The 41,922-nt window shown below is 42.1% G+C and carries 35 protein-coding genes and 1 tRNA gene; 26 read left to right on the forward strand and 10 right to left on the reverse strand.

What is annotated here, in order from left to right; genetic code table 11:
• Nucleotides 1-60 precede the first annotated feature (60 nt).
• From WC955_05305 to WC955_05325, 5 genes are all read left to right on the forward strand, one after another.
• The gene (locus WC955_05305; protein ID MFA5858464.1) at nt 61-237 is read left to right on the forward strand and encodes a sulfurtransferase TusA family protein; all 177 of its coding nucleotides are present in this window, start codon (nt 61-63) and stop codon (nt 235-237) included.
• A gap of 96 nt (nt 238-333) precedes the next feature.
• Complete coding sequence (locus WC955_05310) at nt 334-1,563, forward strand: TolC family protein (protein MFA5858465.1); 1,230 nt, start codon at nt 334-336, stop codon at nt 1,561-1,563.
• Nucleotides 1,560-2,639, forward strand: coding sequence for an efflux RND transporter periplasmic adaptor subunit (locus tag WC955_05315; protein MFA5858466.1), 1,080 nt, complete (start codon nt 1,560-1,562; stop codon nt 2,637-2,639). The genes WC955_05310 and WC955_05315 overlap by 4 nt, the downstream gene beginning before the upstream one ends.
• A gap of 11 nt (nt 2,640-2,650) precedes the next feature.
• The gene (locus WC955_05320; protein ID MFA5858467.1) at nt 2,651-5,911 is read left to right on the forward strand and encodes a CusA/CzcA family heavy metal efflux RND transporter; all 3,261 of its coding nucleotides are present in this window, start codon (nt 2,651-2,653) and stop codon (nt 5,909-5,911) included.
• Nucleotides 5,912-5,937: 26 nt separating this feature from the next.
• Nucleotides 5,938-6,207 carry a tyrosine-type recombinase/integrase gene (locus WC955_05325; GenBank protein MFA5858468.1) on the forward strand — a complete coding sequence of 90 codons (270 nt, stop codon included), beginning with the start codon at nt 5,938-5,940 and terminating at the stop codon, nt 6,205-6,207.
• A gap of 58 nt (nt 6,208-6,265) precedes the next feature.
• On the opposite strand, the gene WC955_05330 is transcribed toward WC955_05325, so the two are convergent.
• Entirely contained in the window at nt 6,266-7,540 is a 1,275-nt protein-coding gene (locus WC955_05330) for a paraquat-inducible protein A (GenBank protein MFA5858469.1), read from the reverse strand.
• Nucleotides 7,541-7,780: 240 nt separating this feature from the next.
• Between WC955_05330 and WC955_05335 the strand changes: the two genes are divergently transcribed.
• The 14 genes from WC955_05335 (at nt 7,781) to WC955_05400 (ending at nt 25,368) form a co-directional block, all read left to right on the forward strand.
• A complete protein-coding gene (locus WC955_05335) occupies nt 7,781-8,380 on the forward strand; it encodes a response regulator (GenBank protein ID MFA5858470.1) in 600 nt (199 codons plus the stop codon).
• Nucleotides 8,377-8,853 (forward strand): chemotaxis protein CheW, encoded by a 477-nt coding sequence (locus tag WC955_05340; protein MFA5858471.1) that lies wholly within the window; start codon nt 8,377-8,379, stop codon nt 8,851-8,853. The genes WC955_05335 and WC955_05340 overlap by 4 nt, the downstream gene beginning before the upstream one ends.
• Before the next feature lie 5 nt (nt 8,854-8,858).
• Entirely contained in the window at nt 8,859-10,292 is a 1,434-nt protein-coding gene (locus WC955_05345; GenBank protein ID MFA5858472.1) for a CheR family methyltransferase, read from the forward strand.
• A complete protein-coding gene (locus WC955_05350) occupies nt 10,289-10,822 on the forward strand; it encodes a chemotaxis protein CheW (protein MFA5858473.1) in 534 nt (177 codons plus the stop codon). Before WC955_05345 ends, WC955_05350 begins: the two co-directional genes overlap by 4 nt.
• Nucleotides 10,823-10,857: 35 nt before the next feature.
• Nucleotides 10,858-12,483, forward strand: a complete 1,626-nt coding sequence (locus WC955_05355; GenBank protein MFA5858474.1) for a methyl-accepting chemotaxis protein — start codon at nt 10,858-10,860, stop codon at nt 12,481-12,483.
• Between the two features lie 15 nt (nt 12,484-12,498).
• On the forward strand, nt 12,499-14,700 hold the full coding sequence (locus WC955_05360) for a response regulator (protein MFA5858475.1): 2,202 nt from the start codon (nt 12,499-12,501) through the stop codon (nt 14,698-14,700).
• Nucleotides 14,701-14,724: 24 nt separating this feature from the next.
• Nucleotides 14,725-15,780: a chemotaxis-specific protein-glutamate methyltransferase CheB gene (gene cheB / locus WC955_05365; protein ID MFA5858476.1), complete on the forward strand. Its 1,056-nt coding sequence runs from the start codon at nt 14,725-14,727 to the stop codon at nt 15,778-15,780.
• Nucleotides 15,777-17,936 (forward strand): response regulator, encoded by a 2,160-nt coding sequence (locus WC955_05370; protein MFA5858477.1) that lies wholly within the window; start codon nt 15,777-15,779, stop codon nt 17,934-17,936. Before cheB ends, WC955_05370 begins: the two co-directional genes overlap by 4 nt.
• A gap of 68 nt (nt 17,937-18,004) precedes the next feature.
• Nucleotides 18,005-19,042, forward strand: coding sequence for an adenylate/guanylate cyclase domain-containing protein (locus WC955_05375; protein MFA5858478.1), 1,038 nt, complete (start codon nt 18,005-18,007; stop codon nt 19,040-19,042).
• A 107-nt stretch (nt 19,043-19,149) separates the two neighbouring features.
• A tRNA-Gln gene (locus WC955_05380) sits at nt 19,150-19,223 on the forward strand.
• 87 nt (nt 19,224-19,310) lie between these two features.
• The gene (locus WC955_05385) at nt 19,311-20,633 is read left to right on the forward strand and encodes an alpha-L-fucosidase (GenBank protein ID MFA5858479.1); all 1,323 of its coding nucleotides are present in this window, start codon (nt 19,311-19,313) and stop codon (nt 20,631-20,633) included.
• A 27-nt stretch (nt 20,634-20,660) separates the two neighbouring features.
• Nucleotides 20,661-22,088: a glucuronate isomerase gene (locus WC955_05390; protein MFA5858480.1), complete on the forward strand. Its 1,428-nt coding sequence runs from the start codon at nt 20,661-20,663 to the stop codon at nt 22,086-22,088.
• Nucleotides 22,085-24,577 (forward strand): PAS domain S-box protein, encoded by a 2,493-nt coding sequence (locus WC955_05395; protein ID MFA5858481.1) that lies wholly within the window; start codon nt 22,085-22,087, stop codon nt 24,575-24,577. Before WC955_05390 ends, WC955_05395 begins: the two co-directional genes overlap by 4 nt.
• Nucleotides 24,568-25,368 (forward strand): alpha/beta hydrolase, encoded by an 801-nt coding sequence (locus WC955_05400; GenBank protein MFA5858482.1) that lies wholly within the window; start codon nt 24,568-24,570, stop codon nt 25,366-25,368. Before WC955_05395 ends, WC955_05400 begins: the two co-directional genes overlap by 10 nt.
• A 12-nt stretch (nt 25,369-25,380) precedes the next feature.
• On the opposite strand, the gene WC955_05405 is transcribed toward WC955_05400, so the two are convergent.
• Genes WC955_05405 through lexA form a run of 4 tightly spaced genes read right to left on the reverse strand, consistent with a single transcriptional unit; the run spans nt 25,381 to nt 28,343 of the window.
• A complete protein-coding gene (locus WC955_05405) occupies nt 25,381-26,196 on the reverse strand; it encodes a DUF72 domain-containing protein (protein ID MFA5858483.1) in 816 nt (271 codons plus the stop codon).
• A complete protein-coding gene (gene dinB / locus WC955_05410; protein MFA5858484.1) occupies nt 26,197-27,459 on the reverse strand; it encodes a DNA polymerase IV in 1,263 nt (420 codons plus the stop codon). It lies immediately after the preceding gene.
• Complete coding sequence (locus tag WC955_05415; protein MFA5858485.1) at nt 27,453-27,707, reverse strand: hypothetical protein; 255 nt, start codon at nt 27,705-27,707, stop codon at nt 27,453-27,455. The genes dinB and WC955_05415 overlap by 7 nt, the downstream gene beginning before the upstream one ends.
• A gap of 3 nt (nt 27,708-27,710) precedes the next feature.
• Nucleotides 27,711-28,343 carry a transcriptional repressor LexA gene (gene lexA, locus WC955_05420; GenBank protein MFA5858486.1) on the reverse strand — a complete coding sequence of 211 codons (633 nt, stop codon included), beginning with the start codon at nt 28,341-28,343 and terminating at the stop codon, nt 27,711-27,713.
• A gap of 453 nt (nt 28,344-28,796) precedes the next feature.
• Here lexA and WC955_05425 point away from each other — a divergent pair, with 453 nt between their 5' ends.
• From WC955_05425 to WC955_05445, 5 genes are all read left to right on the forward strand, one after another.
• Nucleotides 28,797-29,009 carry a hypothetical protein gene (locus WC955_05425; protein ID MFA5858487.1) on the forward strand — a complete coding sequence of 71 codons (213 nt, stop codon included), beginning with the start codon at nt 28,797-28,799 and terminating at the stop codon, nt 29,007-29,009.
• Between the two features lie 114 nt (nt 29,010-29,123).
• Complete coding sequence (locus tag WC955_05430; GenBank protein MFA5858488.1) at nt 29,124-29,612, forward strand: hypothetical protein; 489 nt, start codon at nt 29,124-29,126, stop codon at nt 29,610-29,612.
• A gap of 4 nt (nt 29,613-29,616) precedes the next feature.
• Complete coding sequence (locus WC955_05435; protein MFA5858489.1) at nt 29,617-31,419, forward strand: Ig-like domain-containing protein; 1,803 nt, start codon at nt 29,617-29,619, stop codon at nt 31,417-31,419.
• Between the two features lie 154 nt (nt 31,420-31,573).
• Entirely contained in the window at nt 31,574-32,449 is an 876-nt protein-coding gene (locus tag WC955_05440) for a prohibitin family protein (protein MFA5858490.1), read from the forward strand.
• Nucleotides 32,450-32,476: 27 nt separating this feature from the next.
• Complete coding sequence (locus WC955_05445) at nt 32,477-35,488, forward strand: family 10 glycosylhydrolase (protein MFA5858491.1); 3,012 nt, start codon at nt 32,477-32,479, stop codon at nt 35,486-35,488.
• A gap of 9 nt (nt 35,489-35,497) precedes the next feature.
• On the opposite strand, the gene WC955_05450 is transcribed toward WC955_05445, so the two are convergent.
• The 5 genes from WC955_05450 to WC955_05470 are packed head-to-tail and all read right to left on the reverse strand — an operon-like array spanning nt 35,498 to nt 40,146.
• Nucleotides 35,498-36,307: a sugar phosphate isomerase/epimerase family protein gene (locus WC955_05450; GenBank protein MFA5858492.1), complete on the reverse strand. Its 810-nt coding sequence runs from the start codon at nt 36,305-36,307 to the stop codon at nt 35,498-35,500.
• A complete protein-coding gene (locus WC955_05455; GenBank protein MFA5858493.1) occupies nt 36,286-37,287 on the reverse strand; it encodes a uroporphyrinogen decarboxylase family protein in 1,002 nt (333 codons plus the stop codon). Before WC955_05455 ends, WC955_05450 begins: the two co-directional genes overlap by 22 nt.
• Nucleotides 37,288-37,302: 15 nt before the next feature.
• Entirely contained in the window at nt 37,303-38,556 is a 1,254-nt protein-coding gene (locus WC955_05460; GenBank protein MFA5858494.1) for a hypothetical protein, read from the reverse strand.
• A gap of 9 nt (nt 38,557-38,565) precedes the next feature.
• Entirely contained in the window at nt 38,566-39,765 is a 1,200-nt protein-coding gene (locus tag WC955_05465) for a Gfo/Idh/MocA family oxidoreductase (GenBank protein ID MFA5858495.1), read from the reverse strand.
• A 36-nt stretch (nt 39,766-39,801) separates the two neighbouring features.
• The gene (locus tag WC955_05470) at nt 39,802-40,146 is read right to left on the reverse strand and encodes a PilZ domain-containing protein (protein MFA5858496.1); all 345 of its coding nucleotides are present in this window, start codon (nt 40,144-40,146) and stop codon (nt 39,802-39,804) included.
• A 105-nt stretch (nt 40,147-40,251) separates the two neighbouring features.
• Between WC955_05470 and WC955_05475 the strand changes: the two genes are divergently transcribed.
• Together WC955_05475 and WC955_05480 are read left to right on the forward strand one after the other, a co-directional pair.
• Complete coding sequence (locus WC955_05475; protein MFA5858497.1) at nt 40,252-40,866, forward strand: DedA family protein; 615 nt, start codon at nt 40,252-40,254, stop codon at nt 40,864-40,866.
• 13 nt (nt 40,867-40,879) lie between these two features.
• Nucleotides 40,880-41,743: a hypothetical protein gene (locus WC955_05480; protein MFA5858498.1), complete on the forward strand. Its 864-nt coding sequence runs from the start codon at nt 40,880-40,882 to the stop codon at nt 41,741-41,743.
• Nucleotides 41,744-41,922 lie beyond the last annotated feature (179 nt).

Here is a 41,922-nt window from a genome sequence, read left to right on the forward strand (position 1 = left end):
CCCTTCTAACACTATGAGAAACTTCGTTTCGCTGTCCCATTTACGATACCCCATACTTTTTTGCCTCCATTTTCCAGAGGCTTTATTCTACCAATTTCTGCTATAATCTTATATGGGAGCAGTATATGCCCGTTACCAATTATAAAAACAAAGCAGGAGGTTGAGAAACCTAACTTGGGCGAGGTTCTAGAATTTATCGCTGACGATCCCGGGGCAAAACAGGATATTCCCTCGTAGTATAACGCTAAAGAGAACGAGCTTCTGTCGACTGACTTTACTGATAAAGAGTACAAGTATTATGTTCGCAAGAAGTGATAGTCTAGGAAGGTGTTTATGAATAATATCATTAGAAAATATTTGTTTTCGACAGCACTACTGGTTCCCGTTTTCTTGACTGGTAGTACCGTATACGCGTCAACATCCACAATGCTTACTGATTTAATAGATAACGCGATAAACTCTAATTATGAAGTACAATCCACGAAAAAACGTGTGGACGCGCGTGTCACAGAAGAACAAGGCGCTGCGGTGTGGGATATCCCGTCAATAAACATGGAGTTGAGCGATAAAGATTTTGGCGTGAGTTTGTCCCAGGGAGTGCCGTTAACCAAGAAATATTATTACCGAAAAAGTATTGCGGGAATTGACACTGCAATGGCCAAAAACGAGTTCGAGAATGTTAAACGCGAGGTAATACTGAAAACAAAAGAGTTTTATTGGTCCTACTGGCTTGCCTACAAAAAAATGGGCGTGCTAAACGAACAACGCGGCCTCGCACAGAGGTACAAAGATATCGCGGAGGTACAGTATAGTTCGGGAAAAGTGCAAAAGTTTGACGTCCTGAAGTCGGTAAGCGCATTAGCGCAGGTACAAAGTATGTTTGACCTTGCACAACAGGAGGTTGCGTCATCGCAGTTAGAATTAAACTTACACCTCGCGCGTATGGCAGAAACACCAGTTGGCACACCTGCAACAGAACCGGGGGATACTATTACTACGGATCTTTCTTTGATACTCTATACTGCGTTTAACACGTTCCCGCAGTATAAAGTTAAGACGTACGACCTTCTCCGCGCGTCGTACACGTACGATCTTGCCCGCGCGGAATGGATACCCGACCTTATGCTCGGGGTAAAACAGTCCGCGATGTACGGCACTGCGGCGATGATACAAACCGGGATACCGTTTTTGTGGAATAAACAATCCGCAAGCGTTAAAGCGGCAAAGGAAAATATTGCGGTATCTGCGGTTGAGCTCGCGGGGGAAAGAAATGCGATGGAACGCGAAATTAAAATGTTATGGGCGCGATACACGGCGTTGAAGTTCGTCACTGAAACATACACGAATACTGTTATCCCAAATGACCGCCAGGCGTTATCCCTCACGGAGACGGGATATATTTCCGGGAAAAATATGTATTATGACCTTCTCGATAGCCAACAACGGTTTCTCGATAATGTCGTTGAGTATTACACGTACCTCCACGAACTGCAGATGGTATTCGCAAAAATTGAGTATTATACTGGTACCGATATCCAAACCTTACAAGGAGATGAAGAATGAACAAAAATGTTAAAATAATTATTATTGGAGTAATAATAGCGGTGGTAGCTGTTTTTAGCGCGGTGTATGTCATACAACGTTTCTCTCACAATAATAACCACGCGAAGGACGGGTCCGCTGTAAAGTATCACTGCCCTATGCATCCTAGTTATATATCCGACAAACTCGGCAGTTGCCCGATCTGCGGGATGACTTTAGTGCCAATGGAACCAAGTACCGGTACGTCAAACACGTCGGAAGTATCGGGCCAATCTGTGGTAACGTTAACACCGGAACAGGAACGAATGGTAAACCTTAAAACCGTACCCGCAAAATACCGGAGGATAGCGTTAACCTTACGTGCGACGGGCAAGGTTGCGCATGATACCGAACTTTATAACGCTATTATTGAATACCAAAATTCGTTGAAGGATTATGATAACCTCAAGAAAACGACTGTCGGCGGGGATACAATCAAGTCTATGGAGTCAATGATAGAGTCTGGAAAGTTAAAACTTAAACACATGGGGTTATCCGACGCGCAGGTGGATAACATAAAAAAAGATACACCTTACCCGACAAACCTTATTATGTCATCCGAAATGACGCACAATGAAAACACAAATGTGTGGGTATACCTCCAAATATACGAGTACGATGCGGGAAAGGTTAAGGAAGGGCAGCGGGTGGCAGTAGAAGCCGTGGCATTACCCGGGGAAAAGTTTGACGGTACAATCAAGTCGGTAGACCGTTATCTTGACGATAAAACACGGACGCTGCGCGTACGCGCAGAAGTTAATGATACCACCGACGCGCTTAAACCCGAGATGTTTGTCAACGCGGATATTTACGTCGACCTTGGGACAAAACTTGCGGTGCCCGAAGATTGTGTTGTCGATTCCGGGAGACGCAAAATTGTGTTTATCAAACTTTCCAGCGGAAAATACGCACCGAAAGAGGTTATCACCGGGAATAATGCGGATGGGTATTACGAAATAATATCGGGTATCAACTCCGGAGACGAAGTGGTTGCCTCCGCAAATTTTTTGTTGGATTCCGAGTCTAAACTTAACTCCGCGATTAACGCTGCGCAATAAGGCGGGTTTGTATGCTAGAAAAAATTGTTGAGTTTTCAGCAAAGAATAAATTTCTTGTAATACTTTTGACATTAGTAATGATGGCTTTTGCGGTATATGCTATCAGGAACATACCATTAGACGCAATACCGGACCTTTCTGATACACAGGTAATCGTGTATTCGCGTTGGGACCGCAGCCCAGATATCGTTGAGGACCAGGTGACCTACCCTATAGTCTCAAGCTTGCTGGGCATGCCGAAGGTTAAAGCCGTACGGGGATTTTCCGATTTCGGATTTTCCTATGTTTACGTAATATTTCAGGACGGTACCGACATCTATTGGGCGCGTTCGCGCGTGCTTGAGTATTTGAGTAAAACCCTGCCGCGGTTGCCTTCCGGGGTAACGACTGAACTCGGACCCGACGCTACCGGCGTTGGGTGGGTATACCAATATGCGTTAGTGGATAAGTCCGGGAAATCGTCACCCTCAGAACTTAGAAGCCTGCAGGATTGGTTTCTTAAATACCAACTCCAGTCTGTCCCCGGCGTTGCGGAAGTCGCTGCTGTCGGAGGATACCAAAAACAGTACCAAATAGTCGTGAACCCATCATTACTTACGGGATACAATGTTTCAATATTCGACGTTATCGATGCGGTACGTAAAAACAATAATGATGTCGGTGGACGGATGATCGAGCTCGCAGGGACGGAGTACATGATCCGCGGGCGCGGGTATGCAAAAACGATGGAAGATATCGAAGGAATCGGGCTCGGGAAATCCGTTGACGGTACGCAGTTGACTATCCGCAACGTTGCAACGGTACAAATCGGGCCGGACATTCGCCGGGGTATTGCTGATCTCGACGGGCAAGGAGATACCGTCGGCGGAATCATTATTATGCGGCACGGTGAGAACGCGTTAAACGTTATCACGCGGGTAAAGAGTAAGATAAAAGAGCTCCTGCCATCCTTACCGCCGGGAGTGACGATTGTTAGTACTTACGACCGGTCAGAACTTATCCTTCGCGCAATTGATACCTTAAAGCATCAGTTAGTAGAAGAAATGATTATTGTAAGTATCGTAATACTTGTTTTTCTCTGGCACTTTCCTTCAGCAATAGTGCCGATAATCACTATACCAATCAGCGTATTCCTGACGTTTATACCATTGTTTGGATTAAAGCTTACAACAAACATTATGAGTTTGTCCGGTATTGCGATCTCAATCGGCATACTCGTTGACGGTGCGATTATTGAAGTGGAAAACGCGTATAAAAGAATGCAGGAGTGGCTCGATAACGGGCGAAAGGGCGACTTCCACGAAGTGAGAATACAGGCGATGAAAGAAGTGGTACCGTCCGTCTTTTTTTCGTTGCTCGTGATTGCGGTTTCATTCCTTCCTGTCTTCACGCTACTCGACCAAGAAGGGCGGTTGTTCAAACCTTTAGCAGTAAGCAAAACGTTAGCAATGGCAATCGCTGCTATACTTGCGATAACGCTTGACCCGGCAATACGGTTGATGTTTACCCGGGTGGACCCCGTTAACTTCAAACCGGTATGGTTTTCAAACATTTTTAATGCGTTTATCGTAGGAAAGTATCATGCTGAAGAACATCATCCCGTAAGCGCAATGCTACAAAAAGTGTACGAGCCGGTATGCCGGTGGGCGTTAAAAAACCGTATTATGGTGGTACTCGTTGCTGCTATTCTTGTTATACTCACCATTCCGGTATATATCCGGTTGGGTACCGAGTTTATGCCGCCGTTGAACGAAGGCGCGATACTTTACATGCCAACGACGTTGCCCGGGATATCTGTGACTGAAGCGAGTAAGTTGTTACAAACACAGGATCAAATCCTTAAATCTTTCCCCGAAGTCGAGCGCGTGTTCGGAAAAGCCGGCCGCGCAGATACTTCAACAGACCCCGCGCCGTTTTCTATGATGGAGACCACTGTTGTGTTAAAACCTGAGAACAAGTGGCGGAAACTTAAACGCTGGTATACGTGGATACCAAACCCGGTACGGCAGGTGTTCACACCATTTTGGCCGGAACATATTACCTGGGATGAGCTCGTGAACGAGATGGATAGCAAAATGAAGTTTCCCGGAGTAACCAACGCGTGGACAATGCCGATTAAAGCGAGGATAGATATGCTTACTACCGGCGTACGCACGCCTGTGGGGATAAAAATTTTTGGTAGCGATAGCAGCATAATCGAGTCTATCGGCGCAGATATAGAATCCGCGATAAAAACCGTCCCAGGAACGAGAAGCGTTTTTGCGGAACGCGTTACTGGCGGGTACTTCATCGATTTTGTGATTAACCGCGAACAGGCGGCGCGGTACAACCTTTCCATCGACGATATAGAAACCGTTATAATGACAGCTATTGGCGGTGAAAATGTTACTACCACCATCGAAGGTCGTGCGCGGTATTCTGTCAATATCCGTTACCCGCGTGAGCTACGGGATAATTTAACGCAGCTTCAACGCGTACTCGTACCTACACCCGACGGTATCCAAGTTCCACTTGCGCAGGTGGCGGATATAAAAACGGTTACCGGGCCCGCGATGATACGCAACGAAAACGGCTTACTCGCTGGGTACGTTTATGTCGATCTCATAGGACGCGATGTTGGGAAATACGTCGAGGATGCAAAGAAAAAAGTTGCCGCAACAGTAAAATTACCGACCGGATATTCCTTGAACTGGAGTGGTCAATACGAAAATATTGTGCGGGTAAATCAGCGGTTAAAAGTTGTTGTACCAATAACGCTGTTTCTGATCTTCCTCCTTCTTTACATGAACACTAAGTCGTGGGTGAAAACTGGGATTGTGTTATTAGCCGTACCATTTTCGTTAATCGGCGCAGTGTGGTTGCTATTTATACTGGGATACAACATTTCGATTGCCGTGTGGGTTGGGATGATAGCGTTGATGGGGTTGGACGCAGAGACCGGCGTGTTTATGCTGTTATTCCTCGACATGGCGTATCAAGACGCGGTGAAAAATGACAGAATGAACAACACTGCCGATCTCACAAACGCGGTGATCCACGGTGCGGTACGGAGAATTCGCCCGAAGATGATGACAGTTACTGCAATATTTGTAGGGTTATTACCCATAATGTGGTCTACCGGTACAGGTGCTGATGTTATGAAACGTATCGCCGCGCCTATGATTGGCGGGGTATTCACAAGCTTTGCGCTTGAACTTTTGGTTTACCCAGTGGTTTATTCTTTGTGGAAACAAAAAACGTTGAAGAAACATTACAGTTTTGACTTAGTTTAGCATTAAAGTTTAACCCAGCAGCGGGAATAAATAATTTTAAATTTCACGATCTCCGTTATACGTTTGCCAGTCATTTGGTTATGTCAGGTGTAGACCTGTATACCGTAAAAGAACTTATGGGGCATAAAACTATAGAAATAACCATGAGATATGCTCATTCAGCGCCAAACTATGGGTCACTTCCTGAGAATCTCGAATTCACGTCTTACGTGCTGTTTTTAGGACAGAACTTGTTCCCGATAAAATCAAATAAACACGACAGGATTGTTTTAAAGCAGCGTAGGAATGCGTTCTAAAAGGCGATGAGAATTGACAAAACCTTTTTAGTGAGTAACCTATGGATTCTTGCACCACCTACGCCTGAGGATGGGTTCTGGTTAGGTATCCTGATAAAAATAATGCTAATAGAGTGTATGTCAAAAACAAATAATATCCCGGCTGAAGAGAAGTGCCATTCGTAGTTAAGATCATAAGTTCCTGGCCTGCAGAGCTTAATTCACTGAGCTGGCTGGTAATAATCCCGTCAAATCCAATATATGCCATAAATATGGCAACCACCATGACATCGGCCATAGACCATTTTCCTGATTTTAAGACAAAAAACTTGATCACCGGGTTCTCCCTTGCGTTGTGATAATTGTAATAATATACCAGTGACGATGCTATTTTTAATAGGGGGAAAAAAATACTGAAGGTCATAATCAAGGCCCCGACTAATTTCATCAGAATACCCTTTTGCATAATCATGATCCAAAATATGTCTAAAATACTTTTGCTTTGGAAATACAATACTTGGTTCTCAAAATGAATAGGATGCCCCGTCAACACAAACCTAATATGTGAAATTTTTGCTTCTATATTAATCATGGGCGTGGTTACGCCGGCTATCAGCAGTATAAGAAGAGACATAACAAGGAGTATGTACTGTGAGGTGGCCAAAGGTTGCTTGCTAAAACCAGGTAAAGCAAAAAGTATAACCGACAGAATGATCAACAGAATAGTCGACTTAAAAATAAGGCTATGTTTAATCGAAATTGCTTTATCAATCTTGGCCTTCGCGCTTTCGATATCTTTAGAATCAGTATTAAGAAGGATGCGGCTTAGTTGAGATGTGTCCTGTGTACTATTGGTTTGGTCAAAATAATGTTTAAGCTGTTTGTTCAGCAAGGTTTTTATCTGGCCTTTTGTTTTTAATTTCGTAATCTCATGAATGATGGTATCCGCATATTCAGGAACACCTTTTTTTATGTCTTCCAGGCTGATAAAAATATTTACAAAAGCTTGTTTTACCCAACCCTCAACTGAGCCTGAGTTTCCTTCCCTGATTTTCTTGCCGACTTGATCAATAAAGGTATTCAACATAACTTCGATATGTTTTCGGAGTTCCTGCTCATTCGTCCTTGATAAATCCAGATTATTGATCTTCTCGACTATAATTACGGAAATTTGTCGTTTCCATTCTTCAACACTTAAAAGGCCGTATTTGATATGGTTGAGTTCAGCATAATCGTTATTGTTCTTTTGGTTGGAAATTGAAGTTGAAATAATTTGATGGCATAAAATAACCGATGCCATGATGATTATTAAGGATAAGATTAAATTGAGCAGTTTCACAGTAGTGGCCTTCATAAACTCTCCCCGTTTGTTCACCTTCGCTATATTTTTGTTAATTAAATTATACTATATGTCTTGTCCTGTGTTACACGCGTTTTAACTCAGATACACTGCGTTTAACAAAACATACGCGTTTGTAGATTTAATTGTTGTGTGTGATACGCCCTATTGACAAGGATATGTAATTATGTTATACTAAAACAACTAAAACAACTAAAACAACTAAAACAACTAATGGGAGGATTAGAAGAAGCTATGAGCAAGACAGCGTTCACGACGCATCATATAAGCAAAATCTGCGGTGTTACTATGCCGACCGTTATTAACTGGATAGAACAGGGACAACTTCCCGCGTATAAAACGCTTGGCGGACACCGAAGAGTGAAACAAGATGACCTGATAGAATTCCTTAAAAAAAACAAGTTTCCTCTTCCGGATGAACTTGCTAAAGAATGGAGTTGCCGGATTCTTATAGTTGACGATGAAAAAGGTATGATTAACTTAATAACCCGGCTAATCAAAAAGAGCCGTCCGGATTGTATCTTGAGTTCTGCGATGGACGGATTTGAAGCCGGAAGGCAAGTTGTATCTTTTAAGCCGGACATAGTAATACTTGATTTAAAACTACCCGGGATTGACGGGTTTGAAGTATGCAGAAAATTAAAATTTGACCCACAGACAAAACATATAAAAATTTTGGCAATAACAGAACATCATTCAGAAGAAACAAAGAAAAAAATCCCAAGCTACGGAGCAGACGCCTATTTATCAAAACCGTTTGATAATAAAGAGTTTATTATGCGTTTAAATAATTTAGGAGTATCTCCAGAAGAACGCCGGAGGATTTCCGTTTGAACACTTGCTTAAAAGGACTACGGGATATCGTTATATTTTCATTAGATGAGCCGCGGTACGCCCTGCCGCTTTCCTCTGTAGAAAGGGTAGTCCGGATAGTGGAAATCACCCCTCTGCCGAAAGCGCCTGATATCGTTATAGGCGTGATAAATATGCAGGGGCAGGTTATACCTGTGATAAATGTACGACGCAGGTTCCATCTGCCGGAACGAGAAATACGGCTTGAAGACCAGCTTATAATTGCCAGGACAGCCAAACGGCTGGTGGCTCTTGTGGCTGATTCGGTAAGCGGTGTCCATAAACTTGAAGAACGAGAGTTGGTAATTGCCAAACAAGACCTTCCGTATGCCGGATATATTGAAGGCGTGGTAAAACTGGAACAGGGATTGTTTCTAATCTGTGACCTGGACCAGTTTCTTTCACTTGAAGAAGAGAAGTCGTTGGAGACAGCGCTCTCAGAAAAGACACAATAAAGAATATGTTTTCCGATAGTAGAATGTTGCAATTAAGCGAATTTGTCGCATCCAGGATGGGTTTACACTTCCCTCGTGAAAGATGGGGTGATCTTGAACGCAATATTGTGCCTGCGGCTAAAGAATTTGATTTTCCTGATACCGAAGCTTTTATTCAGTGGCTGATGAAATCTACGGTAAGCATGGAGCATCTGGAAATCCTGACAAGTCATCTTACTGTAAATGAAACATATTTTTGGCGTGAACCAGAAGTCTTTAATGCCTTGATAGAAAAGATTCTGCCGGAAATAATTCGTTCAAAGACAAAGGATGAAAAACGCCTGAGAATCTGGAGCGCCGGCTGCTCGACTGGTGAAGAACCATATTCGATTGCTATCGCGCTGCACAAAGCTATACCTGAAATAAAAGACTGGAATATAACAATTCTTGCCACAGATATCAATCCAAGAATCCTGAGAAAAGCTGCCGCCGGAGTATACGGGGAGTGGTCCTTCCGTAATGCACCTGCATGGCTTAAGGAAAGATATTTCTGCTGCAATATAGATGGGAAGTATGAGATTAATTCTGATATTAAGAAAATGGTTGTTTTTGCCTATCTGAACCTGGCAGAAGACATTTATCCTACCCCTGTGAATAATACAAATGCAATGGATATAATATTCTGTCGGAATGTGTTGATGTATTTTGTCCCAAACCGCGGTAGACAAGTAGCGCATAATCTTTACAAATCGCTGGTGGACGGCGGATATTTTATGGTAAGCGCATGCGAACTTTCGCAGATTCAGTTCCCGCAATTCAGCTCGGTGAACTTTCCGGGGGCAATTGTTTATAAAAAAGACACACGGGGTTTTGTTCAACCGAAATTAGAAGATAATTATTTGCCTGAAATTGAGTTTGCTCAACCGGAGATATTTGCTTCCACCACCCTGCCGGAAGATGACAAAACCGAATTACAAAAGGATACATATAAGGAAGCGTTAGGTCTTTATGCGCAGGGACAGTATGCACAGACAGTCAAAACGCTGGAAGAAATCCCAAACATTTCTGCTACGCTTGCTGTTCGGGCGCTTGCAAATGAGGGAAAGCTTTCGGAAGCGCTATGTTTATGTGAAAAAGCGATTATAAAAGAAAAACTGAATCCAATACTGCATTATCTTCGGGCAGCTATACTGCAGGAGCAAAATAGCGAAGATGGAGCGATAGCTTCGCTTAAGCGGGCGCTGTATCTTGACCCGAACCTGATTCTGGCCCATTTTACGCTCGGCAATCTTATGTTAAGGCAGGGAAATATTCAGAATACAAAAAAATGTTTTAGAAATGCTCTTTCTCTTTTGGACGCATTAAAACAAGATGACATTCTACCTGAATCAGACGGACTGACAGCAGGCAGGTTCAGGGAAATAGTCAATGCCACTATGCAGGCAGGAGTACCGCTATGAACCAGGACAAAGATGAATTAATACGTTCAATACTCAAAACCCGGGCGAGAGCGCTTGCAAAAGAACCGGAAAAAACGGGTGTCAACCGTCAATTTCTAGACGTTATCGAATTCCGCCTAGCTTCAGAAACATACGGAGTGGAATCAAAGTATATACGGGAAGTGTATCCGCTCAAGGATTTCACGCCTTTACCTGGCACTCCTTCCTTTGTACTGGGCCTGGCAAACGTGCGCGGGCAGATATTATCGGTAATTGATTTAAAAAAGTTTTTTAATATTCCGGCAAAAGGGCTGGGTGAACTCAACAAAATAATCATTGTTCGAAACGAACTTATGGAGTTCGGCATATTGGCGGATGCCATAACAGGTACCCACAGGGTTATGCTTGAAGATATTCAGGAATCTCCGCCCACAGTTTCGGGAATCGGGGCGGATTACCTAAAAGGGGTTACAAAAGAACTGATGGCTGTTCTTGATACGGAAAAAATACTGAATGACCCGAAAATTATTGTCAATCAGCATGAAAAATGAGTGAATATTTTAAAAATAAAAGGGAGGAATATGTTATGTTTGAAAACATGAAAGTAGGTATACGGCTGGGGCTGGGTTTCGGTGTTATTTTTGTCTTTATGATAGCAGTAATCCTGTTTGGGCTAACTACGACAAAAAAGGTTTTCTTCGGGATTGAAAGGATTGTTGAAGTTGAGAATGTCAGTACATTTCTGGCCAATGAAATGATAGATGATATAAGAGAATATTCGATCAACATACGCGGTGTCCTGCTGGATAGAGTCAAAAAAAACCAAGAAGAAAAACTTAAGCTTATTGATGGGCTGTGGAAGCATTACTATGAGTGTCTCGATAAATATGAAAAATCGATCACAAAGGAAGAGACAAAAGCATTTGACATAGTATCCCAAATAAAGGTTGTTCAAGATGATTCAAAACGATTATACAATAGCCTTATTAATATGGTTCAAGCGGATAAATATAGTGAAGCTATTGATTTAGAAAATAAGGAATTACGACTTATAAATCGTCAATGGATCAATCATTTAGACGAACTGATAAGACTTGAAAGGGAAGTAACCGCACTCAACTTTGAAAATGCGAAAAAGCAATATGCCAGTTCGTTTTTAGTGATGATTTTGTTAGGGTCAGTAACCCTTGTACTGGGTATTCTAATAGCTGTGCTACTGACTATGAGTATAACAAAACCTTTGAAGCTTGTTACGGATATGATTACTTCAAAAGATTTGACAATGGATTTTTCCGCTTACAAAACAAGCAGGAGTGAATTCGGTGTAATGATACAGTCCTTCAGTGAAATGGTTGCAATGATTAGAAACCAGATGAAGGAGATCCTAGAGGGCGTGAATTTACTTACAACCACTTCCAGTGAAATACTTGTTTCAACAACCCAGGTCGCCACAGGCGCTGCTGAAAACGTTGTTGCAATCAATGAAACTACGACTACGGTGGAAGAAGTAAAGCAGGCGGCGCAGCTTTCTTCACAGAAAGCAAAAGGCGTATCAGAAAGCTCACAGAAGCTTGCAAATGTTTCACAAACAGGACAGAAATCTGTTGAAGAAACAACCGCGGAAATAAACCGGATCCGGGTTCAGATGGAATCCATCGCGAAAACCATTGTTTCATTGAGCGAACAGAGCCAGTCCATAGGAGGCATTATCGCATCAGTTACGGACATAGCGGACCAGTCAAACCTGCTTGCCGTTAATGCGGGCATAGAAGCCGCAAGGGCCGGAGAACAGGGTAAGGGTTTTGCCGTTGTTGCGCAGGAAATAAGAAGCCTGGCTGAGCAGTCAAAACAGGCGACTACAGAAGTCCGAAGAATATTAAACGATGTGCAGAAATCGACAAATGTAGCGGTGATGGTAACGGAACAGGGAAGCAAAGCCGTAGAATCGGGAGTCAAGCAGGCGATGCAGGCCGGGGAAGTAATTAAAGCGCTGACCGATGCCACGCAGGAAGCAGTACAAGCGGCAATGCAGATTGTGGCTTCAAGCAATCAGCAAGTCGTCGGGATGGATCAGATTGGGAAAGCGATGGAGAGTATAAACCAATCAGCATCTGAAAATGCGACAAGTATCAAGCAGACGGAAACCGCGGCTAAAAATATCAACGAACTGGGACAAAAATTAAAGCAAATGGTTTCTCAGTATAAAATATAGGGGTGGTGTTTTAGGATGGATGAAAAAGAGTTAGAATTCAAGAAACGCCTGCAGGCAACCTTTAAGATAGAAGCGGAAGAGCATGCCCGCGCTATTTCCGCGGGTATTATTGAACTTGGAAAAAATCTGCAGCCGGAAACACTCAAAAAAGTGGTTGAAAGTGTATTCCGGGAAGTACATACACTAAAAGGCGCGGCACGGGTAATGAACTTGAAGGATATAGAGTCTATATGCCAACCGCTGGAAAGTGTTTTCTCCGCGCTGAAATGCCAGGAAATCACGCTTTCACCTGAATTGTGCGGGCTATTCCATAAGGTGGCAGATACTATTTTCCAGCTTGTTGCTTCTGCCGGAGCACAGCGGCCAGGCCAGTACCATTTGCAGGACAGAGAACTAATAAAACTGCTGGCAAGTATTTCAAAGGGAACGGCAGTAAATGATAATTTAGCAAAATCAGAAATCACTGCGGACCGAAGTTCAAATGATATTCCTATTAGTGAAACAACAACGCCTTCAACAATAAATGCCGTAAGAATACCAGTGAACAAGCTGGATCCGCTGCTGGTTCAGGCGGAAGAAATGCTCCAGATTAAAATGGTTCTAAGCCAGCGATTAGATGAATTGCAGGAGATAAAACAAACCCTTATTTCATTGAAAGAGAAATCTGTAGAATCACAGGAACACCGAGAAATATTTCTGAATAGGATGCAGAACCAGGTTATTGCCGTAATTGCGGCTTTTGAACGGGACCAACGCCTGTTTGGCCGTATGGTGGACGAGCAGCTTGAAACGATGAAACAGGTATTGATGCTTCCGGTCGCCTCTCTTCTGGAAGTTTTCCCGAAATTTGTCCATGACCTGGCAAATGACCAAGGAAAAGAGGCAGAACTGATTATTCGCGGTACGGAGATTGAAATTGACAAGCGTATATTGGAGGGACTTAAAGATCCATTAATACATATAATACGCAATTGCATTGATCATGGCATAGAAAAGACTACCGCACGTGTCCGAACGGACAAACCGCCAAGAGGAACAATAACGATTGTTTTTACTCCCATGGAAGGCAGGCAGGTGGAAATACTTATCACGGATGATGGCAAAGGAATTGATGTGGAACAAGTCCGGGCAGCAGCAATAAAGTCTGGTGTAATCACAGAGAATAAAGCCCGGGAACTGAGTTTTCAAGACACATTGTCGCTTATATTTCAGTCAGGCGTGTCAACAAGTCCTATTATAACGGATATCTCCGGGCGGGGTTTGGGCTTGGCGATTGTACGCGAAAGAATTGATAAACTCGGAGGAACAGTATCGTTGGAAACCACACCTGGCGCCGGTACGACATTTCGTTTCCTATTACCGTTATCACTATCTACATTCAAAGGTGTTCTTGTAAAGGTTAACGAGCAGATGTTTATTTTTCCTGCGGTTAGCGTCCAGCGTGTAATGAGGGTGAAAAAGGAAGAAATAAAGACCGTTGAAAACCGGGAGACGATACAGGCTGCTGGGCGGGTTATTTCTGCAGTCAGGTTAGGGAATGTATTGCAGATTTCACCGCGAAAGAATACTGGTGTATCCGTAAAAGCTACAACAATTAAGTATATTCCTATAATAATCGTTTCATCAGAAGGTAAGTATATCGCTTTTATAGTTGATGAAATAATGGAGGAACATCAAATCCTTGTTAAGAGCCTTGGTAGGCAATTAAACAGTGTCAATAATATAGCCGGCGCAGCTGTGCTGGGTAACGGCAGGATTGTACCGGTAGTTAATATTCAGGACTTGATGAAGTATGCTGTTGTGACAGCTGAAACCGATAGTGTCCTGCAAGCTGCCGAAGAAAGCACGCTTAAAACCGGGAAAATCCTAGTGGCAGAAGATTCTATTACCTCACGCACACTGCTCAAAAACATCTTGGAAGCAGCGGGTTATCATGTTGCGACTGCGGTCGACGGTGCGGATGCATTCGCGCAAGTGCGATCAGGCGATTTTGAACTGGTTGTTTCTGATGTGGATATGCCGCGGATGAATGGGTTTGAACTTACTACCGGGATTCGCGCTGACAAAAAAATCAACGAATTGCCTGTGGTACTGGTAACTGCGCTGGAGTCGCGAGAAGACCGTGAACGTGGCATAGACGCCGGAGCAAGCGCATACATAGTAAAGAGCAGTTTTGACCAGAGCAATCTGCTGGAAGTAATAAGAAGACTGATTTAAACTTCATAGTTACAGGAGACTAAAATGATAAAGGTTTTGATAGTTGAAGATTCGGTTGTAGTGCAGGAATTTCTGGAACACATTCTTTCTTCAGACCCGTCAATCCAGGTGGTAGGCATTGCCAATAACGGCGAAGAAGCTATTGAACTTGTCAGGCAAGAGAAACCTGATGTTATAACAATGGACATACATATGCCGAAAATGGACGGTTTTGAAACAACCAAACTGATAATGGAAACTATGCCAACTCCTATAGTCATTATTAGCGTGATAAGCAGGATTAAAGAATCTTCTTACACTTTCAGGCTGCTTGAAGCCGGCGCTCTGGCTGTAGTGCTTCGTCCGCCAGCTTTTGATAATCCTATGCATAAGACAGCGGTTGATGAATTGATTCAGACGGTCAAGCTTATGTCCGAAGTAAAGGTTGTACGACGGATACGAAGTGCAGTGAGTATAGGCAGGAAAGCAGATGTAACAAAAATGCCTGAGGTGGGGGAAACGATACAGCTCATTGCCATTGGAGCTTCTACCGGCGGGCCCCAGGTATTGCAGAAGATACTTTCAAGATTACCCCGGGACTTGTCTGTCCCGGTACTCATAGTCCAGCACATCGCGGCAGGATTTGTCGAAGGTTTTGTCGATTGGCTGGGTGGTTCCATTCTTCTTCCGCTGCACATTCCCGTTCAGGGAGAGAAAGCTATGCCAGGGCACTGTTATATTGCTCCGGATAATTGTCACATGGGAGTGGGGCGTGACATGAGAATCGTGCTCGACAACAATAAACCAAAGAACGGCCAGCAACCCTCGGTTGCTTTTCTATTTCATTCAGTTGCTGAGGTATTGGGCCCTCATGCGGTGGGAGTTCTGCTGACCGGTATGGGTAGAGATGGCGCTATAGAATTGAAAGAAATGAAAGATAAAGGCGCTGTGACTTTAGTTCAAAATGAAGAAAGCTCTATTATTTTTGGTATGCCGGGTGAAGCAATAAAACTGGATGCGGCGACATATATTCTTTCGCCCGAAGAGATTGCCGACAGTTTAGCTGCGTTAGTGAAAAAAAACAACGGGAGGTTTTTATGAACAAAGCAACTATACTCATTGTGGAGGACAGCCTGACACAAGCTGAACAGTTGAAGCATATACTGGAACAGCATTCCTATACCGTCGAGATGGCTAATGGCGGCAAACAGGCGCTTGTTATTCTTAGTAAACAAAAACTAGATCTCGTCATAACCGATATTGTGATGCCTGAAATGCAGGGATATGAACTCTGCAAGCACATCAAATCGGATAAGAACAAAAGAGATATTCCAGTGATCCTGCTGACCTCACTTACCAGTACGGAAGATGTGTTACACGGGTTGGCTTGCGGGGCAGACAGTTTCATCACAAAACCCTATAGCGAGGATTATCTCATTTCACGAATAGAGAGCATCTTGGAAGATAAAATCCTAAGCAAAAACCTTCACCAGAAATTATCTGTTGAGATAATGCTTGACGGAAAAAAATGTTTAATTGACACAGAGTACCACCAGATATTAAACCTGCTTATTTCATCGTATGAAGCAGCTGTCAGCAAAAATACCGAACTTGTACAGGCACAGGATGGTTTGAAATTGATGAACGACCAGCTGGAAAAACTTGTTCAAGAAAGAACGGCGAGTCTTTCTGCAGAAATCATTCAACGCAAGGAAGTGGAGAAAGTACTGAAAAAATCAGTCAAAGAATGGCAGGACACATTTGATTCGACAAAGGATATTATTACATTAATATCTACAGAGCACAGATTTATAAAAGTAAATAAGGCAATGTGTAAATCTTTAGGCAAAACACAAGAAGAGGTTGTTGGTAAAAAGTGTTATGAAATTGTCCATGGAACAGATAGTCCGATTAAAGCATGTCCGTGTATAGCTACATTAAATATAGGTTCAAAAGGTGAAGCTGAGATTGAGGAACATGGAAGGAAGTATCTGGTGACAGCGTCTCCAGTGTTTGATGATAAAAACAAACTATCGTCATTTGTGCATATAATTAAAGACATTACCGAGCACAACCGGATGGAAGAAGAAAAAGATAAACTGCAAAATCAACTTTTACAGTCGCAGAAAATGGAATCTATCGGTACGCTTGCAGGCGGTATTGCCCACGACTTTAATAATCTGTTGACTGCAATCAAGGGATATGCTGATTTGTCAAAGGCAAGCATAGACAGAGAGAATCCCCTGTATAATGATTTAAATGAAATAACCCTTGCTGCTGACAGGGCGACAATCCTCACACGACAGATGCTCCTTTTCAGTAGAAACCAACCAATGAACCTCATAAACCTGAGTTTAAACAGGGTTATAGAAAATATGTCAAAAATGCTGGAACGTATTATTGGTGAGGATATTGAAATACAAACAATTTTACAATCTGATTCATGGAATACTTTGGTAGATGAATCAAGAATTGAACAGATAATAATGAATCTTTCGGTAAATGCCCGGGATGCAATGCCTATGGGGGGAATTCTGGCCGTAAAAACGGAGAATGTTACGTTAACTGAAGAACATGCTAAAGATATTTTTGATGCATATCCCGGCAGATTTATTAGATTATCAATACAGGATAATGGAGCGGGAATGAGCAATGAAGTTGTACAACGAATATTTGAACCGTTTTTCACTACAAAGGGGATTGGGAAAGGCACCGGACTCGGTTTATCTGTAGTCTATGGTATTGTCAAACAGCATAATGGATGGATAAACGTTTACAGCGAACCCAGCAAAGGAACCATATTTAAAATATATCTGCCTGCTTCTTCAGATTCAGAAATAAAAGAAATATCGGAAAAAAAAGAAGTTAAATATCATGGTTTAAAAGGGCGTGGAGAAAGGATTTTAGTTGTTGAAGACGAAGAAGGAATAAGAAAAATAGTTGATAGGGCGCTTTCATCGAATGGCTATATTGTATTTTCAGCAAGAACTGTGAAAGAAGCGCTTGAAGTATATAAAACGGAAAAAGGGGATTTTAACCTGGTCCTCAGCGATGTGGTCCTGCCGGATAGAACAGGCCTGGAATTAATAGCCCAACTACTTTTAGATAACCCCAAAATACAAGTTATTTTTTCCAGCGGGTATCTTGACGACAAATCCCAGTGGGAGATGATACAAGAAAAAGAATATAAATTCCTGCAGAAACCGTTTGAGTTAAATGAATTGCTCGTTGCTGTTAAAGAAGTTTTGGGTAAATAATAATGGTATCTAGATGACAAAATACAAAATACTTTTTGCAGACGATGAGGAATAAATGAACTGATAATATGAAGATACTTGTAGTAGACGACGAAAAACAAAATAGGAATCTGCTGTACCGCATACTGCTTCCGCATGGATATGACATATTGCTTTCCGATAACGGGGAAGATGCTCTGAATAAAATCAAAGCTGTTCCTCCCGACCTTATTTTGCTGGATGTAATGATGCCCGGTAAAAACGGTTATGAAGTTTGCAGGATACTGAAAAGCGACAAGAGCACCGTTTTTATACCGGTTGTAATATTAACTGCTTTGAATGACCGTCATGCTAAAATCAAGGGGATAGAAGCCGGAGCGGATGATTTCCTGAGTAAACCGATAGATATCCAGGAGCTTTTGACACGCGTCAAATCATTATTGCGGATTAAAACGATGCATGACGAAATTGAAAGCAAGAATGTGCTGCTCAATAAGATACTGAACCAGTATGTCGTAACGGAAGTTTCAAATCAAATGATGGAAAACCCGGATAAATACCTTAAGCTTGGCGGGGAATACTGTTGTGCTACCATACTTTTCGCGGATATCTGCGGATTTACAAATTTTTCGGAGCAGCGCAACCCCATGGAAATAGTTGAACTACTCAACAGCATATTTTCAGAGTTAACCAAGATAATATTCAAATATAACGGTACTTTTGATAAATACATAGGTGATGCTATAATGGCATATTATTCAGTTCCCGGGGATACTGTATCGAATGCAATCCGTGCTTTGAACACGGCCAAAGAGATGCAAGCCGTTTTCCTGGAAATGAAACGCAATAAACCTGAAGTCATGAATTCTCTGGGGTTGGCCATAGGGATAAATACCGGCGAAGTTGTTGTGGGCAACATAGGTTCTGAGAAAATGATGGATTATACCGTCATAGGTGATCCTGTCAATACTGCGAAAAAGTTGCAGGCAGAGGCCGTGGCAGGCCAGATTTTGTTGACTGAAAACACGTATAACCTGGTGAAAAATGAAGTTAAAGTAAAAGGGTTGCCGCCTGTTTCAATGAAAGGGAAAACAAATCCTATCAAAGTATATGAATTGCTGGAGTGAAAGGATTCGTCTCACCGCTTCTGAGTTATAAAGTAGTCACAGATTGGACACCGGATAACTTTTATAAAGACAAGTACAATTTATTTTCGTATACTTATCAATAAGATTCTGGGGTGGTGTAATGGTAACACAAGGGACTTTGGATCCCTCGTTCATGGTTCGAGTCCATGCCCCAGAACCAGGTTTTATTTAATTATAAGATTCTTGTAGTTAAGAAAGTTATGTAATATCAGTAGAAATTAATAATCAGGAGCAACTAAGAAACACTATGTCTATGAAAAATAAAGCGCCTATTGAAAAACTTAAAACCTGGCAGTTTAACCGTTTTGGTATGTTTATCCACTGGGGGTTATACTCCTTACCTGCACGGCATGAATGGGTAAAATCGCGGGAGTGTATCACCACTGAAAAGTATCAGCGGTACTTTAACGAGTTCAACCCTGATCTCTACAACCCGGATGAATGGGCATCCTGCGCAAAGAATGCTGGGATGAAGTACGTGGTGCTTACTGCAAAACATCATGAAGGGTTTTGTTTGTTTGATTCAAAACTTACGGATTACAAGTCTACCAACACGCCTTATGGTAAAGATTTGCTTAAACCGTTTGTCAAAGCGTTTCGTTCTGCTGGGATAAGAGTTGGGTTGTATTATTCCCTGCTTGACTGGCATCATCCGGATTATACGCTTGATCATTACCATCCTATGCGTAATAACCCTGGCTTTATCAAACATAACCCGTCACTGGATTTTTCAAACTACACAAAGTATCTCCACGGGCAGGTCCGCGAAATTCTTTCAAACTACGGTGAGATTGATATGGTATTCTATGACTTCACACCTTTGGATCCTAAGACAGGGAAGCCAGAGAAAGGAAGGGATTTCTGGAAGTCAGAAGAACTTGTGAGCCTTACCCGCAAACTGCAACCCGGGATTTTGATTAATGACAGGCTTGATTTACTTGATACTTCCTGGGGTTGGGATTTCCGTACACCTGAACAACTTATGCTGCCGGGACCGTTAAAAAACAAGAATGGTAAACTTATCCCGTGGGAAACATGCCAGACATTCTCAGGGTCATGGGGTTACCACCGGGATGAAGATTCCTGGAAAAGTGTACCTCAGCTTGTGAGGTTGTTGATTGATACTGTAAGCAAAAACGGTAATCTATTGCTTAACATCGGGCCAACGGCACGGGGTGAGTTTGATTCACGTGCGAAAGAACGGCTTTCCGGGCTGGGGGACTGGATGAAACAGCATAGCCGCGCTATATATGGTTGTACTTGTGCACCGGTAAAGGCTTCGGCTCCTCAGGATTCTAGGTTAACGTATAATCCTGATACTAAAAGGTTGTATATCCACATATTCTCGTGGCCGCCTTCCGGGGAGATTGTTCTCCGCGGGGTTAGTATTGAAAAAATTATGTATGCGCAATTGCTTAATGATGCGTCAGAAATTAAGTTCCATAAGTTTAAGTACTGGCGGGAGAATGATAAGTTTGTTGAATCCAGTAATAGTGAGGCAGTAACGTTCCGTGTGCCCATTAAGAAACCCGAAGTTGAAGTTCCGGTGATTGAATTGGTATTGAAATAACATAAACGGGGAGATTAATTTAAACAAATGGCTCAACCTAAACAAAAAAAACGTAGTAAAAACCGTAATACTTTATGGATGCTGGGTAATCCTACATCTAAGATTATCTATAATGAAATAAAAGATTTGCCGGTGTATGATATGCATACCCATGTGAATTTAAAGTTGGTACTCGATAATAATATACCCCCGGATCCGTGGACAGCGTTATGCGCAGGGGATCATTATGTATCGTCAATTATAGAATCTCTGGGTACAATGGGTAGGATGAAGTTTTATGATAATAGTACTGCGCCATATGATAAATGGACTGCCTATGCTGCGGTATTCCCTAAACTTGCCGGGGTACAGGTACATGACTGGATGAGGTTGATGCTACAGGGCCTAGGGGTGGAGGAAGAGTTTAATCTATCTACCGCAAAAAGTATTTGGTCGGTGCTAAACAAAAAAATTCAGTCCGAAACGTACCGCCCGGTTGAAATATTTAAACGCACAAATATTGAGTTTATGAGTACCACAGACAGTCCAGTGGATAACCTTGAGCAAATATCCCGGGCTGAAAAGTTTTTCCCTAAACACTACTGGCGGCCCGCATGGCGGCCGGATGGAATATTTAATATTATCCCCGCATCGTTACAACCCCGTGCATGGATGGATAATATTGAACTCCTGGAGAAAGTTTCCGGTAAAAGTATTAAGGGTAGCCTTAATGCATTGAAGAACGTGCTGTCTGGCCGTCACGACTTTTTTTCTGAGAACGGGTGCCGTGCAAGTGATTACGGGATGAAAGTTCCGTATGGCCATGAGGTAAGTGGCCGCCGTGCAGAGGATGTGTTTATCAAAGCGTGTAAAAACGAACCTGTAACCAAAGAGGAGAACGCGGACTTCCAGGCGTATATGCTGAGATACTCAATGGAGATGGACTACGAAAAAGGGTGGGTGTCACAGATACATTACGGGCCGTTGCGTAACATGCGCGAGGTTGCAAAACAATGCGGCGGGGTGGATTCAGGCTGTGATACCGTAGGAGGGTGTCCTGATGTTGCGGATGCGTTACGGCCGTTACTGAATTATTTTGATACTTCTGACGGAAGGCATCATAAGATTTGTATTTATACCCTGGATAAAAGTGATTGGATGAAAATCGCGGGCCTTTCACGTATATACCCAAGCGTATACGCCGGGATGTCATGGTGGTATTACGATTCGGTATCCGGTATGCTTGAATATTTCCGGACAGTACCCGATGCAGGAGCAGGGTTGTGTAAGGTCGGGCCGTTTGTTACTGATGCAAGAAATATTTATTCGCTTATCCCGCGGACAGAAGTTTACCGCCGGTGTCTTTCCACCGTCCTTGGTGAGTTTGTGGAGTTCCGCGGGAATTCTGTGAAGTCAGTACTTGACCTTGCGCGCTACTTGTGCGGTGAACACGTAAAAGGATTGTTGGGACTATGAAAAAACATGAAGTTGTAAGTTTAGAAACGTATAAACAGGTTAAACAACAGTATGAAAGCCTTTCAGAACTTATACAGCTGTTTGAAGATCTGTCAGCAAAGATTTATAGAAAAACAGAGGTAAATGATATATTTCAAGCTCTAATAAATGAGTTTGGGAAAACTAAAAGTTATAGTATAACCATTTCTTTGATGAGTGAAGACAATAAGGAGTTGAGAACTAAGTATCATTCTATCTCCAGGAACACTACTAAAGTATTGAAAACAATTGCGAATACTAATGCTGCAGAAGTTAATATTAAGATTGCAGGTACACGGTTTTGGAAACGCGTGATTGAAGAAAAATGTTCGTTGTTGGTATCAGCAAAAGATGTTGCCTGCGACACGTTTCCAAAGAATATGAGCGGGAATATAATTAACTCGCTTGATTACAGCCAAAACACGATGGTAGTGATGGCACCGTTAATAAAGAATAATGCGGTTATTGGAGTAATGGTATTACGGTGTTTCCATAATATTGAGTTGTTCATGAAGTCAATAAAATACTTTTCTTCGATGATTACCCATGCGCTTGAATATGCTGAGAATAGTGTGCTGCAAACACAAGTCCGGAGCAGCGAGATTAAGTACCGCGAGTTGGTCGAAAATCTTATTGACGGCATTTTTTCAATAGATAAAAAAGGGTATATTACGTACGTTAGCCCTGTGATTGAAAAGATGCTAGGGTGGGATGCTGAAAACCTTATTGGCAAAAATGTCGCGCAGTTTATCTATGCTGACGACCGTCAGAGGATAATGAACGCTTTTGGTTATGTATTGAAAGGAATTTATAACCCTCAGGAGTATAGGTTGGTGCATAAAGACGGGGCAATAATATGGGTACGGAGTTATAGTAAGCCAATAATAGAAAATGGTGTAACAATAGGGATACGCGGTATTTTAGTCGATGTGAATGACCGCAAAAATATTGAACAGGAGAAAGAAAATTTGTTGAAAGCTATCGAACTCAGCGGTACTGCTGTGTTGATTGCTAATACTGATTTTGTTATTACTAACGTAAATAAAACTATGCAAGAATTGTTTCAATATCAAGCTTTGGAACTTATAGGTAAACCCATATCGTTTATTGCAAATACTTCGTACCGGGATTACAATAATGTTGTGAGTAACGTAGTAGGAGAAATAAAAAAACACGGGATCTGGGAAGGCGAATTGTATCTCAAGCGTAAAGACGGTACCACGTTTGTTTCATTCTCTAGAATTGCAGCTATTAAAAACGAAAAAGGCGAGTTTCAACATTATTTTGCTACTTACAACGACATTACTGAACGCAAGAAAGTAGAGGAAGAGCGTGCGAGAACACAAAAACTTGAATCACTTGGAATCCTTGCCGGTGGGATCGCTCATGATTTTAATAATATATCCACCGGTATTTTAGGGAATATTTCATTAGCAAAGAAACGTGTTGTTCCCAAGTCAGAGGAATTTGAGATACTCAAGGATGCAGAAGCTGCAGCGATGCAGACAAAAGAATTGGCATCTCAGTTGTTGTCATTAACAAAAAACCCGATGATAAAACGGGAATCAATAGATCTTAACGCGCTGGTAAAACAAATCGTGCGGTTCACTGCTCGCGGTACAAATGTTGAGATTAAATGGCAGCCATCTAAAACACCGGTATTTTCAAAACTTGATGGAAACCAGATTAAACAGGCAGTGAATAATGTTGTGTTGAACGCTATACAATCAATGCCTACAGGCGGGATAATAAACGTGGTATTGACCAATTTTGTTAATACAAAAAAGAAATCGGTACTTGAGTATTCGAAAGAATACGCGAAATTGTCAATCCGGGACCACGGGATTGGAATCGCAAAAGAAAGTATTAGCAAAATATTTGATCCATACTTTACTACAAAACAAACTGGGAGCGGGCTGGGGTTGACAATAGTTTATTCAATTATTAAAAACCATGGGGGGCATATAGAGGTTTATTCCGAAATAGGCGCGGGGACGGAAGTTGATATATATTTACCAACCGAAAAAAGTGTTAAACATTTACGTAGTACGAAAAAAAAGGTAAACAAAAAGTTGGATAAAAAACAAAACATATGTGTGCTTGTGATGGATGATGAAGAGTATATCCGTAAAGTATCAACTCGGTTGCTTAGTACATTGGGGTATACTGCTGTTACAGTGAAGGACGGCGCTGCTGCGGTAAAAGCATACAAAGTTGCGATGAAGAATAAACATAAGTTTGACTTAGTTATTTTGGATCTCACGGTTATTGGTGGGATGAGCGGGAAAGATGCGGTAAAATTGTTGCTGGAGTTCGACCCGGGAGCAAAGGTCGTGCTTTCAAGCGGGTATTCAAACGACGTTGTTGTACAAAACTATAAAAAGTACGGGTTTTCCGGGGTAATGACAAAACCGTATACTATAGAAGACCTCGAAGAAGTTATTAGAAAGGTAATGACAAAATGGAATTAAAACTTTGGGAGTGTAACTTTCCAGGTGCTGATCCGGTATGTGGAGAACATGTACCGTCGATAAGCCTATATTTATTGGATTCTCAAATTATCCGCCCGGTAATAGTTGTATATCAGGGAGGCGGGTACGGTGCGCGTGCGGGGCATGAAGGCGAGCCTATTGCGAGATGGTTAAACAGTATCGGAGTTTCAGCTGTTATATGCAGTTACCGTGTCAAACCTTATAAACATCCATGGCCGTCAGTTGATGCGCGGAGGGCGATACGGTTAGTGCGGTTCAATGCAGAAAAATGGAATATCGATCCTGCCAGAATTGGTGTGATAGGCTTTTCCGCGGGGGGGCATCTCGCTGCAACAGTGAGTACAATATTTGAGGATGACTACACCCCGGAGGTACCTGATGATATTGATAAAATATCTGCACGGCCGGACTTCAGTGTATTGTGTTATCCCGTAATATCATTTTCGGAATACCGGCATAGCGGGTCTATGCGTAACCTGCTTGGAGAAAATCCTGATGAAAATCTGGTACAAAAGTATTCGTTAGAGAAACGTGTTACTGCTGAAACACCGCCGGCGTTTATCTGGCATACAGCCAACGATAAGTCTGTACCCGTAGAAAATAGTACGTTGTATGCTAATGCGTTGAGTAAATATAAAATTCCTCATGAGTACCACATTTTTGTTGATGGCCCGCATGGGATCGGTATTAAGGAACAGTATCCAAGCATAGTACCTGCGTGGAAACAATTATTCTCTACCTGGCTGAAAGTAATGAAATTTGTTGAGTAAAGCAGTGTAAAATTAGATACGTTCTATTAGCTGTTTCATCAGCATTGCATTTTTCGCGGCACTGCCCGCATGGCAGTTGTTAAAAAATATGAGGACTTTGTTTACGATATTGACAAAGTTTTGTATTACCGGGATAAACTCGCTTAACTCTTTTGCGGAATAATCGTAGTTATACCTATCCTCGTATGATTTGTACCAGTTAAGGTTGCGACCATGTAAGCGTATATATGCGATATCCGCTGAGGTGGTTTTTGGGACAAACGGCATCAGCCGGGGTAGCTGCGGTTCGTCTACCACGCAGTACGCGAAGTTGTGGGTTTTCAAAAAGGTGTATGTCCCGTCGGTGTTCCATTCTTTCCCCCGGAATTCGAGGGTTAACGGTATGTCGCCAAAACTGTCTTTACACATCAGTAAATATTCTTCCGACTGAGGTGAGGGTTTGAAGTATGGCGACATCTGGAGCAATACCGTGCTGAGTTTGTGAGATTGTATTATTGGTTGTAAAGAGTACTTGAATTTATCGATAGTGTCCGGTACATCGGACATTTTCGGGTGTTTAATATTATCCGGGATTTTGGGGTCAAACGGGTCGTGTGTGATCCCGCGGTATGCTTTTACCGTGAACTCAAACCCGGGAGGTGTCTTTCGGTCCATCCCAAGGAATGACTTGTCAGAAACTAAAGTGTAGTACGTTGAGTTTATCTCAACGGTATTGAACCCAAGTTTGTCGACGTAATATCCTAACGCATCAGCTGATTTTGTGCCTTCAGGATATACCGTCCCCACCCAGTCTTTGAACCAAAACCCTGATGTCCCGATTTTCAGCATTTACTTTCCTCTCCGGCTATCAAATATATGTTTACCTATGAGCCCGCACCGGTTTTCCTGTTTCCCGAACTTTTCAGCGAGTGCTACCATCGCAGGGCGTAAGGTAAACTCGCCGTACTTGTTGTTGATACCGTCAATCGCGGAAACCAGGCGTTGAGTTTTATTAATATCTTCCAGCAGGAACGTTTGGTTATTCTTCACAAGTGATGATATACTCAACCCGGCTAACCGCACAGATTTCTTTAACGGTAACAATTTTACAAATATTTTTTGTGCGGTGCCATAAATTTCGTGGCCTGTGTTTATATACCCGCCGGTATTGTGTTGCTGCCCAAACCCTGTGAAGTCGCCGTAGCGTATATACAACGACACTACACGTCCAAAGAAGCCGTACTTGCGTAACCGCGCAGCTATTTTTTCGGATAACATCAGAAGGTAGGAGTTTACAATGTTTAAATCACAGGTATCCGAGGGAAGGGTTAAACTATGTCCCACAGATTTTATGTTGGTTTGAGTATTGTACTTGCGGACAACAGTATCCCCGCGGCCCTGCCCGATACGTTTGAGGATATGCCCGAGGATGCCAAAGTGGTGGGTGAGCAACGATTCGTCAGTATCGCCCAGCTGTTTTGCCGTATTAATCCCCAGGGAATTAAGTTTTTTTTCTAACTGCCGTCCAATACCCACACCCTGGAGTTTGGATAACGGTAATACGTCGAACAGTTGAGGGATATCACGGTCGTTAAGTTCGTATAATCCGTCAGGTTTGTAAAACTTAGCGGCAAGTTTAGCGGTAACTTTATTACTCCCGATACCTATGGAACACGTGATCCCGTACTTTTCGCGGATCCTTTGTTTAATTTGTTTTGCCATACCAACTGCACCGCCGGTATGCAGTTTTGCGGTATCCGTTACATCCATAAAACATTCGTCAATCGAGTATACTTCCACCTGGTCAGTATAGTCCGTCAATATTTTTTGTATGCCAACAGATGTATCAATATACTTCTCATGGTTGCCAGCGATAAGGTTTAAGTGTGGACACAATTTCTTTGCTTCATATACCGGCGTACCGGTTTTTATGCCGTACTTCCTCGCTTCATACGATGCGGTGACAATTATTGTGCGTTTCCACGTACCGTCATTCTGTGCTGGTGCGCCGCATACCGCCACGGGCTTACCGCGTAATGCAGGATTCACTGATTGTTCAACCGATGCGAAGTATGAGTCCATGTCTAACAAAAAAATTGTGGGGGTTAGCATTCGGTTTTCTCCAGGCGCCAAACCAGTGTTTTTTGGTTAAAACTAAGTTCGTACAATGTTGAGCTGTCAGTTACGGTAACCGCGAAGTGTATTACCACAGCTTCACCGTCAATTGTGCGCCAGGTGTATGTTGTTTTGCTGACGTTATACTTTTTGTTGTCCAGCATAAACCATTTGGGTTTAATGTTAAACCCGTCAAATACCACGCCTGTCTTCACCTTCTTATTTATCTCTGTTATATTTGGCATATTTTATTTTTTGTACTGCCTCAAGACCATTAATATTTTCCCTAGTATCTTAATATTCGTCGTTACAATAGGTTTATACTCCGGGTTCTCGGATATAAGTTCCACACAATCCTTCTTCGGGCGGTAACGTTTGATCACGGCTTCATTATCTTCGGGTAATAATGCAGCAACAATGTCGCCATTAACCGCTGTGGGTTGTGGTTTAACAAATACAACGTCGTTATCACAAATCCCTGCGCCGGTCATACTATCGCCTTTCACGCGTAATGCAAAAATTCCGGGGTCTTGTGTGAACAACTGCGCGAAGTTGATGTAGGTTTCAATATTTTCTACCGCAAGGATTGGCCTTCCTGCACTTATACGCCCAACCAGTGGTATGCCTGTTTTCCCATGGGGGATAAACGGTGATACGTCATCATCACCCCGGCTGGTTAGCATAATGCCTCTGGACTGTTGTGTTGTAAGTTTTACCATCCCTGCTGCCTGTAATGATTTTAGGTGGTATCTCACGGTCCATGTTGACCTCAACCCCGTAGCTATAGCGAGTTCCCTGAGTGTTGGCGGGTACCCTTTTGTGCGGTACCATTTGGTGATCATATCCATAATCTTGGTTTTTGACCGGTCGCCTCGTTTCATCGGTGTTTGTTCTCCTTATCCTATGAATTTTGTTTTTTATTGTTACAACATTATTAAATCCGTAATCGCAGAATCACAGTAACGGTCGTTAATATGTAGTATAGCACAAATGTGCTAATTTGTCAAGTATCTTTAAAAACTTGATTATATACACATCCTCAAGTGGTATTCGCTCAATAGCCTTTCCCGTGGACGGGAAACGCTGAAATCGCTCATACCATCTTACGGATGTGTACAAGTGAAATTTGATTTATTACGAAAATAGTTTGTATAATATTTAATATACGTATTCGGATTCGGGTTGGGTTGGGTTGGTTGGAAGGAGTAAAAACGATGGCGATTGTTAATACGTTGAGGATTTATGAAGCGTTACGGATTGGGATGGAAGACAGTAATGCGCGTGTTATTGCGGATGTAATAGAAAACTCGTTTTAGGAGTACAAAGTTAACCAAATGGAATTTCTTGTGACAAAACAGGACATTAACGAGTTTCGTGTGTCAACCAAAAAAGAGTTTGACGAGTTGCGGAAAGAATTTATGGAATCTGAAAAACGGTTGTTCCGCGAAATTCAAAGTACAAAGTCCGAACTGGTCCGCTGGACGTTTATGTTTATCCTTGGCCAAACAGGCGTATTGCTCGCATATATAAGTTATTTGGTGAAATAAACCAAAATATTATTTTCAAAAAGCCAAATTCAAAAAGCCAAAGTGTAAAAGTTCCGGATGTGTAAAGCGTGTTTTATTGGTATAATTAACAATATATCACACAGGAGAACTGTTTTGGCGAAATCAACAACGCTAATTTTGTGCGTGTTAATAATAATTTTTAGTACTACCGTCAATTCGGTATCATTTGAAAAAAAGCTGCGCTTAAGTAATATCATTCACAAATCGTGTCTCACTCTTGGCTGGCCTTACGTCGGAATAAAAACAGTAATCGTTGATCCGTTATCGCTTGAACTACGCGTGGCGTATTGTACCGGTACAACGTACGGCGGACTACGGGGGTACTACGAGTTGGCGTATAACAACCGTCTTCGCGGCGGAGTATTAGCGGAAATTGGCGCAACGGGTTTTACCCGCGAAAAGTTTTCGGGTAACGGTGGTGTTGTTGGTATGGCAGTATACGGCGAATATTTTGTGTTAAACAATATTGGAGTTACGTTAGACTTTGGTCCCGCGTATATTGACTTAACAGATAAAGACGGGTATAGAAGCAGCGGATTAGAATGGGTAATAAATACCGGATTGTCGTGGTATTTTAGGTGAAAACATGAAAATTGTACAAATAGTGATCATCTTAGCAGCAATGATGTTTTCAACGATTCAATTATTCGCAGAGAATAGTTATGACCAATACGCTGGCTTGCATTTCGGAATCATTGATGCGATAAATAGTAAGGTAGACGATATTGGGCAAAAAAGAACTCAGGTCATTCCGCAACCAAGTATCACCGGAAAGGTTTTGATACCCGCGAGTCAACTAAATGCGGCAATAAGAGCAAGCCACTCGCAAGGGCTAACAACTCGGCCGTTAACCGGCGCTACTGTAACTCTAAACCGTATGAATAATGATGGTAGCCTCTCGCAAATACCCGGATTTACTTGTATCACAGACACAGAAGGCGTATATAGGTTGGATAATATACCAACGGAAAACAATTTGGTTTTGGAAGCCACATTGACGGAATCAACGACTACTCTAAAAATTAGAAGTGTGGTAAGTGTTACATTGAACGATAACAATACCTTGAAAAGCGGGGTGGACTTATCGGTCGAAACATCTTTTGTATACCAAGCATTGAAAGAAATTTGTGTTTATCGAAATATATCAGCACCTGAAATCAATGCCGTTGAATTTGAAGTGTTATCGGACTTGATAACCAGTAATTTATCAACCGAACTCGCAAAATCGTCGTCAACAATTTCTATTAATAACATTATTTCAAACGATACTGTGCTATCAAACCAGTGGGAGAACTTGAAATTGAATTATTTAGATCTCGGAGATGAAGTTAGAGAAGTGAAAAAAATGAAAGCACAAAGGATAGAAGTAGTGCCTTCTACAGCTACTTTGCTAGTAGGTAACACAATACAGTTTTCTGTATATGCCTTTTATGCCGATTCTTCTACAAAGAACTGTGCTTTGTTATCCTCTTTGACCGTATCTGCCACCAACACGATATCGATAGATACACACAATGGTTTGATAAAAGCTATTACACCAGGAAGAATTAGTATTAGTTTTTGTTACGAAAACGAGGTGTCGTCTATAGAAATTTGTGTTATAGCATTTTCGCATATTATGGTAATGCCATCTTCAGCAACATTTATTTGTGGTAGTTTCCCGTTTAGGGCTTATGCGGTGTATACGGATTCATCAACAGTCGATTGTACGGAATTGTCAGTTTGGACATCATCCGATTCTACAATCGCTACAGTAGATTCTCATAATGGTATTGTGACAGCCATTTCAACTGGTACAACGACTATAAGTTGTTTTTATAATAATGTAAGTACAATAACAATTGTTAATGTCAATCCGAAAATAAATGGTAATGATTATTTCCCGCTTCGAGCAGGAATGAGAATGTCCTATAAGATAAATAACATATTTGAAAATAAAGTATTTGAAAAAATAATTACTGTCGGTGATCCTGTTCAAATAGGAGAAGAAATATTTTATCTATTTGACACATTTCCCTACGGTTCCACCGGTTATAAGTCAGATTTAAGGTTTAGGCAAGACTCACAAAGTCAGGTGATAGAATTAGACAATAATGTAAGAACTATAAGGTATAAATTATCCGTGTCAACAAATACTCGATGGTCAACTCAAATATGGGAAAGATTGATAAAAGAATTGGTGGATGTAAATATTCGATATGAAAATAAAACATCAGTACAAACTCCTGCTGGCATATTTAATGATTGTAGGGAGTATTACTTTATTATTGCAGCAGACTACGAATGGTATGAATGGTTAGCTCCTGGAATTGGATTAGTGAAATATGCTTTTTATGGATATCCTGGCGTGATGATTGAATGGGAATTAAAAGGGGTAGTATTAGAGTAATAAATATTTGGAGTATTTGCAGTAGTGCGGGACGGGGTTGACTTAGTGCACTTATAAGTTATATGTTAACAGATAACATGATATTGATTTTGATAACAGTATTTGAAATAGTGTCAGAAAACAGACAATATATTTTTAGAGGAGGAATCGTAAAATGTTAGTACTATCGTTAATCGTTTTAGCCGTATCGTTAATGCTGATTTTTAGCCAGAGATTAGGTATTGGTATTGTTCGCGGGAATAATAATGCCGGTCCGGGGGCTGGGTTCTTGCGGAATGCAGGGTTTATCGGGGTAGTAGTTTTTTTTGTTATGTTAGCAACAACGGTACTTTATGTTATCAACCCCGGTGAAGTCGGGGTTGAAGTATTGTTTGGTTCAGTCCAGCGTTTCTCAGAGAACGGGTTGCATGTGAAGAACCCGTTGTCGAATGTGTATATATTTGATATCAAAACCCAGAGGGAAGAACAAAAGTCGGAAGGTGCAAGCCAGGATTTGCAGTTGGTGGTTGTAGAATCTATAGTTAACTACCGCCTTGACGCATCAAAAATTCCAACACTGTATTCCAAAGTTGGGTACGATTTTGTGCATAAAGTTATTGTTCCGTCAATCCATGAATGTGTAAAAGCGGCAGTAGCGTTATACAGAGTGGAAGATATCATTGTTAAACGCCATGAAGTGAAACAAAAGATCACTGAAGCGTTGAAATTAAAACTTGAAAATTACTACGTTATTCTGGAAGACGTAAATATTATGGATATCGATTTTTCGCCTGAGTTCAATAAAGTGGTGGAAGAAAAACAGATTGAGGAACAAAAGATTAAAACCGCGGAATACCGCCGGCAGCAGGCGGAACAGGATAAGCAGCGTGTGATACTCGAAGGACAGGGTGAAGCTGAAAAACAACGGTTGTTGAAAGTTAATACATCAAAAGAAGTGATAGACCTTAAATGGATTGAAAAATGGGATGGTAAACTGCCGGTGACAATGCTTGGGTCAAACAGTGTACCGATGGTTAATCTCGGGAAGTAATGTTCGGGTACAGAGGACAGGATTAATATGAAAAAGTTTTTTGTATCTGTATTAACACTGTTTTTTTGTATAACATTTTCTCTGCCCGTATGGAGTGCAGGGATTGATGTTATTAAATTATCCGACTGGATCTCCGCAGACCCGGTACAGTGCAAGAAAAGTGTTGGTACTGCAAACCCTATTATCCTGCAAGTACGGGAAGTAGCGGAAACGTGTTACCCCAGTAAGTACGAACCCTGGACAAAGTTTCTTAACTACACAAACCCCGGGTTTGACCCTCTAAAAACTGTGATTGAAGACGCTCATACCCGTGGAGTGAAAGTTTATGCGTATATTAACGTATTCCCTGTGAGTTACGGAGATACTATCCCTCCGCAGGGGTTAACTCCGGGACATATGTATTACAGCGGGTATAACTGTTACGCAACAGAGAAAGGCGATCCCTGGGGGTGTGTTTCAAAAAATCTTACTCCGGTATCCGCGCCGTTGAACGGGTCGAAGTATTTTTATGTTTCCCCGGGAATACCCGCAGCACAGCAGCATATAAAAAAAGTTATACTCGAAATTGTTGATTCATATAATATCGACGGGATTATTTTGAATGAACTAAAATACCCGGCACAGGAAACCAGTCCTGACCCTGTGAGTAAAGAACGGTTTTTTGCCAGAGGTAATCTCGCACGGCGTGATTGGGATGACTGGCAGCGTGAACAGTTAACACGGTTTATCACAAACATTTATGCGGAAGTAAAAAATAGAAAGCCGGAGGTAACCTTGAGTGTAACCGCCGCAGGGTTGGTAACGCCGTATTTTGAGGATGAGTTTTATAATACAAGAATTCCTAGCGGGTACTATGATTATTACCAGGACCCCGCAGCATGGATTACCCGCGGGATTGTTGATACGGTATATTCTGTTGAAACTATTAATAATAAAGTATTGAAATATTTTGATTCTAATATACTGAACAAAAATCATGGTTACAATCTAGCTTCATACGCGATGATAAAAGGTGTTGTTAAAGACGAAACAGGGCAGCTGGTAACTGATGCGTCAGTAAGTTTGTGTGATAACATTAAAGGTAATACTGTGAGTTCCACGGTTACCTCCATGGACGGAACCTATGCGTTTGTTAAAGTGTCAACTTCAACGGAATACAGGGTTATAGCGGAATATGATGGAGCCGATAGTGTTGAGGTGTCAAGTATAACACTGAGTTCCAGCGAAATTAGGGAAGTTGGCCTCACGATACAAGGAGTTGATATTGCACGGCAACTGAATTTTGTGCATATCTTCGATCCGGTAGATAACAGCGAGGTTAATACCGGTGTTATACATATACTTGGACGTACAATACCGGGGTATACGGTTATGATCGGGACAGTAACTACACAAGTATTCCCTACCGGCGCATTTGCGGTTGACGGTGTGCGGTTATCCTCAGGGATTAATCAAATCCCTGTAACCGTTACGACCCCGCAGAATGTTTCAACCACCAGGATTTATAGAGTGTCATACATAAATAAAGAAAAGGCGGGAAGCGATAAAGAAGCGAAGTTTAGGGTTTTAGAACCTTCAGGTGATGTTGCTGTTTATACAGGTAAAGACGCGGTTGAGTTCAAACTTGACGGGCCTAGCGGGTATGCGTGCCGCGCGGTTATCAACGGGGATAAACGTATAAATTTAACTGAGGTTGCCGGGGTGGATAAGATAAAAAGTGTTTACTACGCGAAGTATGTGCCGTTTGCAGGGGATGATGATGAGGATGATAATAGTGCACAACGAGTTGTTTTTGAAACTACAAAAGGGAAAAAGTTTTGCGTGTTCAGCAGTATAAAAAAAATGAGTACTGATGCAAAAATTGAGATTTGGCCTTCTGCGTATGTTCGTATAGCGGAAACTGTTGACGATAAAACACCGGTGGTTTATGGATTACACGATGTACGTCTTGGCGGGCCGTATATCGCGGAACTGCCTAAAGGTACACGGTTTGTTGTTTTAAGCCGTAAGGGTGAGATGTATAATATCAACCTGTCAAAATCGTTATCCGGCTGGGTTTCGGTTAAAAGCGTGAAACTCTTACCGCCGTCCACACCCGTACCACACAATTATTTTACCTACTGCAGTGCCGGAGGAAATGAGGATAGTGATTTTGTGTGGATACAAATGTCCGCGCCGGTAGCTTATGCAGTTAAGCCTGAACCGGGGAAGCCTAATAAAATAGTGATCGATTTTTTTGATACCCATAACGCAACAACATGGATCACGCATAAAGCCAGTGCTACGGTTATAGATGCTGTTATATGCGAACAAGTGGAGGATAACCTTGACCGCATAAGTGTTGTGTTGAACACAAACTTTATCTGGGGTTACCGTGCAGAAAAAATTGTGCGCGGTGGTGTGCCTGGGTTGATGCTGTATATAAAACGCCCGCCGAAAGGTGATTCTTTAAAAATAATAAAAAATTCTACCTCTCCGGTGAACGGGTTAATAATAGCAATTGAAGCCGGGCATGGCGGGCCGGGGAGTACCGGAGCTGTTGGGTTAATGGGGTTCAAGGAAAAGGATGTTAATCTGTATCAGGTAGGCGTGCTTAAACAGATACTGGAATCACGCGGGGCAAAGGTTGTTCTTATGCGTCCAGGTGATACTGCGCTGGACTTCTCAAAGAAACTGCAGTACGCGTCCGACGGGAAAGCGGATCTTATACTGACAATCCATTCAAATGCAGGGGGTAATGCTGTGGGGTTCAACCGCCGGCTTGGGACGAGTACGTATTATAAATACCTTCACTGTAAACCATTAGCGGAATTTATATGGAAAGAATTACTGAACCTCGGTGAACTCGGGGATTTTGGCCTGGTTGGTAATTTTAATTACTCGCCATTACGAGATACCAGGATACCGGCAATGCTTGTGGAGCAAGCGTTTATGACTGATCCTTATGAAGAAGCATTGCTTGTGGATAAAGAGTTTCATAAACGCCAGGCTGAGGCTGTCATCTGCGGGCTGGAAAAATTCCTTATCAGTTTAAAGTAAGGGTAACTATCACACTTTGTTTATGTTCCGAAGGTACTCAATCGTGTGTTTGATATCAGTTTCAAAGTTTTGCCATTTACATTCACATGTAACCCGGGAGGTATAACCAATATTGTTTAATATTTCAAACAACCACGGGATAGGATACTGTCCTGTACCGGGATTCAACCGTCCGGTATCTGATATATGTATGTGTTTAATAAAACTCGCATAATTGGCGATATCTTCTATATTTTGATTTTGTACAACACAATGATGGATATCAAAAAGGATTCCAACGTTGAAAAGTTCGAGTTCTTTAATATACTTCCCGATACTGTGTATATCCGTGAAAACATTGGTTTCTGTTGTCTCCAGGTTCTCAATTGCTATGGTGATCCCGTACCCCGCGGCAATACCCGCTGCTGTCCGCATGAATTCAGTTAGTTGCAGCATGCCTTCTTCCCGTGTAATTGTATCCGGGATACTGCGTGCCCTGCCGCTACCGAATCCCACAACTTTACCTCCGAGTAAATGTATGCGGTTGAGTACTAATGATAGATATGATTCAATCCTGGCTTTATCGCGGTCCGGCCCGGTTAGTGGTAATGCCGGGGGAATGAATAGGTAAAATGTTTCAGGAAATATGCTGTGTGTGTTAACATCTTCTCTCAGTGTTTTAAACCCGGGATCGTCAAGTTCAGGGCCTATTAGCCTGCTTACAGGTAACTCGTAATAATCATACCCTGTATTCTCAAGTATTGACGAATGGTTGACTGAATTTATGCAGATACCGTATCGTATCTTCCGTGTGGCCATTATTTTTTTAGTCCCTGGCATCGCGCAAGGAATGTTTCATACGCCCACATATCAACTTCTTCTGTAATACCGATACCTTTTAGGTCGCCATAGTTTTTGGCAATCAGGCCGCCGTTAGGGCCAAAGAAGTTGTCTACCATTTTATTCGCTGCAGCAACAATCTTGGTTTTATCTTTAGTCTGCATGGTTTTTTGTATATCGACAGGGGAGTATAAGCATACATGCAGTTTTTGGAGTTTCTCCGCTAACTTTTCAATCCCGTAAAGTTCGGGTTGGTCAAACTGGAATGCGTTAACCCCGACTTCTGCTAGGTCGTCAAGTATCAGCCAGTTGTATCCGCAGGAATGCATGAGGACATGTAACCCGTTATCATGCGCGGCCTTGCATAACCGTTTATATAACGGTTTAAAAATCTCGCGCCACATATCAGGGCTTACGAGTAACCGTTCCTGTGTGCCCCAGTCTTCACAGTAGAAGATTCCGTCTGCACCGGCTTCCGCCATGCGTTTGATAACTTTCTCTAATAACGTTGTTACGCGGTCGTGTAGGATGTCAATATTTTCGCGTTCAAGCACAAGGTCGCCAAGGTATGTTTCAAGTTTACGCATGTAACGGCAGATAGCGAATGGAAATCCGGGTAGTGATGCCAGCCGGTATTTATCACCGGCATTAGCAAAACGTTCTTTTGTTTTTACGTATAATTCGGGTTTATCAAGTTCCGGGAGTTTGTAAGTTGCCAGTTTGTCCCAAGTGTCCAATACCGGCGTGTGTACTTCCCCGCCGGAACTCATGCCTTCTATTCTGTACCACAGGTTGCCCCAGGCATCATCATAAAACTGTTTGTTATTTTCTACCCACATACGTTTCTTCCAGATAAGGCTGGTATCGATTCCTGCCCCGCAAAAATCACTTAACCGTTTACGGTCAAACGCTAATCCTATGCGGTCAGGTTTTGTAAAATTTAAATTTCCTTTAATAACATCTCTTGGTGTCATTGCCATAAAAAATAGTACTCCTTATTTCCGGTTACTAACTTCCTGTGCAGCTTCCGCCCATTGGATTAACAACTGCGGGTTGTTATTTATTGAATGTATATCGCTGAGGTTGATGTCAATATTCGTTGTCCCCGCAGTGTCTACGATTGCCTGTACTTCTTTCTTCATATCGTCTTTTGTATACCCGAAGAACACTTTGCCGGGATGTGCATGTGTTTCAAGAACTACCTTATCCCCGAACTTTTCTGCTGCAACTTTTACTGTTGACCATGGGGATACATGAAACCTCCGCAGGTTGGGGAGTGTGGATATGATATCCACTTTTTTGTCTAAACACTCACAGCCGTGGTAATATACGGTTTTATTCGTGAAATACTTTGCAAGCCGGCAGTTGTATTGGTGCACAAATTCGTTGTACATCGTTGGGCTTAACCCCGAGGATGTTTGTGCTGATATATACACCCATTCGTCGGTAAGGTTGGGTTTTCTGTCCTTAAAATCCGGTGCGAGGTATGCGGAATGTACGCGCATATTGTTTATCGCGTATGCGCCGGTACGATCCGGCCGGCAGTTGATCGCGCCGGTTGTGTTACGGTTAATATGATTTTTTTCAAACGCTGACGTTATATAGTCCATCAACGCATGAACTTTATCCGGGGCGTCAATGACGTTATACAGCATATTTTCAATCCCGCACATTCGTACCGCAAGGTCGAACGGGATAAATCCTGTGCTCGCGTAGTTTACATTTACACTTAGCCTGTTATCTACCAAATCCGCAGCTTGTTCCTTCCGTGTATTTGTTGCGTCGTTGTCAACTACCTGGTCGGTAAAGTTTAGTTTACTGACATCGATACCGTCACCGAAGATCGCAATGATACGTTTAGCTTCCAGGTCGGTATCTTCACTGTGTTCCGACCCTTCCCATTTAAGATCAACTCCCCAGGAGATTGGGGTTTTGTACATAGCGGATACTGTAAGTTCCGGCCATACGATATGGTCGTCGGGAACGTTGTTTGCGATCCAAAGGCGTTTTCTTAACCCGGACTCAAGTCCGCGGGCGAACCGGTCTTTACATTTGAGAAAGTTCGCGCCGAGCATTAGCTTCCAATGAGTATCGGGTATGCCTTCGTAATACACGCAGACCGGGATTTTATCAGTTTTCTTTAATGCCTGATGGCCTGCCCACAACTTTTTTTTGTACTCCTGTTTTTTGTCATTCGCAAGCGCCAGGATTTCGTTAACTAACGGAGCAATGATTTGTTTGTCGTTCACGCTATACTCCTACTCATATATCTGTTTATAAACTTTTACCGGGATTTTTATGTCGCCCAGGATTGACGGTTTTGGTTGATGCGCTTGTTTATCTTTATCCGCAGGGTTTGGTGACCAATTATCATTCTCGTATTTTTTACGGACGGATTCTTTCCGGAAATCCGGAACTTCAAGAGAAGCGTTGCCCATTAACGCTGACTTGTACCCAAGTATTCCGGGGAGTGTCATATCAACGGATTCATAAACATCAATCGGCGGTTTTGTGTCTTTCAGTATACTCTCAACAAATTCGTGGGTAACAAAAAAATCGCTGCCCCCATGCCCAGTTTGTGCTGCGAGGTCAGCGTACTTCTTGAACTTCGCGAGGTAGATATCGGTACTGAACTGTAACGGTTTGGTTTCAGTGAACACGTTAAGTACTGTTTTATCGGTAAGACGGTTATGTTCAACCGTACCTTTTGTGCCGTAGATACGGTACCACAAAGTATCCCTTGGCCCGTTTGACCACGGGATTATACGGCTGATCGCGCCGTTGTCCATTGTGCACATCAGTACACCCCAGTCATCGCCTACCCGGCCAACAGTTTGGCCAATGCCTTTATTGACAAAGAAGCCGTTGACTTTCACGGTTCGTGTTCCGGTAATCCACGAGATCGGGCCGAGTGAGTGTGTACAGTAATACGATGCGGGTAGCCAGTTACGCCAGTGTGTTGGGCCGTTTGTAAGGATTTTCCATTGTGGACGGCAGTCATGGATATACTCGCCTTCACCGTAGGTGTACTCGCCTAACACGCCTTTTTTGTATAACACTTTCATTTCCTGTATGTGCGGCATATAACAATAATTCTCTGCCATCATATACTTTTTCCCGGTTTTTTCTACGGTACGGCATAACGCCACGGCTTCCCCAAGTGTCATACATGCAGTTACTTCTGATAATACGTGTTTCCCTGCGTGAAGCGCTTTTATAGCTTGTTTTGCATGGTCCGGGAGATACCCGGCTATAACAACGATGTCAGTATCGTGCTCCAAAAAATTGTCGTAGTCAGAATATAAAGTAAGATCCGGGAGTTTGGGTTTTGCTGCGGAGATACGGTCTTTACTGAAATCACAGATGGTTACCAGCTGGGTGTTGGGATGCGCATTAAAACTTGTAGCGTAACTCATCCCGCGGCGTAATCCTAAGACTCCAGCTTTTAGTTTTCTCATAATAACATATTTCTCCTGTTCCTATTAGGCTAATTGTTAACCGTTCATCTTGGTAATATCATCAATAAACGATTTGAATGATATTGTTTTGAAGAACCCGAGGTTGTGGAACTGTACGCCGTATGACATTTTTTGGTACTCCGGATGTTTCCACGAGATTGTGCCGGTTAATGACACTTTCTTCCCTTTTGGCGAGGTTAGTTCAAAAATGTAGTTTGGTGTTCCATCAATTTCTTTTTCAATAACGATACTTAACCCGCCAAAACTTATGTTACGGGTAATACCGTGGGAGATCAACGCTTTTGTTTTTGTACAAATAATGTCTACCGGCAACGCAGCGTTATAGCGTTTGTAGTACCGTTTTTCTTCCCAGTTTGTCATCTTAGTTATAAGTCCTTTTGTAAACGTATCTTTTTATATTATAATACATATTAATAGGTGCTAATAAAAAAATTAGAGTTTTTGATTAGAAAGGTGCGTTGTTTTATGGGGTTAACAGAATTTCTTGCGGGGTATATCACAAAGTTTATTGACGCAACTGGGTATGCCAGCGTGTTTATTTTGATGACAATGGAAAGTATGGTATTCCCGATCCCGAGTGAAGCAGTGATGCCGTTTGCCGGGTTCCTTATTTCCGACGGGAAGTTTACGTTTGTATTAGTAACGTTCTGGAGTACATTAGGGAGTATCGTTGGGTCAATGCTGTCATACTTCATGGGTAAGTACGGGGGGAAGCCGTTTGTAAATAAATTTGGGAAATATCTTCTACTTGATGAGGAAGAACTGGCGGTTACAGAAAAGTTTTTTGGGAAGTATGGCGACGCAACAATCTTCGTCAGCAGGTTCATCCCGATTGTACGCCACCTTATCTCGATCCCCGCAGGTGTTGGGAAAATGAACCTCGTGAAGTTTGGGATTTACACCGTTATCGGTGCGGGTATGTGGAACACATTCCTCGCGTGGTGTGGGTATGTGTTAAAAGAACACTGGGACGCTGTGATGAAGTATAGTAAGGTAGTGGACATCGTCGTTCTTGTCATACTTGTCGGGTTGGTAGGGTTGTTTATCTACCGCCATGTGAGAAAAACGAAGCGTACTTGAGGAATATAGAGAAATGAATGCAGCGGTTCTAATGGTTGTAGCACTATTAGTAATAGGAGCAGGATTCATTGGTAAAGGCGTGGGTACTGATAAAAAAGTAACGATGACGGAAAGTAAAACGCAACAACAATCGAATGTTAGTAGCAGTGAACAAAAAACTGATACAACAACAGTTACACAAAGTGATTTGAATAATAGAAAGTTATATGCACAAATAATGGACATTACCGGAGAAGATGTGCAAATTAAACCACCTAAACAAGTCGCAGAAGATATAAGTAGTTACAAAAAGATAATTAATAGTATTGGTTTGGGTTACAGTTTAGGGTTAGGTGTCAGACCAGGGCATATTCCTACTAGTGGTGGAGATCCAAATCCTTTGGTATTATTGAACGCTTTTGTTGGGAAAGAAAGTTTTAATATATTTTATGAATGTAGATACCACAAAATAGGTTTAATACTTGATGGAGCTTATCAATTTGATGGTATTGAAGGGGAGTTTTATGAGCCATTTTATTATAATGAACAATTAGAATTCTATACTTACAATATTACTGACAGCAATGTGTTAACAATTTCAATGAAATTGCCATATCACTTTAGAAATAATTCATATATTGCTATCGGTATTAATTATAATTTTGTCGATTTTGTATATCAAAAAAGTAATCGATCAATTTATCATTCTGTTAATACTGAAAAAGCACGAGTGGAAGATCTGGGTTATTTAGCTGAATATGTGTGGCAATTTTTTAAATGGAAAAACTTAGCATTAATGGGTCAAGTTTCATATAGGTATTTTCGTACTTACTCTAATATATTTACTATTGATAATAGTGGCGTGTTTTTCAATTTAGGTTTACAATTGTCTAAATAAAGGAAGAAAGACACACGGGGAATAAGGCAGAATTTATGAAGAACCACAAAGTAGTAGTAGCGGGCCATGTGTGTTTAGACATTATCCCGAAGTTTGGATGTAAAAACGTTGACCGGTTAAGCAACGTGTTAGCGCCGGGCAAACTCGTGAACGTCGGCGCGGCAATGCTTTCCACCGGC

The organism is Elusimicrobiota bacterium, assembly GCA_041658405.1.
Classification (GTDB): Bacteria; Elusimicrobiota; UBA5214; order JBBAAG01; family JBBAAG01; genus JBBAAG01.

Bases quoted from the DNA above. Each gene is read 5' to 3' on its own strand.
- WC955_05470 (MFA5858496.1), bottom strand. From the start codon at position 40,146: ATGACAAACTGGGAAGAAAAACGGTACTACAAACGCTATAACGCTGCG.
- WC955_05335 (MFA5858470.1), top strand. From the start codon at position 7,781: ATGAGCAAGACAGCGTTCACGACGCATCATATAAGCAAAATCTGCGGT.
- WC955_05445 (MFA5858491.1), top strand. From the start codon at position 32,477: ATGAAAAAGTTTTTTGTATCTGTATTAACACTGTTTTTTTGTATAACA.
- WC955_05320 (MFA5858467.1), top strand. From the start codon at position 2,651: ATGCTAGAAAAAATTGTTGAGTTTTCAGCAAAGAATAAATTTCTTGTA.
- WC955_05440 (MFA5858490.1), top strand. From the start codon at position 31,574: ATGTTAGTACTATCGTTAATCGTTTTAGCCGTATCGTTAATGCTGATT.
- WC955_05330 (MFA5858469.1), bottom strand. From the start codon at position 7,540: ATGAAGGCCACTACTGTGAAACTGCTCAATTTAATCTTATCCTTAATA.
- WC955_05435 (MFA5858489.1), top strand. From the start codon at position 29,617: ATGAAAATTGTACAAATAGTGATCATCTTAGCAGCAATGATGTTTTCA.
- WC955_05370 (MFA5858477.1), top strand. From the start codon at position 15,777: ATGAACAAAGCAACTATACTCATTGTGGAGGACAGCCTGACACAAGCT.
- WC955_05310 (MFA5858465.1), top strand. From the start codon at position 334: ATGAATAATATCATTAGAAAATATTTGTTTTCGACAGCACTACTGGTT.
- WC955_05455 (MFA5858493.1), bottom strand. From the start codon at position 37,287: ATGGCAATGACACCAAGAGATGTTATTAAAGGAAATTTAAATTTTACA.
- WC955_05400 (MFA5858482.1), top strand. From the start codon at position 24,568: ATGGAATTAAAACTTTGGGAGTGTAACTTTCCAGGTGCTGATCCGGTA.
- WC955_05385 (MFA5858479.1), top strand. From the start codon at position 19,311: ATGTCTATGAAAAATAAAGCGCCTATTGAAAAACTTAAAACCTGGCAG.
- WC955_05425 (MFA5858487.1), top strand. From the start codon at position 28,797: ATGGAATTTCTTGTGACAAAACAGGACATTAACGAGTTTCGTGTGTCA.
- WC955_05390 (MFA5858480.1), top strand. From the start codon at position 20,661: ATGGCTCAACCTAAACAAAAAAAACGTAGTAAAAACCGTAATACTTTA.
- WC955_05465 (MFA5858495.1), bottom strand. From the start codon at position 39,765: ATGAGAAAACTAAAAGCTGGAGTCTTAGGATTACGCCGCGGGATGAGT.
- WC955_05360 (MFA5858475.1), top strand. From the start codon at position 12,499: ATGGATGAAAAAGAGTTAGAATTCAAGAAACGCCTGCAGGCAACCTTT.
- WC955_05355 (MFA5858474.1), top strand. From the start codon at position 10,858: ATGTTTGAAAACATGAAAGTAGGTATACGGCTGGGGCTGGGTTTCGGT.
- WC955_05395 (MFA5858481.1), top strand. From the start codon at position 22,085: ATGAAAAAACATGAAGTTGTAAGTTTAGAAACGTATAAACAGGTTAAA.
- WC955_05350 (MFA5858473.1), top strand. From the start codon at position 10,289: ATGAACCAGGACAAAGATGAATTAATACGTTCAATACTCAAAACCCGG.
- WC955_05405 (MFA5858483.1), bottom strand. From the start codon at position 26,196: ATGCTGAAAATCGGGACATCAGGGTTTTGGTTCAAAGACTGGGTGGGG.
- WC955_05415 (MFA5858485.1), bottom strand. From the start codon at position 27,707: ATGCCAAATATAACAGAGATAAATAAGAAGGTGAAGACAGGCGTGGTA.
- WC955_05315 (MFA5858466.1), top strand. From the start codon at position 1,560: ATGAACAAAAATGTTAAAATAATTATTATTGGAGTAATAATAGCGGTG.
- WC955_05375 (MFA5858478.1), top strand. From the start codon at position 18,005: ATGAAGATACTTGTAGTAGACGACGAAAAACAAAATAGGAATCTGCTG.
- dinB (MFA5858484.1), bottom strand. From the start codon at position 27,459: ATGCTAACCCCCACAATTTTTTTGTTAGACATGGACTCATACTTCGCA.
- WC955_05345 (MFA5858472.1), top strand. From the start codon at position 8,859: ATGTTTTCCGATAGTAGAATGTTGCAATTAAGCGAATTTGTCGCATCC.
- WC955_05475 (MFA5858497.1), top strand. From the start codon at position 40,252: ATGGGGTTAACAGAATTTCTTGCGGGGTATATCACAAAGTTTATTGAC.
- WC955_05480 (MFA5858498.1), top strand. From the start codon at position 40,880: ATGAATGCAGCGGTTCTAATGGTTGTAGCACTATTAGTAATAGGAGCA.
- lexA (MFA5858486.1), bottom strand. From the start codon at position 28,343: ATGAAACGAGGCGACCGGTCAAAAACCAAGATTATGGATATGATCACC.
- WC955_05450 (MFA5858492.1), bottom strand. From the start codon at position 36,307: ATGCCAGGGACTAAAAAAATAATGGCCACACGGAAGATACGATACGGT.
- cheB (MFA5858476.1), top strand. From the start codon at position 14,725: ATGATAAAGGTTTTGATAGTTGAAGATTCGGTTGTAGTGCAGGAATTT.